Here is a 42,494-nt window from a genome sequence, read left to right as displayed (position 1 = left end):
ATGTCCAGACGAGGGAACTGTTGGGACAATGCGGTGATTGAATCATTTCATTCAAATTTAAAGACAGAGGAATTCCAATATTGTAAGTTTAATACCCTATCTAATTTAGAAGTTATTTCTAGAATAGATGGGTACATTCATCATTACAACGAGGGTAGGATTCAAGCAAAATTAGGCTACTTAACTCCAATAGAATTTGGATTAAAGGCAGCTTAAAGGATTTCGGGGTTATCCACTTTGCATGTAGAAAAGACATGCACTTTATTTGGAGATGCGGGCATGATAGCCTATTATGGCTAAGCCAGATTCTCTTTGAGATATCTGGCTTCCTGGCTAAAGAATCTATGCCCGCAGAGGCTCCAAGTAAAGTGACAAAGTGCCTGAACTATTTCCAGTAAAGAACCAATATCAAATTAATGAAAAAGTGTTAAATTTAATATGGATAGGTGTTTTATATATGTCTCATTTGGCTAGGTCAGTTCAAACCATACCTCTTTATTATTCCTCTAATTAAACATCTCTGTTTGCATATGGAGGATAGGGCGGAAATGGTGGCTGCGGTCGGTTACCATGGTGTTTTTTTCCTATCTTAAATTCATATTCAAAGGATACAGGAATATTTAAAAAAACAAAATCAACATCAAAACCAAAAATTTTAAACATTTATTTCCCTCCTTTTGATTTTTTCGTACAATATATTATCATATTTACATATTTTGTACTTTCATTATAGAATATGCTAAATCTAAGGACATGCTTGTGCAAAGTTCTTATATTGATAAAGAAATAATAGGATAATTAGCTTTTTATAAAAAAAGGAACCGAATAAATATTCGACTCCTCGTTTTTTCTATTATGCTTTCCACCATTCGTCAAACATAGAAACTGGAACTTGTCGTTTATGCTCTGTTACTAAATAGCGTGCTTCTATTTTTTCAGCAACGTCTGAACTAACTTCTTTTCCTTCTAAATAATCATCTAGTTGATCGTAAGTTATTCCAAGCTCTGTTTCATCAGCTTGTCCCGGTTTATTGTCTAATAAATCAGCTGTTGGAACTTTTAGATAAATTGCTTCTTCTGCATTTAATTCTTTTAATAGTTGCTTCCCTTGTCTTTTAGACAAGCCTGTTAAAGGTAGAATATCAGCACCACCATCACCATATTTTGTAAAGAAGCCTGTAACAGCTTCAGCTGCATGGTCCGTACCAATAACAAGTAGATTCTCCTGGCCGCCAATTGCATATTGAGCAATCATACGCATTCTAGCCTTTACATTTCCTTTATGATAATCGGATAATGATGTTTCACTCATTCCATCAAATACTTCTTTTACACCATCGACCGGCGTTTTTACATTAAATACATATTCTTTGTCCGCTTTGATAAATTCTAATGCACGTATCGCATCTACTTCATCTGCCTGAACTCCATATGGTAGTCTTACCGCAATAAAGGTTGCGTCATATCCTTCCTCACGTAATTGTTCCACTGCAAGTTGTGCTAATCTCCCAGCTAATGATGAATCTTGACCACCACTTATTCCTAAGACAAAGCCTTTCGCTTTCGCTTTTTTTGCATAATCCTTTAAAAACTGGACTCTTTTTTCAATTTCCTCTTTCGCATTAATTTCAGGTTGGACATTTAAATCCTTCATAATTTTTTGTTGTAAGCTACTCATGATTTTTCCTCCTTATTTTCGATTTTGAATAGTTACCTTTACTTTTTCTAAAAGATTCATTTTATTTTCCCAACATAATGGGCTTAAATCTACAGGGTATTCTTCTGGATTTAAAGAACGCTTATATTCATCCCATAGTATTTCTAAGCTTTGCTGTGAATACTTTTGAATCGCAAAGATATCAGGCGTATCATATACTAATTTTCCATTTATAAATATATCTTGGTGAATATCTACAGCTGTAAAATTCGTAACGAATTTACTGATATACGTATGGGTTGGATGGAACATCTTTAAACGCTCTTCCGTTTCTGGATGTTCCGATTCTAAACAAATATAATCCCCTTCTGACTTCCCATTTATATCGTTTATAATTCGATATACCCTTTTTAGCCCAGGTGTAGTCACTTTTTCTGGGTTGCCACTAATTTTTATCGTATCTTGCATCGTACCATCCTCGTCTTCTATCGAAACAAGTTTATAAACACCACCAAGAGCTGGTTGATCATATGCAGTAATTAATTTCGTGCCAATTCCCCAAATATCTATTTTTGCACCTTGTGCTTTTAAGTTAATGATTGTATATTCATCAAGATCATTACTTGCAACTATTTTTGCATCTGTAAAACCTGCTTCATCGAGCATTTTCCTTGCTTCTTTCGATAAGTAAGCAAGGTCTCCACTGTCTAAGCGAACACCGCGAAAATTAATGCTTTCTCCTAATTCTTTCGCCACTTTAATTGCAGTTGGCACACCAGAACGCAAAGTATCATAGGTGTCTACTAAAAACACACAGTCCTTATGTCTTCTTGCGTATTTGTGAAAAGCAATATACTCTTCATGATATGCCTGAATCATGGAATGGGCATGTGTTCCAGAAATAGGTATTCCAAATAGCTTCCCTGCTCTAACATTCGAAGTGGAACTAAAACCGCCAATAAAGGCAGCGCGTGTACCCCAGAGGGCTGCATCTAACTCATGGGCACGTCTGCTTCCAAACTCCATTGCTATTTCATCACCAATCACATTTTTAATTCTTGAAGCTTTAGTCGCAATCAATGTTTGGTAATTCACAATATTTAAAATAGCTGTTTCTACGATTTGTGCTTGCGCAAGAGGTGCTTCTATTCTCATTAATGGTTCATTTGCAAAAACAACTTCGCCTTCTTTAACTGAACGCAAGCTGCCAGTAAACTGTAAATCCTTTAAATAAGCAAGAAAATCCTCTTTAAACCCTTCTTGTCTTAAATAGTCAATATCATTTTCTGAAAAATGGAGACTCTCTAAATACTGAATAACTCTCTCCAGTCCTGCAAATACGGCATAGCCATTATGAAATGGTAATTTTCTAAAATAAACTTCAAAGACAGCATTCTTTTCTGCAATACCATCTTCCCAGTATGTTTCTGCCATATTAATTTGGTATAAATCGGTATGTAACATTAAACTGTCATCTTCATAATTAAAACTCATTATAATCCTCCTGCTACCCTTAAACGACTAAAGGATCCTTGCTCCTAGTACATTTTTAAAGTGCTCCAATGCCCACTGATGGCCAATTTCATTAAATGTTGCTACGGCATTTTCATATATATGGATATTATACCCATGATTATAAGCATCAACAGCAGTATGCAATACACAAATATCTGTACAAACGCCAACTAGATAGATATCTTTTATTGACCTTTCTTGCAATTTAATATGTAAGTCTGTGCCAGCAAAAGCACTGTATCTAGTCTTATCGATCCAATAAACATTGGTTAACTCTTTATTATTTTCATATGTTTTTTGAAGTGCTCCATACAACTCTCTTCCCTTGGTTCCAGCTATATTATGAGGTGGGAAAAGCTTAGATTCTGGATGATAATTATCATTTAATGTATGCAAATCAATGGCAAACACCGTATAATCTCCATTTTCGATAAAACGCTCTGTTATACTCACAATTTCTTTTTCTATCGCAATGCCAGGTATCCCACATGGTAAATTGCCCTCTACAAAGTCAAAAGTATAATCAATATTAATTAGAGCTTTCATTAAATCCCCCTTCATCTTCCACTTATGATAATAAAATAAGATGATTTCGCAAATTTTGTTTTATCTGAACAAATGGGAGTATATCTTATAATTGCTGATAGTTGATGCACTATTTAATAGTTACATCTATTACATCAAGTTCAGTAATAAACGAATTTATGAAACATCCGCGGTTTTATTTAAACTATCCTTTATTATACCATTCATTTTATTTTTTCCTATTGTAAATACTCAATTCTTCTGATTTTATTGAAAGGAAATCCTCCGCTTTTTATAAAATGGTAAATAATCACATTGTTTTTGTGTTACTAATAAATTGTCATAAATATTTCATAATCTCTTTAAAATTCTACTATAGTCCCAGTTGCAAATTGCTTTTCAACGGTGATTTCGATATAATTTTATTGTTCACTAATAATGAGGTGTATAAATGATTGATTTATTATTAGACTTTACATTTTTTCCTAGTTATCAAACGGTTTACTATACATTTTTAGTAGGTCTAGTACTGAAATACTTATGGGATTGGAATATAAAGACTACCATCCAACAGGAATTCTTTGCGACAGAACAGAAATTGTCGCTAGATGTTTCAATCACAACAATAAATATGAATGTTCAAAAATATAATACTCCTATTTTGCACTGGATTGTTAAAAATATCCGTAAAAGAATAGAGAGTTCTCATGATGATCCTGAAAAACCTAATTTCTCCATTGTTATCTAATATTTAACTAACAATTTGGAGGAATTACATTGAAAAAATTATCTAAAAACACTTTATTAATTATGCTGTTAAGTTTTTCAACTATTTTACTGAGTGCATGTTCATCTTCAACAACAGGAAATAATGATGGGTTTTTCCATAAAGTATTTGTAGAACCTTTCATAGCGATTATTCATGGGACTGCTGATGTCTTTGCTGGAAGCTATGGTCTTGCGATTATTCTTATCACATTAGTGATCCGCTTAGTCCTTATGCCATTAATGCTAAAGCAATATAAAAACCAACAGCATATGAAAGGAAAAATGGAACTTATTAAACCTGAAATGGATGCTATCCAGAAAAAAATCAAAAGCACAAAAGATCAAAAAGAGCAGCAAAAACTACAAATGGAAATGATGGATTTATACAAGAAGAATAATATTAATCCCTTAAATATCGGTTGTTTGCCTATGCTGATTCAAATGCCAATTTTAATGGGTTTCTATTATGCAATCCGCGGTTCTCATGAAATAGCTAGCCATTCTTTCTTATGGTTTAATTTAGGTCAATCTGACCTTATTTTAACTGCATTAGCAGGAATTGTTTATTATCTGCAGTTTAGAGTTTCTCAAAGTACTATGACACAAGAACAAAAAAAGCAAATGCGCATAATGGGATTACTATCTCCTGTCATGATCGTTATGGTTTCTTTAAATGCACCTGCAGCTTTACCGCTCTATTGGACTGTCGGCGGTATCTTTCTAACCTTTCAATCCTTGTTAGGGAGAAAGCTATATCCTCCACAACCCATTAACGCAAAAGTAGTTACAGAGAAATAATGATAAAGGACAAATTTTACTGAAAGCTATTCTAGTAAAATTTGTCCTTTTTCTTTCTTCCTATTTGAAAGACTTATTTATAAGATTAAAGCAAGTTTCCAACCTGCTAGACAAAATAAAATCCCTCCAAAAAAGGTTCCTAAAGAATAAAGGAAAAAAGCTCCATTTTTCTTTTCTCTCATTAATGTTACAGCTTCAACTGCTAATGTTGAAAAGGTTGTATATGCTCCCAAAAAACCAACTGCCATAATAAAATATATACTTGTATATACCTTCAATCCCACTAGTAATCCTAATAGGAACGATCCACTAATATTTACAATCATTGTTGGAATAGGGATACTTGACTGTATTCTTTTTTTCAATTCATTAATAAGTGCAAATCGACTGATGGCACCAAGAAATGCCCCCAACCCGATTAATAGAAGGTTATTAAGCATTTGATCGACTCCACTTTCTTTCTCCCAATTTTAATCCTATAACTGCAAACATAAATCCGAATACAGCACTACCAGCTACGTAAAATGTTGCAAGTAAATAATTCCCTACAGCTACTAACTGTACAGCATCCATGCTAAGTGTGGATAAAGTTGTAAAAGAACCAATCATTCCTGTTCCAATCGCTGTTGCATATACTGATTTAATCTTTTGTTTTTTGATAATTGCACTGGTGAACCATCCTAAAACAAAAGAACCAATAGTATTTATCACCATTGTCTGAAAGGGAAATTCATACGGAAAAGGAACTTGGCCAACTACATATCTTAATATACTTCCAATTACTCCACCAAGCCCAACATAAAAATAACTCATGATTTATTCATCCTCTTGACTATTATATAAATTATAAAAAGGGTTGTAATGAAAAACAAAAAAGATGTCTCTAAAATGATATTCGTTATGTTTAAGGAGAGGGATTCTATTAGCGAATTGGTCCTCCTATTCATAACTGAATTGCTCATTTAAGACATCTAATCTTCTTATATTGTTTGAAAGTAATCCTTGTAAAATCCGCCGACTTTACCGGTATTATCAACTACAAAGTAAAATTCCTCTGTTTCGTTTTTCACTTCATATTCTTTTCCAACAGTTAACACTCTATTAACAATGTATTTGCTTGCATCGGTATGTATACATTTTACTCTTTTAATGGTTTGTTTATTTTCCCAATTTTGATGTATCATTTCTTTGCTCCTTTCATTCTAGTACTATCCTAGTATAAAGGGAAACCGATACATAGTGCAACATGTTCTCATTATGAAACTAAATTCTCTTTTTCCTTTACCATCCACTTAATCTTATTTCTTTCAAAAGTAAACCATTTTCCTGTATATGCTTGTAAAAAAGTCACATAGCAAACGCCATTTATCCAATCTAAGCGTTTGAAATCCATTGCATAATAGGATGTATGATCATACTTGATAACATATAAATTATTATGTTCTTGAATATACATATTATGACCTTCTTTCTATGATGTCGATAATAATCTATACCACAGAAGGAGTATCCATTAAACCAAAAGAGTTATTATGTTAGAAACATTTTTTTGACTGTTTGTTTCTATATGCTCGCCAACTTTCCTCTGTTATTTCTTGTTGCAGCATTTCTTCTTGATTACAGACATATACAAATGCTTGCCAAGTTTCATTGTCCCTATATACTGTCACTTCTTTCCGTACATAGAGATTATCCTTTCCTTCAGGCTCATAATCTTCAAATGCATCAAGTAAAGATACTTCTTCTACTGGGACTTCGTATAATTCGCCATATACTTTTTTATGATTATCTATGATTAAAAAAGGATATTCTAAGCTAGCATCATATAATCTCCCGTAAATCCAAACGTCTTCAGCAACACATGTATAATTTGTCATCATAGAATGATTCAATTCATTCTTTAACAAAGAGCCATATACAAAAACTAGTACGGTGTCATTGTCTTTCATAATCTACTCCTTTCTTTTTAAAATTTTAGATGAAAAATTATTCAAGTATAAAAAGAATACAGGTGGTTTCTTATGTGAAAACCACTTGTATCTATTTAAATCATTACTTATGCTTCAAATAATAAAGATTCTGGATCCTCTAGTAATGCTTTAATTCTGGCTAGGAAGGTAACGGCTTCCTTCCCATCGATAATTCGATGATCGTAGGAAAGCGCAAGATACATCATTGGACGATTTTCCATTCTTTCTGCATCAATTGCGATAGGGCGTAATTGAATTTTATGCATTCCGAGTATTCCAACCTGTGGCCCATTAAGAATTGGAGTAGATAACAAGGAGCCGAACACACCACCGTTAGTAATGGTAAATGTACCACCTTGCAAATCGCTCAAGGAAAGTTTATTATTTCTAGCTTTACTAGCAAAACCTAAAATTTCCCCTTCAATTTCTGCGAAGTTTTTTCGGTCCGCATCTCTTAATACAGGTACAACAAGTCCTTCGTCTGTTGAAACGGCAATACCAATATCATAATATTTTTTCAATACGATTTGATCGCCTTGAATTTCTGCATTTAGTAGCGGCGCTTTCTTTAAAGCAGCTACGACAGCTTTTGTAAAGAAAGACATAAATCCGAGCTTCACATCATTCTCTTTTTGGAACGTATCTTTCCGACGATTTCTAAGTGCCATAATATTTGTCATATCTACTTCATTAAAAGTAGTCAGCATTGCTGTATTTTGTTTTACTTCTAATAGGCGATTAGCAATAGTTTGTCTTCTTCTTGTCATTCTAACTCTTTCTACTCGGTTATCCATTTCAGCGGCAGGAGTGGATGTAGCTGCTTTGGGAGCTTGTGATGGCTGAGCTGCTGGAACTTCAACTTGCTTTTGCTCAAATGCTGCTACATCTTGTGCTCTAACTCTTCCTAACGGATCATTTGTTTTTACAGCAGCTAAATCAATTCCTCGCTCACGTGCCAATTTGCGAGCTGCTGGAGAAGCAATCGGAAGTTGTTTCGTACCCGATAAATCTTCTTGTACCTTAGGCTGTTCTGCTTGTGGAGCTTCTGTTATTTCCTCTGCAACTTGCTTTTCTTCTACTACTTCTACTGCTTTTGGTTGTTCAGCTGCTGCCCCTTGTGCATTTACAATCGCAATTGTTTCCCCAACTTGGACAGTGTCTCCTTCACTTGCTTTTAATTCTTGAATAATGCCACTTTCTTCCGAAATAATTTCCACATTTACTTTATCTGTTTCTAGTTCAACAATATAATCTCCCTTTTCTACGTACTCCCCTGTTTTCTTCAACCATTGTGCTACTGTTCCCTCTGTAATGGATTCAGCTAATTCTGGTACCTTAATCTCTGCCATTTTATTTTTCCCCCTCAATTCATTCCATTGTCAATGCTTCATTTACAATTCTTGCTTGATCTTTACGATGAACATTTGGATCCCCTTCAGCAGGACTTGATCTTCTTCTTCTACCAACATATTGCAAGGAAACAGAATTTGGAATCAGCTTTCTAATTCTTGGTTCCATAAAGCTCCATGCCCCCATATTTTTTGGTTCCTCTTGCACCCATACAATTTCTTTTAAATGAGGAAAACGCTGAATAATTTCTGCTAGTCTTTCTTCCGGGAATGGGTAAATTTCTTCTACTCTTGCAAGATGAATGGCATTCGCGTTTTCAAGATTCTGATATGCTTTATATAAATCAATGGAAACTTTCCCTGTTGACAGAACTAATCGAGTAACAGCTTTTTGATTTTCCAATCCATCCTCTACTTCCAAAATAGATTGGAAAGCTCCATCACTGAATTCTAAACTATTTGAAGCAACATCTGGATTACGCAACAAGCTTTTTGGTGTCATAATAACTAGTGGGCGAACTTCTTCTTTTTTTAGAATAGCTGCCTGTCTTCTTAAAATATGAAAATATTGAGCTGATGATGATAAATTTGCCACTGTCCAGTTGTTTTCTGCTGCTAAAATTAGGAATCTTTCTAGTCTTGCACTGGAATGCTCTGGACCCTGCCCTTCATATCCATGTGGCAAAAGCATAACTAGACCGGATTTTTGTCCCCATTTCGCTCTGCCTGCTGCAATAAATTGGTCAAACATTACTTGAGCCGCATTTGCAAAGTCGCCAAATTGTGCTTCCCATAACACAAGCGTTTCTGGTGCATGAACATTGTAACCGTACTCAAATCCTAAGACGGAACCTTCTGACAATGGACTATTATGAACAGCGAACGATGCCTTTGCAGTTGATAAGGTATGTAATGGTGAATACTGCTCTCCTGTCTGATAGTCATGTAGGATAATATTACGATGAGCGAAAGTACCACGTTCCGAATCTTGACCAGATAAACGAATAGGTGTCCCATCCTCCAAAATCGTAGCAAATGCTAATGTTTCTGCTAAAGACCAATCAATTTTGCCATTTCCCTCTAACGCATCATTTCTTCGTTTTAATACTTTTCCTAATTTATCAAAAATTTGAAATGGAGGAGGATAAGAAAGCAATTCATTATTAATATGTTTCAGTTGTTCAATCGAAACAGCTGTGTTTATTTGTGGTAATTGTCGTTCCACTGAATTAGGTGGATTTGTAATGATTGGATCCTCATGCTGTTTCGGCACTCGTTCATGTGCTTCTTTTAATTTTCCAATCACTTCATCCTTGATAGCTTGAACTTCCGTTTCTTGCATAATATTTTCTGTGACTAGTTTTTCACCATACAGCTTTGTAATAGTAGGATGTTCATGGATTAACTTGTACATTAATGGATTTGTTGTCATTGGTTCATCCATTTCATTATGCCCGTATCTTCTATAGCCAATTAAATCGATTAAGAAATCCTTTTTAAATTTTGCTCTATATTCACATGCGAGCTTCGCAGCTTTAATACAAGCCTCTGGATCATCTGCATTGACATGAATAATCGGTATTTCGAACCCTTTTGCTAAATCACTTGCATAGCGAGTAGATCTAGAATCACTCGATTCGGTCGTAAAGCCAATGGTATTATTGGCAATGATATGAATGGTACCTCCAGTTCGATATCCCTTTAATCCTGTAAGATTTAATGTCTCAGAAACAATCCCTTGCCCTGGAAATGCTGCATCCCCATGAATTAAGATAGCTAAAGATTTGTTTGAATCTTCTTCTGGAAATCCTGGTTTCGTTCTATCATCCTGTGAAGCACGTGTGAAGCCCTCTACAACTGCACCAACAAACTCGAGATGACTCGGATTATTAGCAAGTGTTAAACGGACATTCGACACATTATTCGCTTTAATTTGGCGATCTAAGCCTAAATGATACTTAACATCTCCTGTCCATCCAAAACTGATTCCGATGGATCCTTCAGAAGGAACTAATTGCTTATTTGGAGCATGCTGAAATTCAGAAAAAATCATTTCATATGGCTTTTCTAAAACATGTGCCAAAACATTTAATCGACCTCTGTGTGCCATTCCTATATTAATATTTTGTGCACCATTGATCACTGATTTTGAAATAATCTCATCAATCAACGGTACCATTGCATCAAGACCTTCAATAGAAAATCTCTTTTGCCCTACATACGTTCTATGTAAAAAACTCTCAAATTCCTCTACTTCAATTACTCTTTTTAATAATTTCTTTTTTAATTCCTTATGACACGCAGGCTTTAGGCTTCCAGACTCCACTTTTGCCTGCAGCCAATTCTTTTCTTTAATATCATTAACATGATAGTATTCAAACGCAATCGTCTTCATATAAATATCTTTTAAATACTGAACAGCCTCAAAGCCATTAAATACATGCTTTGGTGCGTCTGGACAAATTAAAGAGGCTGGAATTTTTACTAAATCTTCTTTTGTAAGATTAAAGCGCGATAGTTCAAATAAATCATATTCTCTTTTATGGTCCTTTAAAGGGTAGATATCTGCGGCTAAATGTCCATAAGCCCTTATCTTATTTACTAATGTAACCGCTGCAATAATTTTCTCAACTTGAACCTCGGATTGTAAAGATAAATGATTTGTGCTAGTTTGTTCTTGATGATCAATCGGGGGACCCCATTGATCGAAGTGCTTTTTCATTTCTTCATCAACTGAATTCGGATCTTGAACATATTGCTCATAAAGCTCCATTACAAGCCCTAAATTGGGCCCGTAAAACTTTGGTTGGTATGAGACTGTACCACCAGATGGCTTCTCCATGAAAATTTCCCTCCACCACTTTTAATATCATTTTTATCTTCCCTTTGTTATTGCACAATACACCTTTTATTAAAAAAACTTTTTTAAAACGTTTACATTACTATTCTATCATGGTTTAATTACAGCTTCAAAAGTTTTACACATTTTTATAGTAAAAAAATTAAAAATATTTTTTGCCGCTCCTATCTTGGCAAAAAAAACAATCTTACTAGTAATCTTATGCGGCTTTCATCATTACATGACAAAGGAAAAAAGGAAGTTCAAACCACGTATTTTACACGGTAGAACTTCCTTTTCTTCTATATATGAAATCGAACCATGACTTTTGTCCCTTGTCCAACTTTACTTTTAATCGTTATCGTTCCTTTATACAATTCTACAATTTTCTTAGCTATAGCCAATCCAAGACCTGTTCCGCCCTGCTCTCTGCTTCGGGCTTTATCTACACGATAAAACCGATCAAATACTTTATCAATGTCTTCTTTCGGGATACCAATTCCTTGATCACTAATCTCTAGAACAAAATGGTGGTCTGTTTCATACGTATGAAGAAAAATATTTTTTTCTTGAAAAGAATATTTCACCGCATTATCCATTAAAATTGTAATGATTTGCTGTAAATGCTGTTCAGACACTTTATAAAGATGAAGGGAATCAAGCTTCATTTGAAAGGTAAAATCCTGATGGAGCATTGTAAAATCACGGATTGTGTGTTCTAAAACCAACTTTACTCTTTCCGGCGTTAAATCGGATTCTCCTCTATTTTGTTCTAATCTCGATAAGTCTAATAAGCTGATGATCAATTTTTTTAATCTAGTTACTTCCTCGGTAGATGCCACAAGGGACTCTTCTAAAATGTCTTTATTATTTTTTCCCCATCTATTTAGCATAGAAAGATGTCCCTCTAGCACAGAAACTGGTGTTCTCAGCTCATGGGAAGCGTCTTCAATAAATTGTTTTTGTTGCTGAAAGGACTGTTCAATCACATCCATCATCTCATTAAAAATAATCGTTAAATCGGATATTTCATCTTTTTGACGATAAACAGGCATTCTTTCTTTAAAGCCAGTATTCTTAATTTTTTTCATGGTTTTTGTCATGGAGTTGACAGGTCTTAATAATAAATAGGAAATAAAGTACCCAATAAGTCCACTTATTAATAACGCAGCAATTGTAAACAACATCATGGCAAAACGTAAATGTTCACGAACCTTATCTAATGATTGCAGAGATCTTATGATTTCAACTCTTCCTTTAAATGATGGCAGCTTTAATTCCTTACTGTATACTATTGAGTTCTGCTCACCAATAGAAATATAATGAAATTGCTCATCATTGTATATCTGATTAGGTTCAATGATGGGGAAATCACCATTCATATCAGAAAGGATGGCATGTCCATCATCATCCAATACACGAATAAGCTGATTGTTATTATTTAATTTCTCCAATAAAGCAATATTATCTGTCAGTTCTTCTTCTGTAAGATCTCTTTCCTTTATATTCAGCTGTTGGACGACTTGCTCCATCGCTTGCTTCATATCTGTTTCTTCCTGATTTAATAACCAAGAAGAAACAGTATGGAACTCAAAAAAAGAAAAAATAGAATAAGTTAAAAAAATGCTAACAGATAATGCTAGTGTTAATTTCCACTTCCAAGGTAAAAGAGACACTTTTTTTATAAATTTCATCTCATCACATATCCTATTCCTCTGACCGTTTCTATATATACTTCTTGTCCAGATGGATCAAGCTTATTTCTTAAATATCTTACATATACATCAATCACATTTGTTTCTACTTCTGATTCATATCCCCATATCTTTTCTAATAATTTATCTCTAGATAAAACGATATTTATATTGGTCATAAACATATAAAGTAAATCATACTCTCTTTTCGTTAAGGATAGAAGTGCTTCGCCTTTTTTGGCAATATGCGACTCCACCTCAAGCGTAATGTCTTTGTATGTTAGCTTTGTCACTACTTTATTGGAAGAATTACTTTGTGGATCAATTCTGCGAAACAACGCACGGAGTCTTGCAAGTAGCTCTTCAATAGCAAATGGTTTAATTAAATAATCGTCTGCGCCACTATCTAATCCAGATACTCTATCTAGAACACTATCTCGTGCAGTTATCATTAATATAGGGGTGTTTTTTGTTTGGCGGAGTCTTCTGCATACCTCAATTCCATTTAATTCTGGCAGCATAAGATCTAATAAAATGATATCCCAATCTTCCTCTAATGCCTTTTGAAGACCGCTTCTACCATCTGAACAAACCTCTGTTTTGTAACCTTCATACGTTAATTCTAATTCAATAAATCTCGAAAGATTTTTTTCGTCTTCAATTATCAAAATTTTTTTCATCATACCACGCTCTCTATATGTACATAGGTATCGTTATAAGCGTAATGTTGAAATTTGGGAGAAAAAAATTTCAACAAAACAGCTTTAACTTACCTAAAGATATCGTTATTTTATCATGTTAGAAGCTTGATATACAAAAATTGTTTACGACATTTAATTTTCTTTTGAAAACATAGAATCCATAATTGCGTGCGCTATTTCAACAAATTGAAAGCCAAATAAAGACGCAGCAGTTATGGAACTAAATACGATCATTGCGATGCGAAGAAAATTCATGTTTCATCTCTCCTTTTAATGAAATTTTTGCTTAATGCAATAAGGATATTTCCTATTTACCCATTGCAATGGGATAATTAAGCAACTATATTACTTCTGTTGATAATATAAACATATTTTTCAATGTGCTTAAGTGAATAAAACAAATGGTATACCTCTTTTTGTAAAAAGGCATGAAAGAAACATTAAAATATGATGAGAAGAAAAAATCGGGCATAAAATTTTAGAAATTTAGCCATTATAAAGAAAGTATTATTCGTTCTTTAGAATAATTTGGAAAAAATAGCATAAGAAAATAGGTTTTTTTTAAACTCGTATGTCTATTGTTTTAATTTATTATTTAAGATGAAAGTATTATTAGGAAGTTTAGGAGGTTTCACAATGAATATTGGACGTGCGATTGAAATTATGAATGCGGCGGATATTGTGGATGTTAGTTATCAGGGAGAAAAGATAATCATTCAAAACGTTGATGAGAAAACGAAAAAAGCAAGAATATATACGAAAGCCAATCCTGATTATGAATTAGATGTAGATGTATATCAGCTTATTGAAGAAATATAACTTTATTTTCCGCTTATTTAAAATAAGAAGAATAAAGATTCTTTTCAGAAATAAAAAATAATTGTTGCTAACTTTTAAAATATATAGTAAATTAAGAAACAATTACATAAGTAATTCTTATCAAGAGAGGTAGAGGGAATGGCCCGAAGAAACCTCAGCAACCTTCAGTACCCTACAAAATACTGAAAAGGTGCTAATTCCATCAAGCATAATGGCTTGAAAGATAAGAAGAAGGACCAATAAATAATCAAAGTCTTCTTCTTATAAACGAAGGAGACTTTTTTTATGGATTTTTTCTTCTATTCTTTCTTGGTACGTACTTATTACATAAAAAATCCACATAAAAGAATAGGAGAGTTATAGAATGTATAATTTAGAAACGAAGTTAGCACAAATTGGAAATCGCAGTGAAACAACAACGGGTGCGGTAAATCCACCTGTCTATTTTTCCACCGCTTATCGTCATGCCGGTATTGGAGAGTCAACTGGCTACGATTATACTCGTACTGGAAATCCAACTAGAGAAATTTTAGAAAGAGCGATTGCTGATTTAGAAGAAGGAGATCAAGGATTCGCTTGTAGTTCAGGAATGGCTGCCATTCAAACAATCCTTTCTCTTTTCCAAAGTGGTGATGAGTGGATTATTTCCAAAGATTTATATGGAGGAACATACAGACTGCTAGAACAAGGCTATAAAAAATGGGGTCTGCGATGTACTTACGTCAATACCTCAGATACAAATGCCCTGCGTGCGGCAATATCCCCTAATACAAAAGCGATCTTCCTTGAAACTCCTACTAATCCTTTAATGGAGCAAACGGATATTTCTGAAGTTGCTTCCATTGCAAAAGAAAACGATATTTTACTTATTGTAGATAATACTTTTTATACTCCTATTATCCAACAGCCGATTCGCTTAGGAGCTGATATCGTCATCCATAGTGCGACAAAGTATTTGGGCGGTCATAACGATGTCCTTGCAGGTCTTATTGTAGCTAAAGGAGAAGCACTTTGTAAGGAGCTTTTTTTACATCATAATTCCGCTGGTGCTGTTTTAAGTCCCTTTGATTCTTGGTTATTAATGAGAGGAATGAAAACATTAGCGTTAAGAATGGAGAAACATGAAGAAAATGCAAAAACACTCTCTTCCTTCCTTCAAGAACACGAAGCTGTTGTAGATGTTCTCTATCCTGGTCGAGGTGGAATGATCTCATTTAGAATTCAAAACGAATCTTGGGTAAATCCATTTCTGCAAAATTTAACTCTCATCTCTTTTGCAGAAAGTTTAGGTGGTGTGGAAAGCTTTATTACCTATCCAGCTACACAAACCCATGCTGATATTCCATTAGAAGTAAGATTAGAAACAGGTGTTGATAACCAGCTATTGCGTTTTTCTGTAGGTATTGAAAATGTAAATGACTTAATAAAAGATTTGGATAAAGCATTTTCCATTGCAAAGGGAATTGCCAAGGAGGTAACAATATGAGCACACCATATACATTTGAAACGAAACTACTTCATAATAAGCATAAATTCGATCCAGAAACAGGAGCCGTTAGCGTGCCAATTCAGCACGCTTCTACCTTCCATCAAAAGGATATAGATGAATTTGGCAAATATGATTATAGCAGAAGTTTGAACCCAACAAGGGAAGCCCTAGAAGAAGTCGTAGCAGAATTAGAGGATGGTACACATGGATTTGCCTTTTCTTCTGGAATGGCTGCTATTTCAACTGCCTTCCTCTTATTATCACAAGGTGACCATGTTGTGATTTCGGAAGATGTTTATGGCGGTACTTATCGTATGGTTACAACTGTGTTAAATCGCTTTGGCATAGACCATACCTTTGTTGATATGACAAATTTAGAAGCTGTTGAAGCAGCGGTTTTACCAAATACAAAAGTTTTCTATGTAGAAACTCCTTCTAATCCGTTGTTAAAGGTTACAGATATTGAGGCAATTAGCCTTCTAGCAAAAAAGTACAATGCGTGGACATTCGTTGATAATACCTTTTTAACACCAGCCCTACAAAAGCCATTAACACTTGGAGCTGATGTCGTCTTACATAGTGCAACTAAATTCTTGTCTGGACATAGTGATGTTATTGCCGGCGTTGCAGTTGTAAAGGATCCATCCCTTGCCAAACAAATTGGCTATTTGCAAAATTCCTTTGGTGCTGTTCTTGGTGTACAGGATTGCTGGTTACTGCTTAGAGGAATCAAGACTTTACATGTCCGCATGAAGCATTCAAGTGATGGTGCTCGAATTATTGCAGAGCATTTACGAAATCATCCTTTAATCAAAAAAGTACATTATCCTGGATTTGAAGACCATCCACAATATGCCATCCAGCGAAAACAAGCGTCAAATCCAGGTGCTGTATTTTCCTTTGAGTTACATTCAGAAGAAGCAATGCGGACATTTGTTGAAAATGTGAAACTACCGGTTTTTGCTGTAAGTCTCGGTGCAGTCGAATCAATTCTTTCGTATCCTGCAAAAATGTCTCACGCGGCAATGGATCCTGCTGCTCGGGCAGAACGTGGAATTACAGATGCTCTTCTTCGCCTTTCCGTTGGACTAGAAAATCCTCAAGACTTAATCAATGACTTTGAGGCTGCATTGAAAAAAACAGCGGAGCTACATTATATTTAATGGAGGAATATGATGAGTTTTCTTGATCGACTAAAAAGCGAAATTTTAATAGCGGACGGTGCTATGGGTACCCTCCTCTATTCTTACGGAAAGGATACTTGCTTCGAAGCATTAAATATTTCTCATCGAGAACAAATTGAACAGGTTCATCAAGCATATATCCATGCAGGTGCAGATATTATTCAAACAAATTCATATGCTGCCAACTATTTAAAGTTACAAAGATATGGGCTTGAGGATAGCGTAAAGGAAATAAACAGTACTGCCGTTAAAATTGCCAAACAATCTTCAAAAGATAAGAATGTGAGTGTTTTAGGCACAATTGGCGGAAATAGAGGAATGAAGCCTCAAGCCATTAGCTTAGAAGAATTAAAGCGAAGTTTTCGAGAACAGCTTTATTGTTTACTTCTAGAAGGTGTCGATGGTATTCTCTTAGAAACATTTTATGATATGGAAGAATTAGAAACAGTATTACAAATTACAAAAAAAGAAACAGACCTTCCAGTCATAGCGCAGGTCTCCATACATGAAATCGGCGTGTTGCAAAATCAGTCGCCACTAAAGAATGCCTTTGAGAGATTAGAAGGTTTAGGAGCAGATGTCATTGGGCTAAATTGCAGATTGGGCCCACACCATATGATTGCATCACTCGAGCAGATTCCACTGCCAAAGGATGCCTATTTATCAGCATATCCAAATGCTAGTTTACCAACTTATATTGACGGAAAATTCGAATATAAGGACAATGCGGAATATTTCAGAAAATCAGCTGAAGAGTTCCGTAAACAAGGGGTTCGGCTATTGGGAGGATGTTGTGGAACAACACCTGAACATATAAAAAACTTCGCGGAAGTATTGAAAAATGCTTCCCCTATTACAGATAAACCTGTTACATCTAACAAAGCTATGGTAGATTCTATTGTCCTTCACTCCCCTCCCCCACGGGAATTCACACCCTTGGAGGAAATTGTAAAGGAAAGAGCTTCGGTCATTGTAGAATTAGATCCGCCAAGAAAATTAGATACAACACGTTTTTTTGAAGGAGCAAAAAAATTAAAAGAAGAAGGCATTGACGCCATTACGCTTGCAGACAATAGTTTAGCATCTGCTCGTATTTCCAATACAGCAATCGGTACATTAGTAAAGCAGAATATTGGCCTACGTCCCCTTATTCACATTGCTTGCCGGGATCGGAATATGATTGGATTGCAGTCTCATTTAATGGGATTACATACACTTGGCCTTCATGATGTCTTAGCAATTACAGGCGATCCTGCAAGAGTTGGCGATTTTCCAGGTGCTTCTTCCGTTTATGATATGACATCTTTTGATTTAATTTCGATGATCAAGCAGTTAAATGAAGGTCTCTCATTCTCTGGAAAAAACTTAGGACAAAAGACAGCTTTTTCTGTCTCTGCGGCATTTAATCCAAATGTTCGCCAAGTGGATAAGGCTGTTAAAAGACTCGAGAAGAAAATTGCCTGCGGAGCTGATTATATTATTACACAGCCAATTTATTCAGAAGAAAAAATAGTTGAGTTATATGAAGCTACTAAACATATTGATATACCAATTTATATCGGCTTAATGCCTTTGACGAGCAGCAATAATGCCGAATTTCTTCACAATGAAGTACCTGGTATAAAAATAGAGGATTCGATTCGTCAGGCAATGGCAAATTTAAAAGACAATCCAGAAAAAGCAACACAAGAAGGTTTAACTATTACAAAGTCGCTAATTGATACTGCATCCACCTTCTTTAACGGTATCTATTTAATAACGCCTTTTTTACGATATGAGCTTTCAGTCGAATTGGCTCGCTATACTAAGTTACGAACTGCTGCAACTAGGAGGAAATGTGATGCAACAAATATCATTAGCTGACAAACTCAAACAAAAAATCATGATTATGGACGGCGCAATGGGCACAATGCTCCAACAAGAGGATTTAACAGCTTCCGATTTTGGTGGCGAGGAATTAGAAGGTTGTAATGAAAATCTAACATTAACAAGACCAGAAATCATTTCCAAAATTCATGAAGCATATCTTGAGGCTGGCGCTGATATTATTGAAACAAATACATTTGGCGCAACTAAACTTGTCCTAGATGAATATCATCTAGGACATCTTGCTTACAAACTGAACATAACTGCAGCAAAACTCGCCAAAGATGCTGCTTTGAAATATTCAACTCCCGATTGGCCAAGGTTTGTCGCAGGTGCAATGGGACCTACAACCAAAACATTAAGTGTTACTGGTGGCACTACATTTGATGAGCTTATCGCATCATATGAAGAACAAGCAACTGGTCTTATTGATGGAGGCGTAGATATTCTCCTCCTAGAAACAAGTCAGGATATGTTAAATGTAAAAGCTGGCTTTCTCGGAATTAAGCAGGCCTTTTCAAAGACAGGAAAAGAACTACCGTTAATGATCTCAGGCACAATTGAACCAATGGGAACAACCCTAGCTGGCCAGTCTATCGAAGCTTTTTACATTTCTGTTGAACATATGAATCCAATTGCAATCGGATTAAATTGTGCGACAGGGCCGGAGTTTATGCAGGATCATATCCGCTCTCTTTCTGGTCTTTCAAAGTATGCCGTAAGCTGCTATCCTAATGCCGGCTTACCGGATGAAGAAGGACATTATCATGAAACAGCATCCTCTCTTGCGAATAAATTAAGCGGTTTTGCAAAAGAAGGCTGGCTAAACATCGTCGGTGGTTGCTGTGGGACAACGCCAGAGCATATTCGAGCAATATCGGAAAAAATGAAGGAGATTTCCCCTCGGAAAGTAGCGGAAACAAACTATCATATGGTTTCTGGAATTGAGCCATTCATTTATGATGACCCTACATTAAGACCGATAATGGTTGGAGAACGTACAAATGTCATCGGTTCCCGGAAATTTAAGCGGTTAATAAATGAAGCGAAATTTGAAGAAGCATCAGAAATTGCAAGAGCCCAAGTTAAGGGCGGAGCACATGTTATCGATATATGTTTAGCAGATCCTGATAGAGATGAACTGGAGGATATGGAGCTTTTTATGAAAGAGGTTGTAAAAAAAGTGAAGGTGCCTCTTGTCATCGACTCAACTGATGAAAAAGTAATTGAAAAAGCCCTCTCCTATTCACAAGGTAAGGCAATTATTAATAGTATTAACCTAGAAGATGGGGAAGAAAGATTTCAAGCCATTGCCCCTCTCATCCACAAATATGGTGCCTCTGTTGTTGTAGGAACAATCGATGAAGATGGAATGGGAGTAACAGTGGAAAAAAAGTTAGAAGTAGCAAAACGCTCTTATGAATTATTAACGAACAAATATAAGATAAATGGCCAGGATATTATTTTTGACCCCCTTGTTTTCCCTGTAGGTACTGGCGATGAACAATATATTGGTTCTGCTAAAGCTACTGTAGAAGGAATCAAACAAATTAAAGAAGCTTGTCCAGATGTTCAAACGATTCTTGGAATAAGCAATGTTTCCTTTGGTCTCCCTCCTGTTGGCCGAGAAATACTAAATAGCGTCTTTCTTTATCACTGTACGCAAGCTGGTCTAGATTACGCCATCGTCAATACGGAAAAGCTAGAAAGATTCGCGTCCATTAGTAAAGAAGAAATTGAGTTAGCTGAAAAGCTATTATTTGAAACAACAGATGAAACATTAGCAGTTTTTACCGATTTCTATCGGGATAAGAAAAAAGAAAAGGTTAATTCACTAGAACATTTAACATTAGATGAACGATTGGCTTATTATGTCGTGGAAGGAACAAAGGAAGGTTTACTAGATGATTTGGCAATTGCGCTAAACAACTATAGTGCACCATTAGATATTATTAATGGACCGCTAATGAACGGAATGAAAGAAGTCGGTCGCTTGTTTAATGATAATCAGTTAATTGTGGCAGAAGTTCTCCAAAGTGCAGAAGTAATGAAAGCATCTGTTTCTTTTTTAGAAGGCTATATGGACAAAAACGTTTCAACCTCAACGAAAGGTAAAGTTATCTTAGCCACCGTAAAAGGAGATGTTCACGATATTGGGAAAAATCTTGTCGATATTATTCTCTCAAATAACGGCTATGATGTCATTGATCTAGGTATAAAAGTTCCACCAGCAGAGTTAGTTTCTGCAATTAAAAAGGAAAAGCCAAACATTGTTGGTTTATCTGGTCTCCTTGTAAAATCAGCCCAGCAGATGGTTTTAACAGCAGCCGATATGAAACAAGCAGGAATAGATATCCCTATATTAGTCGGCGGGGCTGCTTTATCAAGAAAATTTACTGATACGAAAATTACAAGGGAATATGATGGATTAGTACTTTATGCAAAAGATGCCATGAATGGACTCTCACTTGCAAATCAACTTACAAATAATGAAGAAGTGCTTTTACTTAAAGAAGAACATAACAGAAAAAAACAAGCACTTTTAACAAAGCCAATCAAGGACCCTGTAAAACCTATTATCACAGGCATAAAAAGAAAAACAATAAATCAAAATGCGCCTATCTTCATACCACAGGATACCAAAAGGCATTTATTAACCAATTATACACTTGGGCATATTAAACCATATATTAATAAACAAATGCTGCTAGGACACCATCTAGGTTTAAAAGGAAAAGTAGAAATGCTACTCTCTGCTAAAGATGAAAGAGCGGTCCAACTAAACAATATGATTGAACAGCTTTTACAGGAAGCAGAACAAAATAACTGGATATATCCTAAAGCCATTTACCGCTTCTATCCTGCTCAATCGGATGGAAATAAAATATATATTTATGATCCAGAGAATGCATCTAAGCTATTGGAAACCTTTGACTTTCCAAGACAAGAAAGAGAACCATATCTTTGTCTCGCAGACTATCTAAAGCCAGTCGAAAGCGGAATGATGGACTATGTTGCCTTTTTTGCAGTTACAGCTGGCACAGGAATACGAGAAGCAGCAGAACAATTAAAGCGGGATGGAAGATTTCTTGAATCCCATGCCCTACAATCACTAGCCTTAGAAACAGCAGAAGGTCTGGCAGAATTAATTCATCGCCAAATTAGAGATAGATGGGGATTCCCTGATCCAGCAACCTTTACGATGAAGGAACGCTTTGCTGCGAAATATCAAGGGCAACGATTTTCATTTGGATACCCAGCATGCCCTGAACTAGAAGACCAAAAAAAATTATTTGGACTACTTTCTCCAGAGGATATTGGCATTACTTTATCGGAGGAATGTATGATGGAACCAGAAGCATCTGTTTCTGCAATGGTATTTGCCCATCCAGATGCAAGATATTTTAATGTATTATCTAGTTCCCTGTAATTTAGTAGAATGCCCTTTTCTTTATTTGATATGATCGGTAATGAAAACCAGCTGATATTGTTGTTTCAGCTGGTTTTTATTTGTGTTTTGTCTAGACTTTTTTAAACTCCCTTTTTAGAATATATCTTTGGAGTTGTAATTTTTTTGATGTGGATGTTATATTCGTTGGTTTATTTGCATGTGGATTTTATCGCTTGTTTTTAATATTAGTTTATGTTGGTATTGTTGCGGTTTTGGTTTTCATCTTGCGGATGAACGCCATTTTCTTTGACTCCTACTGCTAATATGGTGTTCATCTCCCTAATGAACACCACTTTCCACGCTTCTACTGCTAATGTAGTTTTCATCCCCCCCTCTTGACGCCACTTTCCTTCCCTCATCCAAGCAATACTATCCAATCTCTTTACAAAATCATTAATAAAACAATTCTTAACTCTATTTAAATTCTAAATATTATGGTAAACTTACAAATAATTATTTTATAGACAGAAAGAAGGTTACATAAATGATTCGAGAACTTACAGAGAAAGATCATTCCATTGTCATGGAATTTTTGTTCCAGAATCCTTCAATCAATCTATTTATTATTGGCGATATTGAAGCGTTCGGCTACCATGCAACATTCCAAAAGCTTTGGGGAGAATTTAAAAATGGGGAAGTAACTGCAGTTCTGCTAAAATACTTTGAAAGCTATATATTTTATTGTCAAGATAAGGACAATTTTGATGTAAACGGCTTTGCTACAATTATGTATTCTAATAACAAGCCTGTTACCTTGTCTGGTAAAGCTGAGTTAGTGGAGAGATTTGAAAATCACCCTAACATTACATTAGGAAAGAAAAGAGTCACATATTTTGCACAATGTGGAACAAAAAGAGAATTACAAGCAACCGAAACAATCAAAAACGCAACGATTGTTGATATTGACAGAATTGTAGCATTACAGCATTCCATCGATGAATTTAGCACGACAGATGAAACAAAAGAAATGTTAAAAAAAGCAATTGAATCTAAAACCGGACGCACATATTTTCTTGAAAATGATAGAGGAAATATTATTTCAACTGTTTCAACTACAGCCGAAAATTCCCAATCGGCAATGATAGTCGGTGTATGCACACACAAAGATTATCGGAATAATGGGTATGCTAGTAAGTTAATGACAGCACTTATTAATGATGTATTAGCTGAAAAACAATATGTCTGCTTGTTTTATGACAATCCAGAGGCAGGAAAGATTTATAAAAAAATCGGATTTGAAGATATTGGATTATGGACGATGTATCGTTAAATTATAAATAACAACAAATCCCTTTTGCTGATGTTAAAAAGCAAAAGGGATTTCTCAGTAATTTCCTATTAATTTTATAAGGCTGTTTTCGTAAAGTTTGTTGCGATTACCCGCAGCCGGAATACACTTCGCTTTCCGTGGGGCTAAGCTTAAGCCTCCGGGGTCTCAGACTGTCTCGCTAGTCCCACAGGATTCTTCATGTATTCCGGCTGCTAATTGTTTCCAACTAATTCTTTTTTTCCTATTGAAAAAACAATAATCCTTTAGAAAACAGCCTTTTATAAAAATAAGAACATCAATTTCCCCACTGATATGCTTATCTCCACTACTTAAGCAGCAATTCTAAATCTGTAAAAAGGGAAATGATTTTCTGTAAATGTCTCCATTCTTTTGATTGTATATTTACTAAATCAACAGTGTAAGAGGCATTTACAGTAACTAACCGAACTGTACATTTAACTGAATCAATTCCCAAGAGCTCTTCTTCCCAATTCCAAATTTTCAATCGATATAATTCCATCTTTAAAGCATCGTATTCGTATGGCTCGATTTTATTAAAAACTGGTGGAATGACAATTGGAAATTGACTCCATTCTTGAATTAAATAATTGTGAAGGTCAAAATCGATATGAATACTAAAAGAGTGTTCTTGATTAACCTTATATTCAACAATTAATTTTGTAATTTCTTTATCTGGATGAATCGATACAATATCATCACAAACCTCGAATAAGTCTTTCTTGCGAGAAAGGACAGACTTAATGGAGGACATTGAAATCGGTGTATCATCCTCTCCTAAATAGCGATTTAATTCATTATAAATGACGGAAAGGGTTGTTGGTCCATTAAGCTGCAAAACATCAATTATTTTTTCATACAAAGTATTCATCCGTTTTTCCTCCACTATTTAAATCGATGTATTGATAACTGTTTGTCTCTTTATCTTAAAGCAATATCCAATAATATTCCACAGCTAGTTTTGCTAAATAATGGATAGATAGGTTAAAACGAAAAAGTCCGAATGCTATTAGGATAACTGCTCTTTTTGTCCACCAGTTAAGCGCAGCATTTCTTCAAAAATAACATCACTCATTTTTTTATAACCCGCTGAATTTAAATGAATGCCATCATCACTAATAAAATCAGCAATATTCCCAGCTTTTATAAGAGCTGTTCTTACATCAATGCTAGGAAGATTTAATTGTTCAATTAAATTATTCAAATGAAAATTATATAAACTATGCCAATGTTCAATGCCTCCACAGCAACTTATCCAATGACTAATGGTTGTCCCATATCGATCAGCAATAAACTTATAATAACGTACTGGATCGAGCGGTGGTAATGTTAACAAAATTGGCGTGATATTAGATTGTTTCATTTTCGCTACCATATTGCCGATATTTTCAATGTATTGATTAATTGGCACAATTGGATCGTGGTTACTATCAGGATTTTCCGCCACTTCCTGCCATTTAAAATTGCAATCATTTCCGCCAACATTTAACAATACATAATTTGGTTCTTCTGAAAGAACATCTTTCTCCAATCGTTTCATTAATAAATCAGAATTATCATTAAACACACCTTTATTTAAAATAATGGTGTCTTCTGGATTCCTTACAGAAAATAATTTTTCAAGTATAGCGGGATAATTATCTTTAATGATTCTTACCCTACCTTTTACAAAGGAGACACCCCTTGTTAAGCTATCTCCAAAACAGATGATTTTCATTTAGCATCCCTACTTTTTTTCATTCAATTACTATAATTTATTATAACAGAAAAAAGGTTGTGCGAAAAAAATTTCGATTGTAACAAATTTTTCATAATTATTCTAAATAAAAAGGCTGTATCCAATTAATTTGGATGACAGCCAATATGATTCTTCTTAAGAGTTTTGTATATCGAGTACTTTATCTTCTTCTTTCTCCTCTTTAGGAGTAGCCTGATTTGTTGTACGTAGCGGGATTTCTTTTAAGAAAAACACTAATAAAAAGGCTACCACTAATACGATTGTACCTGTTAAAAATACAGTTGATAACGTATCACCTAAAGCGTCTCTAATACCCTCAATCATTTTTGTAAAAATCGGTTGAACATCTGCAGGTAGACTTGCTTCTGTTTGTTCAAGTAATGGCTTATTCATTAGAGCTTGCGGATTTGCAAAGCCAACAATTTGTTCAGTAATCTTAGGATCAACAGTTGCTAAATCTTTTACTACTGAAGAATTTTGCATCGTATTCTCCAAGTTTGTTTTTAAATTGTTGGACATAACTGTTCCCATTACTGCAATCCCGATTGTACCACCTAGGTTTCGGAATAGCTGTGTAGAAGCAGTTACTACACCTAATTCTTTATGAGACACAGCGTTTTGTGTTGCAATCGAGAATACCGGCATTCCTATACCAAGACCTAAGCCAAATACTATCATACTTAAAATAGCCATTGGTACACTATTCATAAAGATCATAATCGCCATACCAGCTATCATCGTTGGTACTCCAATTAATGCAAAGCGTTTATATTTCCCTGTTTTCGAAATTAATTGACCAATGATAGTACTTGAAATAACCATTACAATAGACATTGGCATTGTTACATAACCAGCATAAGTCGGTGAAATACCTAAAACTCCTTGAACGAAGAACGAAAGATAAATCATTGCACCCATCATCCCAAAGTTCATAATAAAGCCTATTATATTTGAAACAGTAACGATATTATTTTTGAATAAATGTAACGGTAATATTGGATTTTTCGCATTTTTTTCTACCAACACAAATACAATGGCGAAAATGATACTAGCAGCAATTAATCCAAGGATTTGAACAGATCCCCATGCATAATCTGTTCCTGCCCATGAAAAAGCTAACAATAATGGCACAATTGCAATCGTCATAAAGAACGAACCAATATAGTCGATGCTTTGTTTGCCGCTACCCTCTACTTTAGGGAATAATACCATAATCATTCCAAATGCGATAATACCAATCGGTAAGAAGATCCAGAATAGCCAATGCCAATCTAGGTGATCCACTAAATATCCACCTAATAGAGGTCCAAGCACACTGGAAAAACCAAATACTGCTGTTAATAAGCCCATCCATTTTCCACGCTCGCGTGGCGGGAATAAATCTCCAACTGCTGTGAAGGCTGATGATTGAATTATTCCGGCTCCAATCCCTTGAATACCACGGTATGCGATAAATTGAAATACATCATTAGAAGTACCCGTTAAAAAAGCACCAACCATAAATAATAAAATACCAATCAATAAGAATGGCTTACGGCCATACATATCAGATAGCTTTCCAACTAAAACGGTAGCAATAGTGGATGTAAGCATATAGATATTGATCGTCCATGTATAATAATCCATACCATCTAGTATAGATATAATTTTTGGCATTGCAGTACTTACGATTGTTTGGTTAATCGCTGCAAAAAACATCGCTGCCATTATGGCAATCATAATCGACAGTTTTTTCTTTTGTGTTAAATGTTCCATTGTTTTCTCTCTTTTCTTTATGAAATTATTAGAAATTCTCGTTTAATAGCTTGAAAATTCGTTTTAAGTGTTGAATATCTTCCTCCGTTAACTTTCGGAAATGTTCCTTCATCTTATTCTGCTGCTCTTTTTTCATATTATTAACTATCTTTCTTCCCTTATCGGTAATAGTAATGTTGACCACTCTTCGATCAGTCTTTGATCGATCTTTAGTAATATAATCATCGGCCAATAATTGATCGGTAATAGTGGTAACCGCAGCATTTGTAATGTGTACGCTTTTCGCAAGATCTGAGACATTTTGGGCTCCTTCTTTTTCTAAATGAAAAAGAAGTTTATATTGTGTAATATTTAAATCATTGCTATTTTTATTAAAATCACTTGTTAAATTTTTTATAAATGTGCCAAACATTGCTGCGACTTCAAAAAGCTCTTCGCCATTATGCACTTATCCCCCGTCCTTTCTGTAATTAATTCACAAATAAATAATTAAGAAGTTAATTATTAAGCAATAAATAACATATAACTTAATTATTTACATGTCAATTATTATTTTTATGTTTGTGGCAAATTCTTTTTAGACTATATGAGGAAGGGGACTTCCCTTAAGATGATTTGCTCGTTAACTAAGTTTTTTAGTACATAGACAGAGAAATTCACCGTTACGGAAAAACAAAAAAATGTCTTATTTAACCATCGATTAGAAGCGGGATGTTTATCCCTCTCCATCAATAAATTAAATAAGACATAACGAATTTTATTTAGTTTTAAAAGGGTTTTTCCATTCCATTAAAACTGCGTGATTCATTGAATCTTCGTCTTCCAAATATTGTGGCAATATGGTAACAGGTGTTCTTCCACACCGCAATAAAAACGTAATAACAGGATCTTTTACATGACCTGCGAGAACCTGCTCCAAATATTCCTCTGGGGAGAGCTCCTTTCTATACCTTTTATAGCCAGGCATCCTTCCCCCTCCAAGTAATCGGTCTAATCTTAATTCAATAGTTAAGTAATAAGCATGTTGCAAAAGTATCTTTCCAAAACCGAGTTTTCGGAATTTTGGGCGAATGCTGATATCCACCACATATAAGGCATCTCCATGTTCATCATTTGTAGTAATATATCCATTGTCCGTTATTTCTTCCCATGTATGATGAGGCTGATTTGGATTATAAGCGACTTGAAGACATGTTAAGGAACCTGCAAGCTCCCCATCCACTTCCACACAGATTGCCCCTTCAGGAAAATGAGAAAGATGACTAGACAATTGCTCAACATTCCACCATAGCTCCTCTGGAAATGGTGGTGGGAAGCATTCTGATTGAATAGCAATTAATTCGTGAAAATCTTTTTCCAGATAATTTCTGACCGTACATGGAATTGGCTGACCTGTGTCAAAAAGATAAAATTCACTATGAAGCGTCATAATTAGCCTTCCACGGTAGAATTCCAGTCAGGATAAAGATCTGTTCTTCTATCTCTCCAAGTTGTTACAGAACCTTTTTCTCTTACTTCATACAATAAAGACAAATCAAGGTCCGCTGTTACAACCATATCATTATTAAGCTCACCCTCTACAAGAATTCCTTTTGGTGGAAACGGGATATCATTAGGCGTAATGACTGCTGCCTGCCCAAAATTTGCACGCATAAAGTCAACATTTGTAAGCGTGCCAATTGTTCCAGTTACTACAACATATACTTGATTTTCAATTGCTCTTGCATGGCAAGTATAGCGTACACGATGAAAACCGTGGCGATCATCCGTACATGATGGGCAAAAAATCACATCTGCTCCTTTTGCCTTTGCCATACGAACGATTTCAGGGAATTCAATATCATAACAAGTTAAGATGGCAATTTTTCCTTTCTCTGTATCAAATATGCGAAAGGAATCCCCTTTTTCCATATTCCATTCATATTCTTCTGTAGGCGTGATATGAAGCTTTGCCTGCTCTTCTATTCTTCCATCTGGATAAAATAGATGTGCTACATTATACAATTTCTCTTCTCTGCGAATGACATGAGTTCCACCGATAATATGCATTCCAGTTTGAACAGCAAATGACCTGAATAAATCTTGATATTGCTCTGTAAATCCAGGTAGTTCATTAATCGTTAACGCGTTCGTCTCATCCCCCATTGATAAAAGCTGTGTTGTAAAAAATTCAGGAAATAAAACAAATTCCGCACCAAATTCACTTGCTGTTCGAACATAATGCTCACATTGTTTTGCAAATGCTTCAAAAGACTTAATGTTTTCTAATTTATACTGTACGGCAGAAACTCTTATTTTCATTTTCCATCTCCCTTTATATAGCGTATTTTTTTATCCCCAGCCCAATGTTACAACTAACCATTACTGGGATTTTAAAAAAGATCTTCCCCTGCACTATATCCCGATTAACGGGTAATATCACTTCTAATGAATTAGAAGTGTTTTTTATTAAAAAAAGAATGTTTCAAAATAAGATTATGAGTTATTTTTCTATATTTTTCAATGGTTTCACACCAATTTTTTTTATGAATTTTCTTTTTATATTTATGTTCTGAAAAGTGAAGTTGTTCATATTATTTTATAATCGATCATTGTTTACATTACACAAAAAAAGGAATAGAAAAGTAGCTGAAGATTTAAGGAGGGAAATGAATTTGATTGTTTTTATTTATACTTTCCTTGGTTTGATTTTGATAGAAGAACTAGTAGTTATCGGGCTAAAAAGATACATAAATGGATCGTTTAGAATGGAAACATATTTCCGTCATCTTTATCGAACATACAAAGTAAGAGCTGATTTAAAAAAAGTGAGTTAAACCCTGGTTTCTGAACGAAATCAACAATGAAAAAAAATAGCCAAACTACCTTATCAAGTAATTTGACTACCATTATTTAAAGATTGCTCGTTGGCAATCTTTTTTACTTGCTTTCGTTCATTTCATTTCATTTAGTGATTTTACTGTGAGCTGTTCGATTGTCATATCGTCCATTGGTGGATTATGTAAGCCTGCTCGTACGTCTCGGTAGTATCTTTGTAGTGGGCTTTTTGCGGACAAGCTACGTGCACCGACAATGCGCATGGCGATATCGACTACTTCGATTGCTATGTTTGTTACAACTAATTTCACTGCACTTAATTCTGGAAGAAGATGAGATTGCTGTTCTACAGATGATTCATCCCATTTTTTACTTACAGAATATAAAAAGTGTTTCGCTGTTTGCATTTTCAATTCCATTTCCCCAATTTTTGCTCGTACACTTGGGATATCGCTAATGGTTCCGTTTATACTATTTGGAGAATAATTTTTCGCAAAAGTCACTGCTTCCGTTTGTGCAGCTCCTGCGATTCCTAAATAGCATGCTGGAATATGCAATAGCCATGGATTAACTTTTTTCCGTCTTTCCAATTTTTCCACAAAATAATGTGCAGGAATTTCTACTGCTTCAAAATACACATCATTGCTTCCAGTACCCCTTAAAGCAATGCTATCCCATGTGTTTTCTATGCGTATTCCATTACAATCCTTTGGTATCAAAAAATTGCCTACTTCGTCTGTACCCTTGATAGATGCAGTAACAAGAAAAAAATCCAATACAGGAGACATAGTGGTAAAGGATTTATGTCCATTAATCACCCAATTTTCTCCATTCTTTTCGGCAGTAGTTTGTGGTTTTCCACCTCTTGTTGGACTTCCTGTTTGTGGCTCTGTTGCGGCACCATTTATTAATGCACCATTTAGCAATTGGTTATAGACTTCTTTAAGCGTCTCCTTTTGCCAGTTTGCCTCATACATATTTCTAACAACGCCCATATGCCATCCGATAGATAAGGCAGTAGATCCATCCCCTTGTGCAATTACCTCTTGGAATCTTACTAATTCATACAAAGAAATTTCTTGTCCGCCAAATTCTTTAGGTATTGTTAAGGTTGTGTAACCAGATTGCTGCAATTCCTTCATGTTTTCAAAGGGAAACGATCCATTTTCATCAACTTCCTTTGCTCTCTCAAAAAAATTTCTACTTAATTCAGAAAGCTTACTTACTCTTTTTGTGAAATCTTTTTCTTCATTAAAAAAATCAGTCACTATACCGACATCTCCCTTATCAGTTCATTTATAAAGCTATCATAGCATTATTTCCATTGACTGATAAGCAAAATGCAATGTCAGCATTATAGAAAGATACTTAGCTTCTATTTATGATATTTGTTCTATTTTCCATGCCCGGTGGTTCCTCTGTATAGCCTTTTTTGGCCATTAACTCTGCCCCATGTACCCCATAATCATAAATTTGCGTAATAAGGGGGATAAAGGTTACCGATAAGTCCTTCCGCAAACTAAATGTTGTTCCAATAGCATTACTGCCTAGTCCAAAACTACAAAACAAACTAATGCAATACAACATTAATTTGTCTGAAAAGGGAGCAATGGTAGAAACGGTTGGGCTTCCTACCCAGGCTATCGGAACTTGAATATCATCATCCATTAATTTTTTCGAAAGCTTCGTAATAATTTTCTTGGAAAGCTCTTTTCCTTGTGTGAAGAATTTTTTTATCTCTGGGTCTCTAGTTACTTGGGCAAACCCAGTAATTAATTGTTGTCCAATACTGTTGCTTTCAATGGATTGATAGAGAAAAGAAACTTCTACTGTATTTAACACTCTTTTATCCCCAAAGATACTATTTCCTTTTAAGTATTGTGTACTTACAACCATGTCCACTTGTTCTGGCATAGACACTTGTGGGGGACGGCTCAATGCACCCTTTTCAATTAAAAGCTCGGTGCACTCTTCATAACAATGCTGGGTTGTTACAGATAATTCTTGGAATAATTGAATAATGTCTTTTCGATAAGATCTTGCTAAATGTAATGCATGTAGTCCCATGCCAATTTCTGAAAGCATTCTCATTATTTGCAGAGAAAAAGTTGGTTGAAACAGTGGGGGTGCTTGTTTATTTAAATCTTTCTCAGAAAATCCATTTGGAATTTTCGCTCCCTCTGCTTTTAAAATTGTTTCAATTTTTTGTATCTCCTTCGCTAGTTTAAGCATATGGCTTTCATAATAGTTTTTTTCTTTTTTATCTTCATTAACAGAATGGAAATATTCTACCATTCGCAAAAACATCGTTTTTTCTTGATAAGTCATCCATAAAGTTGCGAGTTCGGATGATGTCAATATCTCTTTTTTATTCATACTGTACCCTCCAATTCATTCATAGTATTATTATTTGAAATGAAATAGAAATTATGAATAATAAAATTAATAAGTTGTGAACCATAAAAGCCTCTGTAATCGATAGACAATATAGCGAAAGAAAGGTAATTTACTTTGTGTATCTACATCCCTTGTATATTCTGCACCATCATTTGTCCATAATCTTTGAAAGTAGGATTTCGTTTCTTTCGCTACTTTTGTTTCTTTTTTGGCGATAATTTTAATGTCTGTTTCCAAGTTAAAATCATAAAGATTTCTACGCGTAAAATTAGCGGAACCACTAATAATGGTATCTGCTGTTTCTCTTTCTATTAGCATAATTTTCGGATGATATTGTTCTTTTCCTGTGTTATACCATTTAATATGAATATTTTTTGATACTTTTGATTTTCTTAGCTCTGCTACAACTGGAATATTGGGCAAGCCACTTTTTTTATTGCCAAAGGAATTTTGATTTGGGTCCAATAGTAAATAAATATGCACCCTTCTCGCTGCCGCTGCTTTGATTTCATCGATAACATTTCGATCTGCTAAATAGAGGATTCCTATCCAAATAGAATCTTTGCTATCTGTTTTACTGATTTCTTCTAATACATGTTTTCCTATTTTCCCTTCTGTCAGTAATTGAATTTCTATCTGTGTATTTTTTTCAGGTTGTTTTGGGATCCGTGGCAAATGGAGATGTTCATTCAATCTAGCTGCACTCTCTTCACTTTCAAGTAAATCATTAATTATGTTTCCGCCAACACGAAAAGCTATGTTTGAATGATAGCCACTTGCATTATGAATATTCCCACTCGATATGATTGCAGCATTTTCCGTAATTAATAGTTTTCGATGATTTGCTTTTACGTTTAATAGTTCTAAATAGGATAGCACGGTAATCTTTTGCCCACTTTTTGCTAAAAGATTAGGTAAATGACCATTCCCATTTGTTTTCCCCCACTGTCCAAACATTCGCCAAAAAGCAGAATAAAGTGGATTAGAATCTCGCAGCTCCTTTACATTTGTTTCGATAACTTTAATACCTATTTGTTTTAAATCATTTAATTCCTCTGATGGATAGGAACCATAGATTGTATTGATTTTATCCGTTAATAAAACAATACTAATGGAAGGATTATCCGTTTTTTTCTTTATTAGCGCTTTTGTAAATTCTTCTACTAAGGGTGGATAGACTTGGTCTTCATTTGTATCTTTATTAAATAAAAACATATCCACTACTATAAATTTCTTCGCTTGTTGAATGTCCTTTAGCATCGTATGAAACACTTCATGTTGAACAACTCTTTTGTTCTGTTTATTTTTGTAGGTGATGTCTGTTAATAGCTCAATATCTTCTACTTGATGGATAGCTCCCTCTACTGACATCCCAATTGGAAGAGGTTTTTTCACATGATAATATATAGTACTACTATATATAATGATAAAAAGCAGGAATAAAATACCAACTATCCGTTTCATCATTTTCCTCCCCATTTGCTTCATTTCTAAAGCGGTTTTCGTTGTTAAAGACTTGCCATTCACTTTTCACGGGGCTAATTCTCAAAATCAGTGATTTATGGTTGCTTAATATCTATTTAGTTTTTGCAATAATAGGAAGGATAATCATCTGTGGATGTAGAATATTTTTTTGAAAAAATGATGAGTTTTCGCAAATACATGATACAATATAAAAGCAAAAAGCATTTACATAGGTGAAGGAGATTACGAAAATTGATTATTGGACTATTAATTATACTCGCTTATTTAATTGGATCTATTCCTTCTGGACTAATAATAGGCAAAACCTTTTACAATAAAGATATACGAGAACACGGTAGTGGGAATTTAGGCGGTACCAATTCATTTCGAGTTCTTGGCAAGAAGGCAGGCTTTGCGGTAACAATTTCCGATATATTGAAAGGGACAATCGCAACATTGTTGCCAATACTTGCTACTCTTATATGGAACATTGACATAGAGATAAACCCGCTAATTTTTGGGATATTTGCAGTAGTTGGTCATATGTATCCAGTATTTGCTGGTTTTAAAGGTGGAAAAGCAGTTGCTACGTCTGCTGGCATTCTTCTTGGTCATGAACCACTTTTATTCCTTATTATTTTAGCGGTATTTTTTCTTACACTATATATATCAAAATATGTTTCTTTATCTTCCATGGTTGCTGGTCTCGCGGGACTTATCTATTCCCTTATCCTTTGGGACGATAAATTATTAATTTTTATTCTTGCCGTACTAACGATTTTTGTTGTTTATAGACATCGTGCCAATATAAAAAGAATCATTAATAAAACGGAGCCAAAAGTAACCTGGCTATAAAAAAGACCGATTTCGGTCTTTTTTTTATTTTACAAGTTTAATTTGACATTAAATGATTTATTTCGTCATACCTTTTACTATAATCGTTAAAGGGGCGAATAAGGATGACCAATCATACTGTAAATTACAAGAGTACTATTGAAGTTGCAGAAGACTTTGAAAATAAATTAGAAATGGTGGAAACGAAACTCCAGGAACAAAAAGCAAATATGGAGCATTTAATCGAATGTCTACAATCCTTAACTCTTTCTACAACCTATAGTGAAAATATAGCCAAAATGGTTTGTAGCATAACACATGAAGTACGTAACCCGCTTACGTCTATTAGCGGATTTTTGCAACTAATAAAACAAACAAATAATCTCCATTCCATTCATCAATACACGGATTTAGCACTAAGTGAATTAACACGAGCCAATGACTTAATTACCGATTTTTTAAATTTATCTAAATCTCAATCAAAGGAAAGTCACCCACTATCTATAAATAAATTAATCAAGGAAATGTCTTCTGTTTTTATGAGCGAAGCAAATTTAAAAGGAATAATCTTAAATATTGACTTAATATCAGACGAACCATTATGTATAATCCATGAACAGCATCTTACCCAAGTAATCGTAAATGTTGTAAAAAATGCCTTTGAAGCAACGGAAGCAAATCATTCTTCCAATCAAAAAGAGGTGGTTATTCAAACAAAAGTTTCTAGGGACCATCTCTTGGTTATAGTAAAAGATAATGGATGTGGCATGACAGAGGAACAGCTGAATCATTTATATACTCCGCTTAAAACGACGAAAAAAAATGGAACCGGCATGGGACTCTATGTCTGCAAAAAGCTGATTGAGAAATATAATGGTACTATGAAGGTCCAAAGTGCTATAGAAAAAGGGACAACCATTACCATACAGCTGCCATTCTACTTTTTAAAGCAACAATAACTTCCATTGTGATAGAGAACAGTGGCAGAAAAAAATCAATCAATTCCTTGTTCTTTACTTACAAATGGATCAATATTTGTTATGCTATTATTTGTAAAGTGATTTTAAAATTGTTTTAAAGAGGCTGATGATGAATAAAAGAAAAATAATCTACATGTTCTTCCTGATTGTTGTATTATGTATACTAGTGAGTGTGGGGATCTCAAAGTTTTTCCCTTCTACCTGCAAAGAATCTCATTCTATTTCAGGTAGAAACATTCATGATTTAGCAAAAGAAGAAAATAAAAAAATTACAATCGCAGCTATAGGCGACATACTTATCCATGATCGAGTCTATAATGATGCTCGAGAAGAAGATTATTATAATTTTGATAAAATGTTAGCTAATCTATCCAGTGAATTAAAAAAACCTGATTTATTGCTTGCAAACCAAGAAACAATTGTCGCTGGAGAAGCGATTGGGTTATCTGGCTATCCTACTTTTAATAGTCCCCACGAAATTGCCGATACCATAAAAAAAACAGGTGTTGATATTGTCACTACTGCAAATAATCATGCTTTAGACCGCGGAGTAGAAGCGCAAAAGCTTTCCATAAATTATTTAAATCAAATAGGTCTTCCCCATGTTGGAACCTATTTAAATAAAGGTGATCAAGATAAGATAGTTGTTTTAGAAAAAAATGATGTCAAGGTTGCTTATTTAGCTTATACCTATGGTTTAAATGGTATTCCCGTTCCAAAAGGAAGCGAGTATATCGTTAATGTAATCGATAAAGAAAAAATGAGTAACGAAATTCAACGGGCCAAAAAAGTTGCAGATGTTATAGTAATGGCCGTTCATTGGGGTAACGAATACGAGCGTTTTCCATCTAATGAGCAAAAAGAATTGGCACAGTTTTTTATCGATGAAGGTGTTCATATTATTTTCGGAAGTCATCCGCATGTTCTTCAGCCAATCGAATGGCTAGAAGGAAAAAATGGGCAAAAAGGTTTAGTTGTTTATTCGTTAGGGAACTTTTTATCTGGACAGGATGAAGAATATCGAGATATCGGTGGAATGGTAACTATTACGGTAAATAAACTGCAGAGAGGAAATTCGGCTACTATTACATTGGATCAGCCTTCCTTCTATCCTACCTTTGTTGCAAGTAAGAATGAAAGCAATTATATCATGCATCCATTGGTTACTTCAGAAGAAGCCGTTGATAAATATGGTGCTTCTATTTATAAAAAAATAATGGATCATATGCTAATAGAAGGACAAGCAGAGTAAAACCAAATGCAATTATTCGATAATTATAATAGAATCCTTTATAATTGAAATATACCAATAGAAATAGATTGCTTCCTTAGCATTTAAGGAGCAAAATTCATAAGAGGTGTGAAAACATGAAAATTGTGATTAGTGATAAAGCTGCCGAATGGTACAAGGATGAAATGCTGTTAAAAGATGGAGACTTTATTCGTTTCTTTGCTCGTTACGGCGGATGCAGTACAGTGCAGCAAGGTTTTTCTTTAGGAATTTCCAATGAACAGCCTGTAAATATTGGCGTAGAAACGGTAAAGGATGGAATTCATTATTATATAGAAGAAAAAGATTTATGGTATTTTGATGATAAAGATCTATTTGCAGATTTCAGTGAAGTAGCAAACGAACCAGAATATCGTCACGCATAGTAAGTTTTGAGCTAATGATAAAATACCTAAAAAACAGCGAAAAGGTAAGTTTCTCTCACCTTTCGCTGTTTTAATTTTGGTTATTTCAAAAAATAAGCTCGATATAATAAGCGATTCTGTATTGTTTATAGTTTGAACATTTTCCATTCCATACATTTACGCTTTAGAAAGTAGCATTCAAAAATCTATTTTAAACGCTCGGAAATACCCTCTTCTTTCAAAATTTTCTTTTGTGTATCACCCAATAAGTCAAAATGAGAATAGCCATCTTTCCGATAATGGATCCATTCTTCCTTTAACCCATACTTTTCGCCCCAGCTTTTTAACTTTTTTATATCGGAACATCCTACTTTTGTAACTGTCTTACAATCTGGGAAGCGATCATCTAACCAGTAATGAGTTAAAAATGCAATTTCCCCATTATCTATTCTTCTTTTCCACTCTGTCAGCTCTTGTCTTTTTAATCCAAAGGCCATGAAAGTAATCTCCTTTATATGGCTTTACTTGTCTGTTGGTTGCTTTTTAATTTCTTCATATTTATGAAACCATTCGGGAAAAATCTTCTTAAAAGGTTTCGGTCTAAATGTTTCCTTCGATACGATAATATGTGTCGTAGTTCCTTCCACACAGATTTCTTCATTCTGGTTGATAATCTGATATCCGTAAACTGTTTTTATCCCATCATTTGTTTCCACCCAAGTTTTAACCTTTGCTTGGTCTCCATAACGTAACGGCTTTTTATACATTGCATAGACATCATAGACTGGTGCAAAATACCCTTTATTTTCCATTTCTAAATAATCATAGCCAATGTCCTCAATTAGCCCTGTTCTACCTCTTTCAAAAAATTTAAGATAATTCGCATGATATACAACACCCATAGCATCTGTGTCTGCATAATATAATTCAATGTCTCTTATTGAAATAAAAAAATTATCCATTTGTTTCATACCGTCCTATTCTTCGATTTTCCGTTTATATCCTTGTAAAACATTTTCTATATCTTCAGCAATCAGTGTAGAAACATCTGCTTCCATTCCTTGCTCTAATTGCTCGGACAGTCGTAATGCTTGTAATTGCACTGCTTCATCGATAATATTAGTGGCAAATCTTCCATTTCCTTCAGTTGAAACTTTAGGCAGTTGATTCTTTAATATGGAGATAGCTTCTTCTGATAACGAATAATCATATTTCGCTGCATACATTTTCATTATGTCAATCAATTCCTCAGCTACATAATCAGCAAAATGGATAAACTTTTTAAACCTAGAAGTTAAGCCAGGATTGCTTTGTAGTAATGCAGTTATTTCATTTGGGTAGCCAGCCAGGATTACAACTAGATTCTCATTATGCTTTGTCATTTCCATCACTAATGTATCTATGACCTCTTTACCAAAATCTTGTCCACCATTTCCTAATAAGGAGTAAGCCTCATCAATAAATAACACGCCACCAAGTGCTTCTCTAATTTTTTTTCTTGTTTTTATAGCAGATTGACCTACATATCCCGCTACAAAGTCTGCCCTGCTTGTTACAACCAAATGTCCTCTCTTTAAGATTCCACAATCTTTAAGGAACTGAGCATATAATTTCGCAACAGTAGTCTTTCCTGTACCTGGATTCCCTGTAAATACAGCATGTAGTTGTATGGGCAAATTCTTTTGCGCCTTCTTTTGTCTTAATTGCTGAACCTTTACAAATGCTATAATTTTCTTTATTTCTTCTTTCACTTTCGATAATCCGATTAGTTCATTTAATTCTGTCGCTGGATTGATTGGTTTTTCCTTGTCATCACTAACAAAATCCAATTCTTGTAGCAATGTATATTTTAAGATTTCTTGTTGATTTGATTTACGGGAACCTTTGCTAAATATGGCATCAAGAACAATATTGCGAACAGCTCGAGCGTTCCCAAAGCTTTCATCCACTTGTTCCCTCTCAAGTCTTTTTAATAATGCTTTTTTACCATCTTCCGTCATAACATAGTCATTACTCGAAGCCATTCTTTCACCAATTGCTAATAATTCACTAGGTGTATAATCAGGTAAATGAATCATATTAGAGGCTGGAAAACGACTTCTTAACCCATGATTACCATCTAGGAATTGACGCATTTCCTCTGGGTAGCCTGCTAAAATAACAGCAAACTTACCACCAAACTCAGACCCTGTCATTAAGGAAACAAGCGTATCAATTGCTGTCTGGCCATAATCATTACCAGATTGTCCCTCACGTTTTAAGCTATAAGCTTCATCAATAAACAGAACGCCGCCAACTGCTTGTTTAACAACAGAACGTACATTTTCTTCTGTTTGTCCCATATAGCCACCTATTAATTGGGATCGATCTGTTTCTACAACCTCTGCGCTAGGCAATACACCTAGTTCATGATATATCTTGGCCATTAGACGGGCAAGCGTAGTTTTTCCAGTACCTGGATTACCTGTAAAGATCATGTTTAGACTTAATTCATCCTGAATCATATAGCCTAATTTTTTTCTTGCTTTTTGGTAGCTTAAAAACTGATAAAAATCCTGTACTCTTTTTTTTACTGTTGCAAGACCGACCATTTGCTCAAGTTGCTCTAACGAGGAAAGTGTCGTCTGTTTTTCTTCCTTTTCTTCTACAAAAAGGCTTGCCCATTCCTTTTTAAGTTCTTGAAGCTCTTCTATTAACGTTTTTACACTTTCATAGTAAATCGATGTATGAAACACACCACTAATAGATTCGGCATACTCTTCAGCAGATTTCAATAGCTCAGACGTTTTCTCAATCACTATTTTTAGCGTTTGTTCAATGGTTTCATATTTCGCAACTGCCTCTTTATTATCGTAAACAGTAGCATTTATTCTCTGTTTCTTAATATGTGCCACTTCATCTTCCATTTGCTCTAAAAATGCGCGACAATTATTTATATATTGCTCTGCAATTTTGCGTTTTGCTGTTCGATTATCGGTTTCGCGAATATTAGGGAAGACAAGCTGATCGAGCAAGTGGCTGAAATTCTTCCAATCATATTGGGAAAGATATTTAAGAGCCATTGTATTGTCTGGGTTTAGCTCAATAGCTTTGTTTAACCATGCGACCGCAATTGTATCCTTTTGATTCCCATGCATCCTGGATAATGCCGCTATCGTTAATAATTGGGAAATTTCTTTTCCATTCTGTGCTTCATTTAGCGTTTGAATCGCATCTAAGATTTTTTTTTCATTTTCTACGAAACCATGCTCTTCAAACTCTTTCTCTAACAGATAAATTTCTTGATCTTTTATATTTGGTTTTACTTGTTCGTTATTCATATGTTCACTTCACTTAATAAATTTAGGATATACCTTTTTAATACTAACATATTCCTTTATTTTCGTTAATGATTATGTACCTTTCTCATAGGATTTATCTTAGTAAAGTACCTTTCATCCCTAATATCATTAGTACAAGCATTTTTTCCTTTTTTCCGTCAAAAATAAAGACAGCAATTACTCATTCTTTTCATCAAAAAAATGAGTGATTGCTGTCTAATTATGGTTTATATTTTGAGGAGACAATTATTCCCCTTTTGTTTGAATTACTTGAGCATGTTGTCCTGATTTATCTTGCATTTGCTTTCCTTTGTTTCCACCAAAGCTTCTTGATTTTGTCCCAATATGGCTTGGTACAAAGTGTTTGCTATCTTTTTTAGGATTACTCATCTAATCAACTCCTTCTTTTATATTTTGTACAAAAGTACAAGCAGAATAGATGGTAATTTCTAGATTTTAATATTAACGAGCTTTTTTCAAATGCTTTCTTTCTAATCGTTCTTCAATTTTTTCAATTGCTTCTCTATCCTTTAATAATTGCATTTTATTCTCTAATACTAATTCTTGAAATGAACGTTTGCGAGGTTTTCTCATGGCTCATTCTCCTTTATAAAAAATTTGTATTATCATATTTCCCAATAAGTAAAATAATTATTACATGAAAAGAAATAATTTTTGAATCTATTTGAAAAGTTTTTGTTTTCTGATAATTAAAACAAGGGGTGCACTCCTTATTACTACATTTGTAATTATAGTATATCACCAGCAGTTTGTAAAGCGCTTACATGCTAATTTATATTATTTTCATTATTTTTTACTTTTTGTCAATTCTCTCATTTCTTTGAGGGTTAACATCGTAAAATGCTTATGGATGATATCTCCTTCTCTATTTAGGAAATAGGTGGTTGGTATACTAAGTATATGATATTGATTAGCAACCATATCTTTCTTGTCCATTAAAACTGGAAAAGTTAATTTTCTCTCCTGGACAAATTGTCTAACCCCTGCTTCATTTCCGCCATCAACATTTACAGCAAGGACAACCCAATCATTTTGTTTTTCCTTTGAAAAGGTTTCTATATCAAGCATTTCTTTTTTACACGGTGGGCACCAGGTTGTCCAAAAATTGATCATAACAAATTTACCTTTAAAATCGGATAACTCTACTTTATTTCCATTAAGATCTTTTAATGTAAAATTTGGAGCTTTGTCTCCAATGTTTAAACCATTCTTAGCTAGCATAACATCATTTGGTGTTGTAATAATAAGCATAGCCATTAGCAGCATAAGGAAAAATACTCGTTTAGGTGACATAACAGCCTCCTTTTATAATTAAATGAATTGTAAAAGATAACTTTATTAAGTCTTTCTTATAGATTATCCCAAATTTTTTTATTTATTATATTGAGTGCGTAAAATTATTTAATTATTATAATAATTAAATTTCCATAATGGATCAGTTAAGCAAATGCTGTTGTTACCAAGTTAGCAATGTAATTAGCATACATACTTTAACATTCTTTATTTCGAAAAAAAACAGCCCAATTAAATGAGGCCACTGACAAACTGAGGTCATTTCTAAATAATCAGCTGGCCGCATAAAAAAAAGACGACCCTCATTAAATTTTTTGAATGTAGAGT

General features: G+C 34.5%; 44 protein-coding genes and 1 riboswitch. Of the genes, 14 read left to right on the top strand and 30 right to left on the bottom strand.

Annotated elements, in window-relative coordinates:
* A partial coding sequence (locus tag ACTNDN_RS17985; RefSeq protein ID WP_441131659.1) for an IS3 family transposase occupies positions 1-216 on the top strand: 216 nt, incomplete at its 5' end.
* Positions 217-510: 294 nt separating this feature from the next.
* Here ACTNDN_RS17985 and ACTNDN_RS17980 read toward each other — a convergent pair.
* From ACTNDN_RS17980 to ACTNDN_RS17965, 4 genes are all read right to left on the bottom strand, one after another.
* A complete protein-coding gene (locus ACTNDN_RS17980) occupies positions 511-663 on the bottom strand; it encodes a hypothetical protein (RefSeq protein ID WP_155986767.1) in 153 nt (50 codons plus the stop codon).
* 190 nt (positions 664-853) lie between these two features.
* Complete coding sequence (gene nadE, locus ACTNDN_RS17975) at positions 854-1,678, bottom strand: ammonia-dependent NAD(+) synthetase (RefSeq protein ID WP_031538740.1); 825 nt, start codon at positions 1,676-1,678, stop codon at positions 854-856.
* Positions 1,679-1,690: 12 nt separating this feature from the next.
* Positions 1,691-3,151, bottom strand: a complete 1,461-nt coding sequence (locus tag ACTNDN_RS17970; RefSeq protein ID WP_031538738.1) for a nicotinate phosphoribosyltransferase — start codon at positions 3,149-3,151, stop codon at positions 1,691-1,693.
* Between the two features lie 27 nt (positions 3,152-3,178).
* Positions 3,179-3,718: a cysteine hydrolase family protein gene (locus ACTNDN_RS17965; protein WP_031538736.1), complete on the bottom strand. Its 540-nt coding sequence runs from the start codon at positions 3,716-3,718 to the stop codon at positions 3,179-3,181.
* A gap of 430 nt (positions 3,719-4,148) precedes the next feature.
* On the opposite strand from ACTNDN_RS17965, the gene ACTNDN_RS17960 reads away from it, so the two are divergent.
* Together ACTNDN_RS17960 and yidC are read left to right on the top strand one after the other, a co-directional pair.
* Complete coding sequence (locus ACTNDN_RS17960; protein WP_031538735.1) at positions 4,149-4,445, top strand: hypothetical protein; 297 nt, start codon at positions 4,149-4,151, stop codon at positions 4,443-4,445.
* A 29-nt stretch (positions 4,446-4,474) separates the two neighbouring features.
* On the top strand, positions 4,475-5,263 hold the full coding sequence (yidC, locus tag ACTNDN_RS17955; protein WP_031538734.1) for a membrane protein insertase YidC: 789 nt from the start codon (positions 4,475-4,477) through the stop codon (positions 5,261-5,263).
* A 77-nt stretch (positions 5,264-5,340) separates the two neighbouring features.
* Here yidC and ACTNDN_RS17950 read toward each other — a convergent pair whose 3' ends face one another.
* From ACTNDN_RS17950 to ACTNDN_RS17905, 10 genes are all read right to left on the bottom strand, one after another.
* Entirely contained in the window at positions 5,341-5,703 is a 363-nt protein-coding gene (locus ACTNDN_RS17950; protein ID WP_031538732.1) for a fluoride efflux transporter FluC, read from the bottom strand.
* Entirely contained in the window at positions 5,696-6,076 is a 381-nt protein-coding gene (locus ACTNDN_RS17945) for a fluoride efflux transporter FluC (protein ID WP_031538730.1), read from the bottom strand. The genes ACTNDN_RS17950 and ACTNDN_RS17945 overlap by 8 nt, the downstream gene beginning before the upstream one ends.
* A 167-nt stretch (positions 6,077-6,243) precedes the next feature.
* Positions 6,244-6,447, bottom strand: a complete 204-nt coding sequence (locus ACTNDN_RS17940; protein ID WP_031538728.1) for a DUF6501 family protein — start codon at positions 6,445-6,447, stop codon at positions 6,244-6,246.
* Between the two features lie 71 nt (positions 6,448-6,518).
* Positions 6,519-6,719, bottom strand: a complete 201-nt coding sequence (locus ACTNDN_RS17935; protein WP_031538726.1) for a hypothetical protein — start codon at positions 6,717-6,719, stop codon at positions 6,519-6,521.
* A gap of 79 nt (positions 6,720-6,798) precedes the next feature.
* Positions 6,799-7,212, bottom strand: coding sequence for a gamma-glutamylcyclotransferase family protein (locus ACTNDN_RS17930; protein ID WP_031538724.1), 414 nt, complete (start codon positions 7,210-7,212; stop codon positions 6,799-6,801).
* Positions 7,213-7,319: 107 nt separating this feature from the next.
* Positions 7,320-8,582, bottom strand: a complete 1,263-nt coding sequence (odhB, locus tag ACTNDN_RS17925) for a 2-oxoglutarate dehydrogenase complex dihydrolipoyllysine-residue succinyltransferase (protein ID WP_031538722.1) — start codon at positions 8,580-8,582, stop codon at positions 7,320-7,322.
* Between the two features lie 19 nt (positions 8,583-8,601).
* Positions 8,602-11,424, bottom strand: a complete 2,823-nt coding sequence (gene sucA / locus ACTNDN_RS17920) for a 2-oxoglutarate dehydrogenase E1 component (RefSeq protein WP_031538720.1) — start codon at positions 11,422-11,424, stop codon at positions 8,602-8,604.
* 299 nt (positions 11,425-11,723) lie between these two features.
* A complete protein-coding gene (locus ACTNDN_RS17915; protein ID WP_031538719.1) occupies positions 11,724-13,115 on the bottom strand; it encodes a HAMP domain-containing sensor histidine kinase in 1,392 nt (463 codons plus the stop codon).
* Positions 13,112-13,795, bottom strand: a complete 684-nt coding sequence (locus ACTNDN_RS17910; RefSeq protein ID WP_031538717.1) for a response regulator transcription factor — start codon at positions 13,793-13,795, stop codon at positions 13,112-13,114. Before ACTNDN_RS17910 ends, ACTNDN_RS17915 begins: the two co-directional genes overlap by 4 nt.
* A 153-nt stretch (positions 13,796-13,948) precedes the next feature.
* On the bottom strand, positions 13,949-14,071 hold the full coding sequence (locus tag ACTNDN_RS17905; RefSeq protein WP_268817820.1) for a hypothetical protein: 123 nt from the start codon (positions 14,069-14,071) through the stop codon (positions 13,949-13,951).
* Positions 14,072-14,452: 381 nt separating this feature from the next.
* Here ACTNDN_RS17905 and ACTNDN_RS17900 point away from each other — a divergent pair, with 381 nt between their 5' ends.
* The 5 genes from ACTNDN_RS17900 to metH all read left to right on the top strand — a co-directional run bounded on the left by ACTNDN_RS17900 (position 14,453) and on the right by metH (position 22,604).
* Positions 14,453-14,635 carry an H-type small acid-soluble spore protein gene (locus tag ACTNDN_RS17900; RefSeq protein WP_031538716.1) on the top strand — a complete coding sequence of 61 codons (183 nt, stop codon included), beginning with the start codon at positions 14,453-14,455 and terminating at the stop codon, positions 14,633-14,635.
* Between the two features lie 114 nt (positions 14,636-14,749).
* A riboswitch (SAM riboswitch) is annotated at positions 14,750-14,865 on the top strand.
* Positions 14,866-14,999: 134 nt separating this feature from the next.
* Entirely contained in the window at positions 15,000-16,121 is a 1,122-nt protein-coding gene (locus ACTNDN_RS17895; RefSeq protein ID WP_031538715.1) for a methionine biosynthesis PLP-dependent protein, read from the top strand.
* Positions 16,118-17,287, top strand: coding sequence for a cystathionine beta-lyase (metC, locus tag ACTNDN_RS17890; protein WP_031538713.1), 1,170 nt, complete (start codon positions 16,118-16,120; stop codon positions 17,285-17,287). The genes ACTNDN_RS17895 and metC overlap by 4 nt, the downstream gene beginning before the upstream one ends.
* A gap of 12 nt (positions 17,288-17,299) precedes the next feature.
* A complete protein-coding gene (locus ACTNDN_RS17885) occupies positions 17,300-19,171 on the top strand; it encodes a bifunctional homocysteine S-methyltransferase/methylenetetrahydrofolate reductase (RefSeq protein ID WP_031538711.1) in 1,872 nt (623 codons plus the stop codon).
* On the top strand, positions 19,149-22,604 hold the full coding sequence (gene metH, locus ACTNDN_RS17880) for a methionine synthase (protein ID WP_031538709.1): 3,456 nt from the start codon (positions 19,149-19,151) through the stop codon (positions 22,602-22,604). The genes ACTNDN_RS17885 and metH overlap by 23 nt, the downstream gene beginning before the upstream one ends.
* 206 nt (positions 22,605-22,810) lie before the next feature.
* Here metH and ACTNDN_RS17875 read toward each other — a convergent pair whose 3' ends face one another.
* Positions 22,811-22,951, bottom strand: coding sequence for a hypothetical protein (locus ACTNDN_RS17875; protein WP_155986766.1), 141 nt, complete (start codon positions 22,949-22,951; stop codon positions 22,811-22,813).
* 158 nt (positions 22,952-23,109) lie between these two features.
* Here ACTNDN_RS17875 and ACTNDN_RS17870 point away from each other — a divergent pair, with 158 nt between their 5' ends.
* A complete protein-coding gene (locus ACTNDN_RS17870; RefSeq protein ID WP_235249273.1) occupies positions 23,110-23,895 on the top strand; it encodes a GNAT family N-acetyltransferase in 786 nt (261 codons plus the stop codon).
* A 325-nt stretch (positions 23,896-24,220) separates the two neighbouring features.
* Here ACTNDN_RS17870 and ACTNDN_RS17865 read toward each other — a convergent pair whose 3' ends face one another.
* The 6 genes from ACTNDN_RS17865 to ACTNDN_RS17840 form a co-directional block, all read right to left on the bottom strand.
* On the bottom strand, positions 24,221-24,784 hold the full coding sequence (locus tag ACTNDN_RS17865; protein ID WP_031538705.1) for a hypothetical protein: 564 nt from the start codon (positions 24,782-24,784) through the stop codon (positions 24,221-24,223).
* A gap of 138 nt (positions 24,785-24,922) precedes the next feature.
* Positions 24,923-25,630, bottom strand: coding sequence for an SGNH/GDSL hydrolase family protein (locus tag ACTNDN_RS17860; RefSeq protein ID WP_349204563.1), 708 nt, complete (start codon positions 25,628-25,630; stop codon positions 24,923-24,925).
* A 156-nt stretch (positions 25,631-25,786) separates the two neighbouring features.
* Positions 25,787-27,406 carry an MDR family MFS transporter gene (locus ACTNDN_RS17855; RefSeq protein ID WP_031538701.1) on the bottom strand — a complete coding sequence of 540 codons (1,620 nt, stop codon included), beginning with the start codon at positions 27,404-27,406 and terminating at the stop codon, positions 25,787-25,789.
* A gap of 28 nt (positions 27,407-27,434) precedes the next feature.
* Positions 27,435-27,854, bottom strand: coding sequence for a MarR family winged helix-turn-helix transcriptional regulator (locus ACTNDN_RS17850; protein ID WP_031538699.1), 420 nt, complete (start codon positions 27,852-27,854; stop codon positions 27,435-27,437).
* A 309-nt stretch (positions 27,855-28,163) separates the two neighbouring features.
* Complete coding sequence (locus tag ACTNDN_RS17845) at positions 28,164-28,835, bottom strand: GNAT family N-acetyltransferase (RefSeq protein WP_349204564.1); 672 nt, start codon at positions 28,833-28,835, stop codon at positions 28,164-28,166.
* Between the two features lie 2 nt (positions 28,836-28,837).
* A complete protein-coding gene (locus ACTNDN_RS17840) occupies positions 28,838-29,707 on the bottom strand; it encodes a carbon-nitrogen hydrolase family protein (RefSeq protein WP_031538694.1) in 870 nt (289 codons plus the stop codon).
* Between the two features lie 353 nt (positions 29,708-30,060).
* Between ACTNDN_RS17840 and ACTNDN_RS17835 the strand changes: the two genes are divergently transcribed.
* Positions 30,061-30,222 (top strand): hypothetical protein, encoded by a 162-nt coding sequence (locus ACTNDN_RS17835; RefSeq protein WP_155986765.1) that lies wholly within the window; start codon positions 30,061-30,063, stop codon positions 30,220-30,222.
* Between the two features lie 117 nt (positions 30,223-30,339).
* Here ACTNDN_RS17835 and ACTNDN_RS17830 read toward each other — a convergent pair whose 3' ends face one another.
* The 3 genes from ACTNDN_RS17830 to ACTNDN_RS17820 all read right to left on the bottom strand — a co-directional run bounded on the left by ACTNDN_RS17830 (position 30,340) and on the right by ACTNDN_RS17820 (position 34,084).
* Complete coding sequence (locus ACTNDN_RS17830; protein ID WP_031538692.1) at positions 30,340-31,494, bottom strand: acyl-CoA dehydrogenase family protein; 1,155 nt, start codon at positions 31,492-31,494, stop codon at positions 30,340-30,342.
* A 97-nt stretch (positions 31,495-31,591) separates the two neighbouring features.
* The gene (locus ACTNDN_RS17825) at positions 31,592-32,599 is read right to left on the bottom strand and encodes a DUF3231 family protein (RefSeq protein ID WP_441131651.1); all 1,008 of its coding nucleotides are present in this window, start codon (positions 32,597-32,599) and stop codon (positions 31,592-31,594) included.
* A gap of 66 nt (positions 32,600-32,665) precedes the next feature.
* Entirely contained in the window at positions 32,666-34,084 is a 1,419-nt protein-coding gene (locus ACTNDN_RS17820; RefSeq protein ID WP_441131650.1) for a phospholipase D-like domain-containing protein, read from the bottom strand.
* A gap of 252 nt (positions 34,085-34,336) precedes the next feature.
* On the opposite strand from ACTNDN_RS17820, the gene plsY reads away from it, so the two are divergent.
* The 4 genes from plsY to ACTNDN_RS17800 all read left to right on the top strand — a co-directional run bounded on the left by plsY (position 34,337) and on the right by ACTNDN_RS17800 (position 37,554).
* A complete protein-coding gene (gene plsY / locus ACTNDN_RS17815; RefSeq protein WP_031540131.1) occupies positions 34,337-34,939 on the top strand; it encodes a glycerol-3-phosphate 1-O-acyltransferase PlsY in 603 nt (200 codons plus the stop codon).
* 104 nt (positions 34,940-35,043) lie between these two features.
* Positions 35,044-35,877, top strand: coding sequence for an ATP-binding protein (locus ACTNDN_RS17810; protein WP_441131649.1), 834 nt, complete (start codon positions 35,044-35,046; stop codon positions 35,875-35,877).
* A gap of 130 nt (positions 35,878-36,007) precedes the next feature.
* Entirely contained in the window at positions 36,008-37,150 is a 1,143-nt protein-coding gene (locus ACTNDN_RS17805) for a CapA family protein (protein WP_441131647.1), read from the top strand.
* A gap of 116 nt (positions 37,151-37,266) precedes the next feature.
* Positions 37,267-37,554, top strand: coding sequence for a HesB/YadR/YfhF family protein (locus tag ACTNDN_RS17800; protein ID WP_441131646.1), 288 nt, complete (start codon positions 37,267-37,269; stop codon positions 37,552-37,554).
* 185 nt (positions 37,555-37,739) lie between these two features.
* On the opposite strand, the gene ACTNDN_RS17795 is transcribed toward ACTNDN_RS17800, so the two are convergent.
* The 6 genes from ACTNDN_RS17795 to ACTNDN_RS17770 form a co-directional block, all read right to left on the bottom strand.
* Entirely contained in the window at positions 37,740-38,030 is a 291-nt protein-coding gene (locus ACTNDN_RS17795) for a hypothetical protein (RefSeq protein ID WP_031540135.1), read from the bottom strand.
* A gap of 24 nt (positions 38,031-38,054) precedes the next feature.
* Complete coding sequence (locus ACTNDN_RS17790) at positions 38,055-38,495, bottom strand: acyl-CoA thioesterase (protein WP_035416767.1); 441 nt, start codon at positions 38,493-38,495, stop codon at positions 38,055-38,057.
* A gap of 15 nt (positions 38,496-38,510) precedes the next feature.
* Positions 38,511-40,853, bottom strand: coding sequence for an AAA family ATPase (locus ACTNDN_RS17785; RefSeq protein ID WP_441131645.1), 2,343 nt, complete (start codon positions 40,851-40,853; stop codon positions 38,511-38,513).
* A 246-nt stretch (positions 40,854-41,099) separates the two neighbouring features.
* Positions 41,100-41,243 (bottom strand): acid-soluble spore protein N, encoded by a 144-nt coding sequence (locus tag ACTNDN_RS17780; protein ID WP_016205356.1) that lies wholly within the window; start codon positions 41,241-41,243, stop codon positions 41,100-41,102.
* A gap of 72 nt (positions 41,244-41,315) precedes the next feature.
* Positions 41,316-41,447: an FbpB family small basic protein gene (locus ACTNDN_RS17775; RefSeq protein WP_031540139.1), complete on the bottom strand. Its 132-nt coding sequence runs from the start codon at positions 41,445-41,447 to the stop codon at positions 41,316-41,318.
* Positions 41,448-41,660: 213 nt separating this feature from the next.
* The gene (locus tag ACTNDN_RS17770; RefSeq protein ID WP_031540140.1) at positions 41,661-42,167 is read right to left on the bottom strand and encodes a TlpA disulfide reductase family protein; all 507 of its coding nucleotides are present in this window, start codon (positions 42,165-42,167) and stop codon (positions 41,661-41,663) included.
* Positions 42,168-42,494 lie beyond the last annotated feature (327 nt).

Origin of the sequence: Niallia sp. HCP3S3_B10, from assembly GCF_052064465.1 — a bacterium.
Lineage (GTDB): Bacteria > Bacillota > Bacilli > Bacillales > Cytobacillaceae > Niallia > Niallia hominis.
The sequence above is the reverse complement of the archived record's forward strand: the minus strand, read 5'-3'. Positions and strand labels throughout refer to the sequence as shown.

Excerpts from the sequence above, each read along its gene's own strand:
- odhB (WP_031538722.1), bottom strand. The coding sequence starts at position 8,582 with ATGGCAGAGATTAAGGTACCAGAATTAGCTGAATCCATTACAGAGGGA.
- ACTNDN_RS17980 (WP_155986767.1), bottom strand. The coding sequence starts at position 663 with ATGTTTAAAATTTTTGGTTTTGATGTTGATTTTGTTTTTTTAAATATT.
- ACTNDN_RS17820 (WP_441131650.1), bottom strand. The coding sequence starts at position 34,084 with ATGAAACGGATAGTTGGTATTTTATTCCTGCTTTTTATCATTATATAT.
- ACTNDN_RS17905 (WP_268817820.1), bottom strand. The coding sequence starts at position 14,071 with ATGAATTTTCTTCGCATCGCAATGATCGTATTTAGTTCCATAACTGCT.
- sucA (WP_031538720.1), bottom strand. The coding sequence starts at position 11,424 with ATGGAGAAGCCATCTGGTGGTACAGTCTCATACCAACCAAAGTTTTAC.
- ACTNDN_RS17860 (WP_349204563.1), bottom strand. The coding sequence starts at position 25,630 with ATGAAAATCATCTGTTTTGGAGATAGCTTAACAAGGGGTGTCTCCTTT.
- ACTNDN_RS17935 (WP_031538726.1), bottom strand. The coding sequence starts at position 6,719 with ATGTATATTCAAGAACATAATAATTTATATGTTATCAAGTATGATCAT.
- ACTNDN_RS17950 (WP_031538732.1), bottom strand. The coding sequence starts at position 5,703 with ATGCTTAATAACCTTCTATTAATCGGGTTGGGGGCATTTCTTGGTGCC.
- ACTNDN_RS17945 (WP_031538730.1), bottom strand. The coding sequence starts at position 6,076 with ATGAGTTATTTTTATGTTGGGCTTGGTGGAGTAATTGGAAGTATATTA.
- ACTNDN_RS17900 (WP_031538716.1), top strand. The coding sequence starts at position 14,453 with ATGAATATTGGACGTGCGATTGAAATTATGAATGCGGCGGATATTGTG.
- ACTNDN_RS17785 (WP_441131645.1), bottom strand. The coding sequence starts at position 40,853 with ATGAATAACGAACAAGTAAAACCAAATATAAAAGATCAAGAAATTTAT.
- ACTNDN_RS17780 (WP_016205356.1), bottom strand. The coding sequence starts at position 41,243 with ATGAGTAATCCTAAAAAAGATAGCAAACACTTTGTACCAAGCCATATT.
- metC (WP_031538713.1), top strand. The coding sequence starts at position 16,118 with ATGAGCACACCATATACATTTGAAACGAAACTACTTCATAATAAGCAT.
- metH (WP_031538709.1), top strand. The coding sequence starts at position 19,149 with ATGCAACAAATATCATTAGCTGACAAACTCAAACAAAAAATCATGATT.
- ACTNDN_RS17965 (WP_031538736.1), bottom strand. The coding sequence starts at position 3,718 with ATGAAAGCTCTAATTAATATTGATTATACTTTTGACTTTGTAGAGGGC.
- ACTNDN_RS17810 (WP_441131649.1), top strand. The coding sequence starts at position 35,044 with ATGACCAATCATACTGTAAATTACAAGAGTACTATTGAAGTTGCAGAA.
- ACTNDN_RS17910 (WP_031538717.1), bottom strand. The coding sequence starts at position 13,795 with ATGAAAAAAATTTTGATAATTGAAGACGAAAAAAATCTTTCGAGATTT.
- ACTNDN_RS17930 (WP_031538724.1), bottom strand. The coding sequence starts at position 7,212 with ATGAAAGACAATGACACCGTACTAGTTTTTGTATATGGCTCTTTGTTA.
- ACTNDN_RS17840 (WP_031538694.1), bottom strand. The coding sequence starts at position 29,707 with ATGAAAATAAGAGTTTCTGCCGTACAGTATAAATTAGAAAACATTAAG.
- nadE (WP_031538740.1), bottom strand. The coding sequence starts at position 1,678 with ATGAGTAGCTTACAACAAAAAATTATGAAGGATTTAAATGTCCAACCT.
- ACTNDN_RS17940 (WP_031538728.1), bottom strand. The coding sequence starts at position 6,447 with ATGATACATCAAAATTGGGAAAATAAACAAACCATTAAAAGAGTAAAA.
- ACTNDN_RS17775 (WP_031540139.1), bottom strand. The coding sequence starts at position 41,447 with ATGAGAAAACCTCGCAAACGTTCATTTCAAGAATTAGTATTAGAGAAT.
- ACTNDN_RS17790 (WP_035416767.1), bottom strand. The coding sequence starts at position 38,495 with ATGGATAATTTTTTTATTTCAATAAGAGACATTGAATTATATTATGCA.
- ACTNDN_RS17800 (WP_441131646.1), top strand. The coding sequence starts at position 37,267 with ATGAAAATTGTGATTAGTGATAAAGCTGCCGAATGGTACAAGGATGAA.
- ACTNDN_RS17845 (WP_349204564.1), bottom strand. The coding sequence starts at position 28,835 with ATGACGCTTCATAGTGAATTTTATCTTTTTGACACAGGTCAGCCAATT.
- ACTNDN_RS17770 (WP_031540140.1), bottom strand. The coding sequence starts at position 42,167 with ATGTCACCTAAACGAGTATTTTTCCTTATGCTGCTAATGGCTATGCTT.
- ACTNDN_RS17970 (WP_031538738.1), bottom strand. The coding sequence starts at position 3,151 with ATGAGTTTTAATTATGAAGATGACAGTTTAATGTTACATACCGATTTA.
- ACTNDN_RS17875 (WP_155986766.1), bottom strand. The coding sequence starts at position 22,951 with ATGAAAACTACATTAGCAGTAGAAGCGTGGAAAGTGGTGTTCATTAGG.
- ACTNDN_RS17795 (WP_031540135.1), bottom strand. The coding sequence starts at position 38,030 with ATGGCCTTTGGATTAAAAAGACAAGAGCTGACAGAGTGGAAAAGAAGA.
- ACTNDN_RS17855 (WP_031538701.1), bottom strand. The coding sequence starts at position 27,406 with ATGGAACATTTAACACAAAAGAAAAAACTGTCGATTATGATTGCCATA.
- ACTNDN_RS17870 (WP_235249273.1), top strand. The coding sequence starts at position 23,110 with ATGATTCGAGAACTTACAGAGAAAGATCATTCCATTGTCATGGAATTT.
- ACTNDN_RS17805 (WP_441131647.1), top strand. The coding sequence starts at position 36,008 with ATGAATAAAAGAAAAATAATCTACATGTTCTTCCTGATTGTTGTATTA.
- ACTNDN_RS17895 (WP_031538715.1), top strand. The coding sequence starts at position 15,000 with ATGTATAATTTAGAAACGAAGTTAGCACAAATTGGAAATCGCAGTGAA.
- ACTNDN_RS17865 (WP_031538705.1), bottom strand. The coding sequence starts at position 24,784 with ATGAATACTTTGTATGAAAAAATAATTGATGTTTTGCAGCTTAATGGA.
- ACTNDN_RS17885 (WP_031538711.1), top strand. The coding sequence starts at position 17,300 with ATGAGTTTTCTTGATCGACTAAAAAGCGAAATTTTAATAGCGGACGGT.
- ACTNDN_RS17915 (WP_031538719.1), bottom strand. The coding sequence starts at position 13,115 with ATGAAATTTATAAAAAAAGTGTCTCTTTTACCTTGGAAGTGGAAATTA.
- ACTNDN_RS17825 (WP_441131651.1), bottom strand. The coding sequence starts at position 32,599 with ATGAATAAAAAAGAGATATTGACATCATCCGAACTCGCAACTTTATGG.
- ACTNDN_RS17960 (WP_031538735.1), top strand. The coding sequence starts at position 4,149 with ATGATTGATTTATTATTAGACTTTACATTTTTTCCTAGTTATCAAACG.